We start from the raw sequence: 53359 nt of genomic DNA, 5'->3' as shown, positions 1-53359 counted from the left end.
CCGCCCTGCGGCACGCGGCAACGACCGAACGGCGGCCCGCATGGCCCAAGCACGTACTGCGCGCAGGCCATCCGGGGGCGCCGGCACGCCCCCGTTCGCTCAGCGGGGCGCGTCGCCCTTGCGGTACTCGGCGGTGAGCGCGTCGAGCTTCTGCTTGAGCGCCGGGTCGAGCACGTAGCTGGCGGCGGCCACGGTGGCGTCGAGCTGCTCGGGGCGGCTGGCGCCCAGCAGCGGCGCGGTGATCAGCGGGTTGGCCATGACCCACGCCACGGCCAGCGTGGCCAGCGGCACGCCGGCTTCGTCGGCCAGCGCGTGCAGCTGGGTGACGGTGTCGAAGCTGCGGTCGTTCCAATAGCGGTCTTGGTACATGCCGCCGGCGGTGCCGAGGGTGAAGCGGGTGTTCTCCTCGGGCTTGGCACCGGGCTTGTACTTGCCGGTGAGCAGGCCGCCGGCCAGCGGGTTGTAGGGAATCACGCCCAGGCCCTCTTCCGCCGCGAGCGGCAGCAGCTCGCGCTCGATCTCGCGGAACAGCAGGCTGTAGCGCGGCTGCACCGACACGAAGCGCGTGAACCGGTGCAGCTCGGCCTTGCCCAGCGCACGGGCCAGGCGGTAGGCCAGGAAGTTCGACACGCCGATGTAGCGCGCGCGGCCCGACTTGACGATGACGTCGAGCGCCTCAAGGCTTTCTTCGAGCGGGGTCTCGCGGTCGTCCATGTGCAGCTGGTACAGGTCGACGTGGTCGGTCTTCAGGCGCTTGAGCGAGAGGTCGATGGCGTCGAGCAGGTGCTTGCGCGAGGCGCCCTGGTCCCAGGGGTTGGGGCCGACCTTGTTGACGGCCTTGGTGGCGACCACGAAGCGGCGGCGGCCCGCGGGGCCCTGCTTGTCGAGCCAGTTGCCGATGATCTCTTCGGTGCGGCCGGTGGTCTCGATGGTGCCGCCCAGCGGGTACACGTCGGCGGTGTCGAGGAAGTTGATGCCGGCGTCGGCGGCCTTGTCCAGGATCTGGTGCGACACGGCCTCGTCGGTCTGCAGGCCGAAGGTCATGGTGCCCAGGGCCAGGCGGGACACGGTGAGGCCGGTACGGCCCAGGCGGGTGGTGGGGATGCTCATGCAGGCTCGCTCCGAGAAGGTGAGAGAGGGAGGGAAAGAGGCGGCGGCCATCATAGGCACGGCCGCGCTTTCCTGCAGGCGCTGGAGATTCAGGTGGATTCGAGGTGCACGCCGGGCGCGCCGCGTTCGACCGAGAAGCGGGCCATGGCCGCGACGGCAGAGTCGGCGTTCTTCTCGTCGTCGACCGCGCGGAACTCGACGGCGCAGCCGCGCGCATCGAGCGTCATGAGGCCGTAGCCGCGCTTGTCGGCGCGGCCGTAGCGCAGGTGTTCGTTCTTCGCGCGCATGTGGGCCACGCTGGCGGCGCTGGGCCCTTCGGAGGTGACGGCGCCGCCGACGAACTCGGTCGCGACGACGGGGCCCTGCGGCTCGCGGCGCAGGTCGGCGGCCCAGAAGGCGTGCACGTCGCCGCCGAGCACCAGCGCATCGCCACCGCGCGACGGGTTCGCGGCCAGCGCGTCGAGCAGGCGCGTGCGCGCGGCGGCGTAGCCGTCCCAGCCGTCCATCCAGTAGCCGTGGCCGGGGCCGCGCTGGCGGTCGGCTTCGGCGAGCAAGGTCGGTTGGGCGATGACAGTCCAGCGCGCTGGCGGCGTGGCGAGTTCGTTGGCGAGCCAGGCTTCCTGCTGCATGCCGAGCAGGCTGCGCTCGGGGGCCAGCCGGTCGGCGCAGTCGACCAGCGGCTTGGTGCTGCGGCCCGGGAGGCAGGCGTGGTGCGAGCGGTACTGGCGGCCGTCGAGCAGCATCACGTCGAGCATGCGGCCGAAGCGATGGCGCCCGTAGATGGTCGCGCTCGCGCCGCGCGGGCGCATGGAGGCGGGCACGGGCATGTGCTCGTACCAGGCCTGGTAGGCGGCGGCGCGGATCGCCAGGAACTGCGCCGGGTCGGGCGTGCGCGGCGAGACGTCGTCGGTGTAGTCGTTCGCGACCTCGTGGTCGTCCCAGGTCACGAGCCAGGGAAAGGCGGCGTGCGCAGCCTGCAGGTGCGGGTCGGTCTTGTAGAGCGCGTAGCGGTTGCGAAACCCGGCCAGGTCGGTGGGAATGCCACCCTCGTGGCGGCGCACGTTGTGCGAGCCGCGCGTGCTTTCGTAGATGTAGTCGCCCAGGTGCACGACGAAGTCGAGCGGCTGCGCGGCCATGTCGCGGTAGGCGGCGTAGTAGCCCTCCTCGTACTGCTGGCACGAGGCGAAAGCGAAGCGCAGCGGCTGCACGGCGGCGTCATCGTCGGCCGGCGCGGTGCGCGTGCGGCCGACGGGGCTGCGCACGCCAGCGGCGGTGAAGCGGTACCAGTAAGGGCGGCCGGGGCGCAGGCCCTGTACTTCGACGTGCACCGAGTGCGCGAGGTCGGCTTCCGCGCTGGCCATGCCCTTGGTCACGATGCGGCGAAAGCGCTCGTCCTCGGCCACCTCCCATTGCACGGCGACCGTCGCCTCGCCCATGCCACCGCCCTGCAGCGGATCGGGCGCGAGCCGCGTCCACAGCACCATGCCGTCCGGCCGCGGCGCGCCCGAGGCGACGCCGAGCGTGAACGGGTCACGCGTGGCCGAGGGCTGGGCGCGCAGGTGCAGGAAGGGATGGCCGAGCGCGGCGGCGGCGAGGCCGGTGTGCAGCAGGCGTCGGCGGGTGAACAACGGAGTGGTCATCGGGCGTCTTTCTTGGTGCGTCGCTCGGCGATCTCGAGGTCGATCGATGCCTGCAGGCGCGCTTGCCGGTCGAGCTCCCTCTGCTGGGTGTCGACGCTCGTGTACTCGCGGTCGATCAACGCCTGCAGGCGCGCCAGCTGCGTGAGATCCATCTCGCGGGTGTTGGCGCTCGCGTGCTCGAAGTCGATCGACGCCTGCGGGCGCACTGGCCGCTCGGGCTCTTTCGAATGGGTGTCGACGCCCCTCGTGCGCAGGTCTTCGCTCGACTGCGAAGAAGTACCGCCGGAGGGGCCCACCCAGATCGCCACTGCGATTCCGAGAAGAAGCAGCGCGATCATGAATTCCCCGACGACGTGGTTCAGGTCGTCCTTGACGATCGGCTTGAGCGTGCCGTCCAACCGATCTTGCGGAGGCAGCAGGACCGCGACCTTCTTGCCCACGGGGCGTGGATCGAACTTGCCGCCGCTGCGTGCGTACAAGACAGCCCGTCGGCCGTCGGGCCGGACGTAGTCGACCCGGACCTCTGTGTTGCCGGCGCCGGTGACGACACCCTCGACCTTGTCGTAAGAAGAAAGAATGACCGCGGCATCAAGCGCCGACAGCAGCGCGACACACAGCATGGCGACGCCCATCGCCGCGAGGCACACCGCCACAAACACTCGAAGGATCTGCATGGACTCCAGCCGTCAGGAACGTGCCTGATTCTGGCGCCCTTCTCTTACAGCACCGCCACTGCAGAACGGCGTCTCAGCCCGCCGACCCTTCGCAAGCCACAGCCACCGGCCGCCGCGCATCCGCAAGCGCGCTCGCGACCGCCCAGGCGAAGATCCCCACGCCCGCCAGCGCCAGCAGCGCGCCGACCCAGCCGGTCGAGGTCCAGCCCAGGCCGGCCGCAATGGCGACGCCACCGAGCCAGGCGCCGAGGGCGTTGGCCATGTTGAAGGCCGAGTGGTTGAGCGCGGCGGCGAGCGTTTGCGCGTCGCCGGCCACGTCCATCAGGCGGATCTGCAGGGCCGGGCCGATGGCGACGGTGGTGCCGATCAGGAACACAGTGAAGGCCGCCGTCACGACGTGGTGCGCCGCGAAGGTGAAGCTGGCGAGCACGAGCGCCGCGTAGACGAGCACGCCGCCGATGGTGCGCATGAGCGACTTGTCGGCCAGCCGCGAGCCCACGAGGTTGCCGGTGACCATGCCCAGGCCGAACAGCGCGAGCACGAAGGGCACGCCGCCCAGCGGCAGGCCGGCCACCTCGATCAGCGTGGGCTTGATGTAGCTGAACACGGCGAACATGCCGCCGAAGCCGATGGCGCCGATGCCCAGCGTGAACCACACCTGCTTTCGCTTGAGCGCGCCGAGTTCGCGCCAGGGGCTGGCGCCGGCGGCGGGTGCGATGTCGGGCACGTCGCGGCGCAGCAGCACCACGGCAACCAGCGCGATGACGCCGACGAACACGAAGGCCGCGCGCCAGCCAAACAGCTGGCCCAGCCACGCCGCGATGGGCACGCCGACCAGCGTGGCGCCGGTGAGCCCCAGCATCACGAGGCCGACCGCGCGTGCGCGCCGCCCCGGTGGCGCGAGCGTGGCGGCCACGAGCGCGGCCACGCCGAAGTAGGTGCCGTGCGGCAGGCCAGTGGCAAAGCGCAGCAGGTTGAGCGACAGGTAGCCGGGCGCCATCGCGCTGGCGAAGTTGCCGGCCGCGAACACGGCCATCAGCGCGATCAGCAGTGCGCGTCGGCCCCAGCCGGCGGCCAGCACCGCGAGCACGGGCGCGCCGATGACCACGCCCAGCGCGTAGGCGCTGATGACGTGGCCGGCCTGCGGGATGGTGACGGCGATGTCCTTCGCGACCTCGGGCAGCAGGCCCATGATGACGAACTCGCCGGTGCCGATGGCAAAGCCGCCGACGCCGAGCGCGAGCACCGCGCGCAGGAACTGGGCGGACGAGACGGACGGTGCAATGGCGGTGGTTTCCGCGCCTTCGCGGGCGGACGGTGAGGCGTTCAAGGCCGGGCTCCTGGGGGGTGCCCGGCGGACGCGGGCAAGGCCCGATTCTAGGGTAAACCCTTAAATTGTGAAGATGCTCTCGTGCGGCGCGTCGGTACCGTCTTGCAATTCAGATGGCAACCAACTGCCTCACGCCCTGCGCTTCCATGTCCTTGCCCAGGCCGCGCGCAATGACTTCGCCGCGCTCCATCACGAGGTAGTCGTCGGCCAGCTCCTGCGCGAAGTCGTAGTACTGCTCGCACAGCACGATGGCCATGTCGCCGCGGTCGGCCAGCATGCGGATGACGCGGCCGATGTCCTTGATGATGCTGGGCTGGATGCCTTCGGTGGGCTCGTCGAGGATGAGCAGCTTGGGCTTGGGCGCGAGGGCGCGTGCGATGGCCAGCTGCTGTTGCTGCCCGCCTGACAGGTCCCCGCCTCTTCTGTTGATCATCTGCTTGAGCACGGGGAACAGCTCGAACAGCTCCGCAGGAATGGGCGTGCCGCCGCTCTTGTAGGCCAGGCCCATGCGCAGGTTCTCTTCCACCGTGAGCCGCGCGAAGATCTCGCGGCCCTGTGGCACGAAACCGATGCCGGCCCTGGCCCTGTCGTACGGCGTGGCCTTGTGGATCGGCTTGCCTTCGAGTTCGATGCTGCCGCTCTTGATGGGCACGAGGCCCATGAGCGACTTCAGCAGCGTGGTCTTGCCTACGCCGTTGCGGCCGAGCAATACCGTGACCTTGCCGAGCGTGGCCTCGAAGCTCACGTCTCGGAGGATGTGGGAGCCGCCGTAGTACTGGTGGATGTTCTTGACTGTCAGCATGGTGGGATGCTTTCCTTGGTCTTTATCGGGGGCGCCCGGTGCGCGGCACGGCGCGGTCGGCCCCAGTGTGCCGGCCCTTCGGGCTGCCCTGCGGTGCTCGCGTTTCGCGGGGTCTCGCAGAACTCGCTGCGCTCAAACAGCTGCGAGCCCTGATCCGCGAAACGCTGCGCTCCTCGGCGGCACAGAGGGGCCGCCCACGCCGCACCGCACACCGGGCGCTGGTCGTGGCGTTGATGCCGTCGGCTCTGGCCGCGGCGACAAGTTCACCGGCCAAGGTAGACCTCGATCACGCGTTCGTCGGCCTGCACTTCGTCGAGCGTTCCCTGCGCGAGCACGGAGCCATCGCACAGCACGGTCACGATCTCGGAGATGGTGCGGATGAAGCTCATGTCGTGCTCCACCACCATCAGCGAATGCTTGCCCTTGAGCGTGAGGAACAGCTCGGCGGTGCGCGCGGTTTCCTCGTCGGTCATGCCGGCCACGGGCTCGTCGAGCAGCAGCAGCTTCGGGTCCTGCATCAGCAGCATGCCGATTTCGAGCCACTGCTTCTGGCCGTGGCTCAGGTTGCCGGCCAGGCGCGAGACGCTGTCGGCCAGGTGAATGGTCTCCAGCACCTCGGCCAGGCGGTCGCTCTGCGCCGAGTCGAGCCTGAACAGCATCGAGGCGCGCACGCCCTTGTCGGTCTTGAGCGCGAGCTCGAGGTTCTCGAACACGGTGAGGTGCTCGAACACCGTCGGCTTCTGGAACTTGCGGCCGATGCCCAGCTGCGCGATGTCGGCCTCGCGGTGGCGCAGGAGGTCGATGGTGCTGCCGAAGAACACGGTGCCCGAATCGGGCCGGGTCTTGCCGGTGATGATGTCCATCATCGTGGTCTTGCCCGCGCCGTTGGGGCCGATGATGCAGCGCAGCTCGCCCGGGGCGATGTCGAGCGAAAGCTTGTTGATGGCCTTGAAGCCGTCGAAGCTCACGCTCACGTCTTCCAGGTACAGGATGCGGCCGTGGGTGATGTCGACCTCGCCCGGCGTGGCGATGCGGCTGAAGCCTGCGGTGCGGCCGCCCGATTCGGTCTGGCCCGTGGCCGCGTGCAGGCCGGCTGCGCGTGCGGCGCGCTCGGCGCCGGCTTCCATCAGGTCGGGCGTCATGCGCGGGCTCCCTTCACATCGGCGACCAGGGGCGCCTGCGCCGTCGCTTCGGGCTCCGCGTGCGAGGCGGTGGGCTCGCGCCGCGCTTCCTTCGCGGCCGGTGCTGCGGCCTTCTGTGTCTTCTCGCGCGAGAGCCACTTGCGCACCAACCCCACGATGCCGTTCGGCAGGAACAGCGTGACAGCAATGAACAAGGCGCCCAGGAAGTACAGCCAGTACTCGGGGTAGGCCACGGTGAGCCAGCTCTTGGCCCCGTTGACGATGAAGGCACCAAGGATCGGCCCGATCAGCGTGGCGCGCCCACCGACTGCGGCCCACACCGCGATCTCGATGGAGTTGGCCGCGCTCATCTCGCCCGGGTTGATGATGCCGACCTGCGGCACGTACAGCGCGCCGGCCACGCCGCACATCACGGCGGAGATGACCCAGATCGTGAGCTTGTACGGCAGTGGGTTGTAGCCCGAGAACATCACGCGCGTCTCGGCATCGCGAATGGCCTGCAGCACGCGGCCGAACTTGCTGCCGATGAGCCACTTGGCGAACAGGAAGAAGCCCAGCAACGTGAGGCCGGTGAGCGCGAAGAGCGTCATGCGCATCTCTTGCGTGGCGATCGGGATGTTCAGGATGCGCTTGAAGTCGGTGAAGCCGTTGTTGCCGCCGAAGCCCGTCTCGTTGCGGAAGAACAGCAGCATGGCCGCGAAGGTCATGGCCTGCGTGATGATCGAGAAGTACACACCTTTGATGCGCGAGCGGAAGGCAAAGAAGCCGAACACGAAGGCGATGAGGCCGGGCACCGCCACGATGAGCAGCAAGGTCATGCCGAAGCTGCCGCTGAAGGTCCAGTGCCAGGGTAGTTCCTTCCAGTCGAGGAACACCATGAAGTCGGGCAGGTCGCTCTTGTAGTTGCCGTCGCGGCCGATCTGGCGCATGAGGTACATGCCCATCATGTAGCCGCCGAGCGCGAAGAACAGGCCGTGGCCCAGCGAGAGGATGCCGGTGTAGCCCCAGATCAGGTCCATGGCCAGCGCGCAGATGGCGTAGCACATGATCTTGCCGACGAGCGCCACGGCGTAGTCGCTCATGTGCAGCGGGCTGTCGACCGGCACCCAGATGTTGAGCACCGGCGCCACCGCGCACACCACGATCAGCGCGACGAAGAAGGCCGTCCAGCCCTTGCCGCTCAAGAGCGGCCCCTTGGTGGGAAGTGCAACCTTGCTCATGCTTCTGCGCTCCGGCCCTTCATGGCGAAGATGCCCTGAGGTCTCTTTTGAATGAAGATGATGATGAAGACAAGCACCGCGATCTTCGCGAGCACCGCGCCCGCCCAGCCTTCGATGAACTTGTTGAGAATGCCCAGCCCCAGCGCCGCATACACGGTGCCCGCGAGCTGGCCGACGCCGCCCATCACGACCACCATGAAGCTGTCGACGATGTAGCTCTGTCCCAGGTCGGGGCCGACGTTGCCGATCTGGCTCAGCGCGCAGCCCGCCAGGCCCGCGATGCCGGAACCGAGCGCGAAGGCGTAGGTGTCGATGCGCGCGGTGTTCACGCCCATGCACGAGGCGATCGGCCGGTTCTGCGTGACGCCGCGCACGAACAGGCCCAGGCGTGTCTTGCCGATGAGCCAGCCCATCGCGAGCAGCACGAGCGCCGCGAAGACGATGATGCAGATGCGGTTCCACGGCAGCGTGACGTTGCTGAGCATGGTGAAGCCGCCGCTCATCCAGCCAGGGTTCTCGACACCGACGTTCTGCGCGCCGAAGAGCGATCGCACCAGCTGCTGCAGCATCAGGCTGATGCCCCAGGTGGCCAGCAGTGTCTCGAGCGGCCGGCCGTAGAGGAAGCGGATCACGCCGCGTTCGAGCACCGCGCCCACGAGCGCCGAGGCGAGGAAGGACACGGGAATCGCGGCCACCAGGTACCAGCCGAAGGCTGCCTCGGGCATGTACTTCTGGAAGATGCCCTGCATCACGTAGGTGGCATAGGCGCCGATCATCATCAGCTCGCCGTGCGCCATGTTGATGACGCCCATGAGGCCGTAGGTGATGGCCAGGCCCAGCGCGGCCAGCAGCAGCACCGAGCCCAGGCTGATGCCACTGAACACGGCGTTGATGCGATCGCCCCAGACCAGCGCGCCGTCGATGTTCGCGATCGATGCGGTGATGGCCGCCTTCACGTCGGCTTCGGTCTCGTCGGCCAGGCGCTGGTTGAGCAGCAGCTTGGTGTCGGGGCTGCGGTTGTTGCCCAGCTCCTTGGCCGCGGCCAGGCGCTTGGCCTTGTCGGCGCTGGTGAGCATGCTGGCGGCGCGCACCAGTTCGAGTTGCGCCTTGATCTTCGGATTCGTCTCGGCGGCCAGCGCCTTCTCGACCATCGGGAGGCGCGACTCGTCAGGCTCCTTGAAGAGCGCCTGCGCGGCTTCGGCACGCACCGCGTCGTCGGTGCTCGTGAGCTTGAGCGCGGCCTGCGCGGCATCGAGCGCGCCGCGCATGAGATTGTTGTTGACGACGTCTTCGGCGGTGTCGGGCACCTTCAGCTCGGCGCCCGTCACGGGGTCGAAACCCTTGTCGTCCTTCATCACGAAGACCTTGTCTTCGGTGTACTTCACGGCGTCGTCGGCCATGGCCTGGATGAAGGCGGCGGTCTTGTCGTCGGCGGTGAGGACGGCCTTGTTGAGCACGGCGATGCGGGCTTCGGACTCGCCGGAGGCGATGGCCTTGGCTTCGTCGGCGGTCAGCGCATGGACGGGCGCTGCTGCCAGCAGCAACAGCGCCGTCGTGCAGGAACAAATTGAGCGCAGTAATGGATGCACAGCGTTTCTCTCATTCGGGAACACCGAGGAACCGGCTTTGCCGGCCCTCAGGTGTTGCCCCCGGTCGGGGGAAGGCGAAGCGACACGAAGTGCGCACAGCCTGGGAGCGAGCCCCAGTTACATCGACTTGCCAGCGGGGTAATCCGGCTTCTTGTCGTTGCCTTCGATGTACGGGCTCCACGGCTTGGCCTTGACCGGGCCCGGCGTCTTCCACACCACGCTGAACTGGCCGTCGGCCTTGATCTCGCCGATGAACACGCTCTTGTGCAGGTGATGGTTCTTCTCGTCCATCTTGGAGACGATGCCCGACGGCGCGGTGAAGGTCTGGCCGGCCATGGCGGCGATCACCTTGTCGGTGTCGGTCGACTTGGCCTTCTCGACCGCCTGCTTCCACATGTGGATGCCGATCCAGGTGGCTTCCATCGGGTCGTTGGTGAGCGGCTTGTCCTTGTGGCCGGCGATGTTCTTGGCCTTGGCGTAGTCGCTCCACTGCTTGATGAACGCCGTGTTGGTCGGGTTCTTGATCGACATGAAGTAGTTCCATGCGGCGAGATGGCCGACCAGCGGCTTGGTGTCCACGCCGCGCAGTTCTTCCTCGCCCACCGAGAAGGCGACCACCGGCACGTCCTTGGCCTTCAGGCCCGCGTTGCCCAGTTCCTTGTAGAAGGGCACGTTGGAGTCGCCGTTGATGGTCGACACCACTGCCGTCTTGCCACCGGCCGAGAACTTCTTGATATCGGCGACGATGGTCTGGTAGTCGCTGTGGCCGAAGGGGGTGTACTTCTCGTCGATGTCCTTGTCGGCCACGCCCTTGCTCTTGAGGTAGGCGCGCAGGATCTTGTTGGTGGTGCGCGGGTACACGTAGTCGGTGCCCAGCAGCACCCAGCGCTTGGCGCCGCCGCCTTCCTTGCTCATGAGGTAGTCGACGGCCGGAATGGCTTGCTGGTTGGGCGCGGCGCCCGTGTAGAACACGTTCTTGGAGAGCTCTTCACCCTCGTACTGCACGGGGTAGAACAGCAGGCCGTTCATTTCCTCGACCACCGGCAGCACCGACTTGCGCGACACCGAGGTCCAGCAGCCGAAGATCACCGAGACCTTGTCCTGGCCGAGCAGCTGCTTGGTTTTTTCAGCGAACAGCGGCCAGTTGGAGGCCGGGTCGACCACCACGGGCTCCAGCTGCTTGCCCAGCACGCCGCCCTTCTTGTTGATGTCGTCGATGGCCATCAGCACCGTGTCCTTCAACACGGTTTCCGAGATGGCCATCGTGCCCGACAGCGAGTGCAGCACGCCGACCTTGATGGTGTCGGCTGCGAATGCAGGCGCAGCAGAAATGCTGGCCAGCGCGACGGCGGCGGTGAGCGCCTTGAGTGTGAAACGACGTTGCATGTGGACTCCTGCTCCGGGTGGGTTGAACCTTGTCGACAGCGCGGGGCTGGCGATGGAGAGGAGTCTGCGGAACGCACCACAAAGGGGAAATACGCCGGGTGGCGTACACGGAGGTACTCAGGCGGGTGGCGGGGCCGGGTACTTCACGGCGTTGGCGAGCATCTTTCGCTTCGCTGCCTCGACCGGATCGATGCCGAGCTTGTCGGCCAGCTGCAGCAGATAGAGCAGGACGTCCGCGATCTCGGTGCCGATCTGCGCGCGCTCGTCTGCGGGCAGCGCCCGGCTTTGCGCTTCGGTGAGCCATTGGAAATGTTCGAGCAGCTCGGCCGCTTCGACCGACAGCGCGGCGGCGAGGTTCTTGGGGGAGTGAAATTGCTCCCAGTCGCGGGCCTGTGCGAAGTCGCGCAAGGCCTGGGTCAGCGATTGCAGGTCATCGGCCATGGCATTCCTGTAGGGTTGGAGAAACCCATTTTGGGCATTAACATACCCAAAATGGGTAAATTGAAATCACCGGCACCGGTTGTCGAGAAGTTCGCCAGCCTGGCGGACGCCTTGTTCACGACCACGCAGCAACGCGTGCTGGGCTGTCTCTTCGGGCAGCCGGACCGGAGCTTCTTTTCCAGTGAATTGATCAAGCTTACCGGTGCGGGCTCGGGCGCAGTGCAGCGAGAACTCCAGCAGCTGACCGACAGCGGGCTGCTCACGACGTCGCGTGTCGGCAACCAGAAACACTACCGCGCGAACGCGGACGCACCGATCTTCGAGGAGCTGTGCAGCATCGTGCGCAAGACCTTCGGGCTCGCGGGCCCGTTGCGCGATGCACTGGCGCCCGTGGCCGACAAGATCGAAGCGGCCTTCGTCTTCGGCTCGGTGGCCAAGAAGAGTGACACCGCTGCCAGCGACATCGACCTGCTGCTGATCAGTGAAGAACTTGCCTATTCGGACCTCTTTCTCGCCCTCGACGCCGTCTCGGCGCGCCTCGGCCGTACAGTGAACCCGACCCTGTTCACGAGGAAAGAACTGATGCGAAAGCTCAAGGACGGCGAATCTTTCGTCACGCGCGTCATGGCACAGCCCAAGCTCTGGGTGATCGGCGACGCGCATGCCCTCCCCGCTTGACAACCTGTGCGGCCCGACGAAACCGCTGACGGCCGAAGCACCCGATGCGCGCGAATTCGCGGGCTTGCTTCGCTCCGGGCTGGCGCGCCTGGCCGATGCGCAGGTCACCCAGCTCTCGCTGGAAAGCCGCTTCGACCTGGCCTACAACGCGGCGCACGCCTTGTGCCTCGCGGCGCTGCGATGGCACGGCTATCGATCGGGCAACCGCTTCATCGTCTTCCAGGTGCTGCCACACACCCTGGCGCTGGGGCCGGAAGTCTGGCGCGTGCTGGCCAAGGGGCACGAGATTCGCAACCTCGGTGAATACGAAGGCGACATGAACATCGACGAACGCATCGTTCGCGACCTCATCGTCGCCTGTCAGCGCGTGGCCTCGGCACTGTCCGGTTTGCCCCCGCCTGCCGCCACCTGACGCTGTCGCACGCCTGTGCGATGCAGCACGGCCACCAGCAAGGCCGTGCCCATCAGGTAGAGCAGCGCGACGCCGAGCGCGCTCGCATGGCCTGCGGCGTCGGCGCCGTGCCCCAGTTGCCCATAGAACAGGATCCCGACCAACGCCACCCCCAGCGCATTGCCCGCCTGCTGCACCATCGACAACACGCCCGAGGCCACGCCCGCGTGCTGCGGCGGCAGGCCGGCCAGCACGGTGGACACCAGCGGCGCCATCACCATGCCGAGCCCCGCGCCCTGCACGAACAGCAGCGGCACCATCCACGCCACGACATGCGTGTGCCCCGGCCAGCCGGCCACGTTGGCGCACTGCAACGCATGCCCCGCCGCGAGCACGAGGGCGCCGAGCGCGATCGGTGGCGTGCCGCCGAAGCGGCGGGCGATGCGGGCGCCGGCCATCGAGGTCGCGAAGAAGCCCACGGCCAGCGCCGTGAAAACGATGCCCGAGTGGAGCGCACCCAGCCCCATCCCCTGCTGCAGGTACAGCGCGAGCACGAAGTAGAACGAGGCGTTGCCCGCATAGAAGGCCAGCGTGGTGAACAGCCCGGTCACGAAGCGGCGGTTGGCGAGCAGCACCGGCGCCACCAGCGGCGCACCGCCGCGTGCCGCGAGGCCGCGCTGCTGCCCGGCGAAGAGGCCCCACAGCGGCACGGCGGCGGTCAGGCACAGCCAGCTCCACAACGGCCAGCCCTGCTGGCGCCCTTCGACCAGCGGCAGCACCACGGCCACCGAACCGGCCGCGACCAGCGCCATGCCGGCGAGGTCGAGCCGGCTGTCGCCGCGGCCCTGCGCCAGCGGCGGCACCACGCGCGGCGCGAGCACCAGCGCCAACAGGCCGATGGGCACGTTGATGAGAAAGCAGCTGCGCCAGCCGAGCCCCGCGAGGTCGGCATGGATCAGCGCGCCACCCACCAGCTGCCCCAGCGTGGCCGCCAGGCCCAGCGTGAGGCCGTAGGCCGCGAAGGCGCGCGTCCGGTCTTCGCCCGCGTAGGCCAGGCCGATCATCGCGAGCACCTGCGGCTGCAGCAGCGCGCCGGCCAGGCCCTGCAGCAGGCGCGCGGCCACGAGCAGCCCGGCGTTCGGCGCCACGCCGCAGGCGGCCGAGGCGAGCGTGAACAGCAGCAGGCCGAGCATGAACATGCGGCGCCGGCCGAACAGGTCGCCCAGCCGCCCGCCCGTGACCAGGCCCGCGGCAGTGGCCAGGCCGTAGCCCGCCACCACCAGCTGCAGCGTGCCCGCGCTGGCCTGCAGGTCGTGCTGCATCGATGGCAGCGCGACGTTGACGATGAAGAAATCGAGCACCACCAGGAAGGTGCCGCTGAGCATGACCCACAGGCCCAGCGGGCCCGGTGCGGCGGACGTGATCGACGAGGCAGGAACGGCAGGGTTCGACGAGGGCATGGCCCCCACTGTCGGCACCGGCCGGCATCGCGGCAATGACCTGCGAGGTCATGCGCGCAGGGCGCCGCGCGTTCAGCGCTTGTCGAACTGCGCGGACGCAAAGGCCCAGGTCATGCGCGTGGCGTCGGGCCCGAGCGGGTCGCTGAACAGCTGCCCCCGCGACCCGCCGCTCCACGAGTGGCCGAGCCCCGCGATCTCGCACAGCGTGACCAGGGTGCGGCCCTGGCGCTTGAAGTCGGTCACGCGCATGGCGCGGCGCTGGCCGCGTTGCAGGTCGCGCGCCATGCCGGCGTGCGCGCCCACGGCGGTGGCCCAGACGGCCGCGCTGCTCATGGCATTGCTGGGCGCCACCACGGCGTCGGCGTCGCCGTGCAGCACCAGCATCGGCGGCAGCGTCGTGAAGACGGCCGCCGCGCCCATGGCCTTGCCGACCGCGGTGACGGGCATCGGCGGCACGTGCTGTCCGCGCATGGCGCCGAGCGCGGTGGCCGACGACTTCGCGGCGCCGGGCGCCACGCCCGAGTGCATGACCACGGCGCGAAAGCGGTTCGGGTAGCGCGTGGCCAGCAGCGCCGCCATGCTCGCGCCCGCCGACAGGCCGGCCACGGCCACGCGGTCGCGGTCGACGGGGTACAGCATGCAGGCCTGGTCGACGGCGGCCATCAGCGTGGCGGCCTCGGCGTCGGCCTTGCCGGAGCGGCGCTCGTACCAGTTCCAGCAGCCCTGCGGATGGGCGATGCGGTCCTGCTCGGGGTAGAGCACGAGAAAGCGCTGGCGCACCGCGAGCGCATTCATGCGCGTGCTGGCCGCGAAGTCGCGACCGGTCTGGCCGCAGCCGTGCAGCATGACCATGAGCGGCAGCTTCTCGCCGGGCTGCAGCACCAGGTCGGCCGGACGGAACAGGTGATAGCCGCGCGCCCCGCCCGCGCCCATCGCCATGCCGCTGATCCAGTCGCCCTTGCCGGGCGGCGGCTTGAGCCGCTTGGCGGTCGCGCGTTGCACCTGGCCGGCCACGCGCTTGCCGTTGCTCAGCGTGAGCTTGGTGAGCGCCTTCAGGTTGCGCTCATAGGCGCGGGCGAAGAAAGAAGCGGTGGAGCGACGGGCCATGGCGCAGTGTGCAGGCAAAGCGCCGGGCGGCCAAACGGCCGCGAAGCCTTCAGTAGATTTCCGGGACGATCATGCTGGCGGGCACCGGCTGGCGCAGGTAGTCGTCATGCCGCTCGCGCGCCGGCAGCTCGACCGGCGCATGCGCCACCTCCTGGTAGGGCAACTGGCCCAGCAGATGGCTGATGCAGTTCAGGCGCGCCTTCTTCTTGTCGACGGCCTGCACCACCCACCACGGCGCCTCGGGGATGTGGGTGCGCTCCAGCATGATCTCTTTCGCCTTGGTGTATTCCTCCCAGCGGCGGCGGCTCTCGAGGTCCATGGGGCTGAGCTTCCACTGCTTGAGCGGGTCGTGGATGCGGCCCAGGAAGCGCATGTGCTGCTCGTCGTCGGTGATGGAGAACCAGTACTTGATGACCTTGATGCCCGAGCGCACGAGCATCTTCTCGAACTCGGGAACGGTGCGGAAGAACTCCTCGTACTCGTCGTCGCTGCAAAAGCCCATCACGCGCTCGACGCCGGCGCGGTTGTACCAGCTGCGGTCGAACAGCACCATCTCGCCGGCCGCCGGCAGGTGCGCCACGTAGCGCTGGAAGTACCACTGCGTGCGTTCACGGTCGTTGGGCGCGGGCAGCGCGGCCACGCGGGCCACGCGCGGATTCAGGCGCTGGGTGATGCGCTTGATGACACCGCCCTTGCCTGCCGCGTCGCGGCCTTCGAAAAGAATGACCACCTTCTGCTTGCTGTGCTGCACCCAGTCCTGCAGCTTGACCAGTTCGCCCTGCAGGCGAAAGAGTTCCTTGAAATAGGCCTGGCGCGCCGCCTTGTCGGACGCGGAAGACGCGGCCGAGCCGGGGTCGAGCCCGTCGAGGTTGCGGTCTTCGATCTCCAGTTCGAGTTCTTCGTCGTAGCTGTCGATCAGGTCGCGGGCGATGCGTTGCATCAGGTCTTCGTGGTCGGGAAGTGCGCTCGTCAGCATGATGAAAGGGGGCAAGAGTGGCGGGTAGACAAAAAGCATGCTGCACCCGCCGCATGACGGCGGCGTGACGGTTTTGCGGCTGTTTTCTGTAAGCCGACACGCCGTTGTCACATGGCACGAACACCATCCGGGGCACGCTGGCAGCCCGCCAAACGGGCGTCTGCCTGTTCACATGTCTTTTCTGACCACGCACCTTGTCGGTATTTCATGACCTCGCCGCGCAGTCCTATGGCGGCGACGAAGCCGGGCTGATCTGCGGCTACCTGTTCGACGCCGCGGCGCCGGAACCCGCGCGGGCGATCGATTCGGCGCAGGCCGCCGCGTGGCTGGCGGACGCCGGCCAGCTCGGCGACAGCAACGCCTACGTGTGGCTGCACTTCAACCTGAGCCATGCGCACGCCGAACGCTGGCTGACGCGGCACGCGGCGCTGTCGGACACCTTCTACGAGACGCTGCACGAAGGCCTGCCCTCCACGCGCATCGAGCGCGCCGACGACTCGCTGATCGCGGTCATCAACGACGTGCACTTCGAGTTCAGCTTCGAGCCCTCGGACATTTCGACCCTGTGGATCAGCGTCGGCCCGCGCCTGGTGGTCACGGCGCGCACCAAGCCGCTGCGTTCGGTCGACGCGCTGCGCACGGCCGTGAAGGCGGGCGAGGCACCGCGCTCGAGCACCGAGCTGCTCGAGCACCTGCTGCGCGCGCAGGCCGACGTGCTGGTGAAGATCGTGCGCGGCGTCACCTCGCGCATCGACCGCATCGAGGACGAGCTGCTGGCCGGGCGTCTGGACCACAAGCGCGCACGGCTGGGCGTGCTGCGCCGGCTGCTGGTGCGGCTGCAGCGGCTGCTGGCGCCCGAGCCGGCCGCGCTGTTCCGCCTGCTGCAGGGCCCGCCGGCCTGGATGGCCGAGCCCGACGTGCAGGAGCTGCGCGGCTCGACCGAGGAGTTCTCGGTGGTGCTGCGCGACATGCAGGCGCTGCAGGAGCGCATCAAGCTGCTGCAGGAAGAAATCGCCGCCAACGTCAACGAGGACAACAACCGCAGCCTGTTCGTGCTGACGGTGGTCACGGTGCTGGCGCTGCCGATCAACATCCTGGCCGGCCTGTTCGGCATGAACGTGGGCGGCATCCCGCTGGCGGAGCACAGGCACGGGTTCTGGATCGTGGTGGCGATCGTCGCCAGCTTCACCGCCGTGGCCGCCTGGACGGCCTTTCGCAAGAAGCGCTGAGGCGCCACAGCGCCCGCCCGCCCGGTCAGTCCGACGGCAGCGGCGCGGCGGCCGCGTCCTGCATGCATTGCAGGAAGACGCGCGTGGGCGTGTTCATCGCCTCGCTGCGCAGGCGGAAGGCGCACATGGGGCCGCGCAGCAGTTCGCCCGGCATGGCGATGCGGCGCACGAGCCCGCGCCGCTCGAAGTCTTCGGCGTAGTGGTTGGCGGTGGCCCACAGCAGGCCCGAGCTGCGCACGAGGTGCAGCGCGAGCGGGGCCGAGTCGGCCTGGATGTCGGCCGGATGCGGCCCGCCCGGGCGGCGGTGCACCGACAGCATGCGGTCCAGCTTGGGCCGCAGCGGCGTGCGGTGCGGCGGCAGCACCCAGCGCTCGTTGGCGGCCTCGGCCCAGGTCGGCGCGCGCTTGAGCGCCAGCCGGTGCCGCGGCGCCGCCACGATGCTGCTGAACTCCTCGTACAGCGGCGTGACCTCGACGCGGTTGAGGTCGACCGTCCACTCCGCGTGCGCGAGCATGAGGTCGATGCGACCGTCCTGCAGCGCGCCGTGCAGGTCCTCGATCTCCAGCGTCTGCACCATCGGGCGCACGTGGGGCACCATCTGCGAGGCCTGCAGCAGCGCGGCCGCGAGCCGCTGCGCCGAGAACACGGGCAGCACGCCCAGGCGCAGCTCGCCGCTCACGCCCACGCGCAGGTCGCGCAGCGACTCCTCGGCCAGCATCAGCTCGCCCAGCACGCGGTCGGCGTGCCGGACCATGCTCAGTCCCGCCGCCGTGGGCGCGATGCGCTTGGTGGTGCGCTCGAACAGGCGCACCTGCAGCGTGGCCTCGAGCTGGGCCAACGTGCGCGACAGCGCGGGCTGGGTGGTGTTGAGCAGCTCGGCCGACTTGCTCAGGCTGAGCGTGCGGCCCAGTTGGCTGAGCAGCCGCAGCTGGCGCAGCGTGAGGTTTCGTTCCAGGAAGGAGGCCATGGCCATTTATATCGGCAACGGTATGAGTACGCTCGGATTTCTCATTTGTCGCCCTCCCCCGGCCTGCCCAGAATCCGCCCACCGCCCTGGCACCCCGGAGACCCGCGATGACCGAACCGACGAAGCGATCCCTTTGCGCCGCCCTCATGGCCGCCGCCCTGCTGGCCGGCCTGCTGCCCGCCGGCGCCGCGGCCCAGGCGTACCCGTCCAGGCCCGTGCGCCTGATCGTGCCGTGGGCGCCCGGCACGCCGGCGGACGTGGCGGGCCGCGTGGTGGCCGAGCGCATGGCGGGCGGGCTGGGCCAGACCGTGTTCGTCGAGAACCGGCCGGGCGCGGCCGGCACCGTGGGCCTGGGCGAGGTGCTGCGCCAGCCGGCCGACGGCTACACGGTCTACATGCTGTCGTCGGCCTCGCTGGTGGCGCCGCTGCTGTTCCCGGGCCAGTCGCTCGACCTGCTCAAGAGCCTGGAACCGGTCGGCATGACGGCCTGGAGCTACAACGTGCTGGTGGCGCCCGCCGCCTCGGCGCTGAGCTCGCCGCGCGAGCTGGAGGCCGCGGCCAAGGCCCGGCCGGGCACGCTGAGCTTCGGCTCCGGCGGCAACGGCACGCCGGCGCACCTGGCCGGCGCGCTGTTCGCCCAGCAGACCGGCAGCCAGCTCACGCACGTGCCGTACAACCAGTTCCCGATGGCGGTGGGCGACCTGCTGGCCGGGCGCCTGGACACCATGTTCCTGACCGCGTCGGCGGCGCTGCCCCACATCCAGGCCGGCAAGCTGCGCGCCCTGGCGGTGACCGGCGCGCAACGCCTGCCGGCCCTGCCCGCCGTGCCCACGATGATCGAGCAGGGCTACGCGGGCTTCGAGCTGCGCTCCTTCGACGGCATGACGGTGCGCAGCGGCACGCCGCGCGAGATCGTCGAGCGGCTCAGTGATGCGCTCGCCAAGGCGCTGGCCGCGCCCGAGGTGCGCGAGCGCCTGGCCACGCTGGCGCTCGAGCCGGAGCCGATGACGCCGGCGCGCTTTCGCACCGTGCTGGCGGCCGAGTCGGACAAGTGGCTGCGCCTGGGCCGCGGCGCCGGCATCAAGGCCGACTGAGCGCTCGCGATGCAGGCAGACATCGTGATCGTCGGCGGCGGCTCGGCGGGCTGCGTGCTGGCCGCCCGCCTGAGCGAAGACCCCGCGCTGCAGGTGGTGCTGGTCGAGGCGGGACAGCCCTCGCACAACCCGTGGCTGCGCATTCCCATCGGCTACTTCAAGACGGTCGGCCACCCCCGGCACGACTGGCGCTTCGAAACCGACCCCGAGCCCGACATGGCGCAGCGCCGCCTGCCCTGGCCGCGCGGGCGGGGGCCGGGCGGCTCCAGCCTCATCAACGGCATGCTGTACCTGCGCGGGCACCGCGCCGACTACGACCAATGGGCCGCCCTGGGCAACCCGGGCTGGGACTGGGACAGCGTGCGCCCCTACTTCGACCGGTCGCAGCCCGCGGCCGACGGGCCGCTGTGGGTGTCCGCGCTGCCACGCGATGCGTTGTCGGATGCCTTCATCGCCGCGGCGGCGCATGCCGGCATCGCGCCCACGGCCGACTTCAACGGCGGCGACAACAGCGGCGCCGGCTACTTCCGGATGACGACGCGCCACGGCCGGCGCATGGACACCGGGCGGGCCTTCCTGGCGCCGGCGCGGGGCCGGCCCAACCTGCGCGTGCTGTCGGGCGCGCAGGCGACCCGCGTGTGCTTCGAGGGGCGGCGCGCCGTCGGCGTGGACTGCGTGCGCGACGGCAAGGTCGAACGCGTCTCGGCGCGGCACGAGGTGATCCTCAGCGCCGGCGCCATCCAGTCGCCGCAGCTGCTGCAGCTCTCGGGCGTGGGGCCGGCCGGGCTGCTGGGCCGCCTGGGCCTGCCGGTGGTGGCGCCGCTCGAGGGCGTGGGGCGCAACCTGCAGGACCACCTGCAGGTGCGGCCCAGCTACCGCTGCCACGGCATCGAGACGCTCAACGACATCGCCCACAGCCGCTGGCGCAGCGCGCGCGAGTTCATGCGCTACCTGCTGACGCGCGGCGGCGCGCTGAACGGCGGCGTCTACCGCGCCGGCGCCTTCTTTGCGGCGGGCGACGAGGCCGCGGGGTGGCCCGATGCACAGATCCACTTCGGGCTGGTGAGCTTCGAGCGGCCGCACCAGCCGCCGCACCCCTTCCCGGGCGTGACGCTGTCGGCCTGCCTGCTGCGCCCGCACAGCCGCGGCGAGATCATGCTGCGCTCGGCCGATCCGCTGGCGGCGCCGTCGATCCAGCCGCGCTACCTGTCGCACGAAGCCGACCGCGCGCTGGCCGTGCGGCTGGTGCGCAAGATGCGCGAGATCGCCGCCGCGCCGCCGCTGGCGCGCTACCTGGCGCAGGAGCACGAGCCCGGGCCCGCGCTGGCCAGCGACGCGCAGCTGCTGGACTGGGTTCGCCGCCGCGGCGGCAGCATCTTCCACCCTGTGGGTACCTGCGCCATGGGCCCCGCCGGCGACACCGCCGCGGTGGTCGATGCCCGCCTGCGGGTCCATGGGCTGCAGGGGCTTCGCGTGGTGGACGGCTCGGTGATGCCACGGCTGGTGTCGGGCAACACGAACGCGCCGATCATCATGATCGCCGAGCGCGCCGCCGACCTCGTCAGGCACGGCCTGCGCGCCTGAGCGGCCACGGGCCGCCCCGCGGGACGGCACGCGCCAAGCCGCTTGGGCGATGAGGTTAATGCTATTTATCTAGTAGCAGACGGAAGCATCCACACGCCGGTGTCGGCCGGCGAGAGCGCCTAGAATCGGCCGGTGTCTTCTACTCTCAATGCCGATCTTCACTGCCACTCCGTGGTCTCCGACGGCACATTGACGCCCGAAGCGCTGGCCGCCCGCGCCGCCGCCAACGGGGTCGAGCTCTGGGCCCTCACCGACCACGACGAAGTCGGCGGCCAGCACCGCGCCGCCGCGGCCGCGCGCGAAAACGGCATGCGCTACCTCACCGGCACCGAGATCTCGGTGACCTTCGCGAACGAAACCGTGCACATCGTCGGCCTGGGCTTCGACCCCGACGACGCCGCCATGTCGCAGGGCCTGTACGACACGCGCGGCGGGCGCGGCAAGCGCGCGCAGGAAATGTCCGAGGGGCTGGCCAAGGTCGGCATCCACGGCGCCTACGAAGGCGCGCTCAAGTTCGTCGGCAACCCCGAACTGATTTCGCGCACGCACTTCGCGCGCTTCCTGGTCGAGCAGGGCCACTGCCGCGACACCCCCGAGGTGTTCCGCAAGTTCCTCACCGAAGGCAAGCCCGGCTACGTGCCGCACCGCTGGGCCTCGCTGAAGGACGCCGTGCACTGGATCACCGCCGCCAAGGGCATGGCCGTGATCGCGCACCCGGGCCGCTACAAGTTCACGGCCAACGAGGAGTACGCGCTGTTCCTCGAATTCAAGGCGCACGGCGGCCAGGCGATCGAGGTCGTCACGGGCAGCCACACGCCGGCCGAGTTCGTCGAGTACGCCGACAAGGCGCTCGAGTTCGATTTCGCCGCCTCGCGCGGCAGCGATTTCCACAGCCCCGACGAGAGCCACTGCGATCTCGGCAAGCTGCCACCGTTGCCCGGCAGCCTCACGCCGGTGTGGGAACTGCTCGGCCACCGCATCCAGCAGTGAGCCAGAGCCCCGGGCCCGGCATCGACAGCGCGGCCACCGCCGCGCTCGCCCAGGCACGCGCCGCAGCGCAAACCCGCCGCCGCACCGAATCCGAACGCATCCTGGCAGGCATCGGGCTGGTCATCCTGGCGGTGGCCTGCTTCGCCACGCTCGACACCGCCACCAAGTATTCGACGCTCGCCGTGCCGATCCTCATGGGCGTGTGGTTCCGCTATGCCTTCCAGGCCGTGGCCACCACGCTGGTGCTCTTGCCGCTGCGCGGCACGGCCCTGCTGCGCACGCAGCACCCGCGCTACCAGGCGCTGCGCGGGGCGCTGCTGCTGGGCTCGAGCCTCTTTGCCTTTTTGAGCCTGCGCTACATGCCGCTGGCCGAGTTCACGTCGATCGTGCTGATCGCGCCGCTGGTGATCACGCTGCTGGCCGCCACCACGCTCAAGGAGCAGGTGTCGCCGCTGCGCTGGGCGCTGGTGGCCGGCGGCTTCATCGGCACGCTGGTCATCCTGCGCCCGGGCGGCGGCAGCTTCAGCTGGGCCGTGCTGCTGCCGCTGGGGCTGGTGCTGACCAACGCCTGGTTCCAGGTGCTCACCAGCAAGCTCGCGCAGACCGAGAACCCGCTGACCATGCACTTCTACACCGGCTGGGTCGGCACGCTGCTGGCCTCGGTGGCCGTGCCCTTCGCCTGGACCGCCCTGCCCTCGTGGGAATGGTGGGCGCTGCTGTGCCTCATGGGTTTCATGGGCACGGTGGGACACTTCATGCTGATCCTGGCCTACCAGCGCGCGCCGGCCTCCACCCTCACCCCGTACCTGTACGCGCAGATCGCCTTCGCGATGCTGGGCGGCTGGCTCATCTTTTCCCACGTGCCCGACCGCTTCTCGCTGATCGGCATGGCGATGATCGCCGTGTGCGGCGCCGCCGGCGCGTGGCTCACCGTGCGCGAGCGGCGCGTGCCGATCGAACCGGCGGAATCCTGATCAGGAGCAATTCACCATGGCCCAGTACTTCGAAGTCCATCCCGAGAACCCCCAGCAGCGCCTGCTGAAGCAGGCCGTGGCACTGCTCGCGCGCGGCGAGGTCGTGGCCGTGCCCACCGACTCCAGCTACGCGCTGGCCTGCCACCTGGACGACAAGGACGCGGTCGACCAGCTGCGCCGCATCCGCCAGGTCGACGACAAGCACCACCTCACGCTGCTGTGCCGCGACCTGAGCGAGCTGGCCAACTACGCGCGTGTCGACAACAAGCAGTACCGCCTGCTCAAGGCCGCCACGCCCGGGCCCTACACCTTCCTGCTCGAAGCCACCAAGGAAGTACCGCGCCGCGTGAGCCATCCGCAACGCAAGACCATCGGCCTGCGCGTGCCCGACCACAAGGTGCTGCTGGAGCTGCTGGAGCTGCACGGCGCGCCGCTGCTGGCCACCACCCTCATCGCCCCCGGCGAGACCGAGGCGCTGAACGACGCGCAGGAAATCCGCGAGCGCTTCGAGAAGCAGATCGGCGCCGTCATCGACGCCGGCGCCTGCCCGTCGCAGCCGACCACCGTGGTCGACCTCACGCCCATGGGCACGGGCGACGACCCGGTCGTGGTGCGCCAGGGCCGCGGTGCGCTCGCGGTGCTTGGCCTCTGACGAACGGCTCGGCCGCCTCTTTCCTCTCTGACACAATCGCGCAGTGGATATTTCCAATCTGATACAGACGGTCCTGATTTACGCACTGCCGGTGATCTTCGCGATCACCGTGCACGAAGCGGCGCATGGCTACGTGGCGCGCCACTTCGGGGACAACACCGCCGCCATGATGGGCCGCGTGACGCTCAACCCCATGAAGCACATCGACCCCATCGGGACCATCCTGATGCCGCTGATGCTGTACTTCGCGACCTCGGGCGCCTTCCTGTTCGGCTATGCCAAGCCGGTGCCGGTCAACTTCAACCGCCTGCGCCATCCCAAGCGCGACATGGTGTGGGTCGCGCTCGCGGGCCCGGCCTCCAACTTCATCCAGGCCATCCTGTGGGCCGTGCTGCTCATCGTGATCGTCGCGGCCGGCGTCAGTGAAACCTTTTTCATCAAGATGTGCCAGGGCGGCGTGCTGGTCAACCTCGTGATGTGGGCCTTCAACCTGTTCCCGCTGCCCCCGCTCGACGGCGGCCGCGTGCTGGCCGGCCTGCTGCCCAGCGGCCCGGCGCAGAATTTCCTGGCGCGCATCGAGCCCTACGGCTTCTTCATCGTGATGGCGCTGGTGCTCGCCGGCATCGTCAGCAACTACTGGCTGCGCCCGCTGATGGATGCCGGCTACTTCGTGGTCAACCTGCTCATCACGCCGCTCAAGGCAATGCTGCTCTAAGTTTCTCCTTCCGTCACATGGCTTCGTCTTCTCCAGCTCCCCTGCGCGTCCTGACCGGCATCACGCCGTCGGGCACGCCCCACCTCGGCAACTACGTCGGCTCCATCCGCCACTCGGTGCGCCAGAGCGTCGCGGCCGGCGTCGAGAGCTACTTCTTCCTGGCCGACTACCACGCGCTCATCAAGGTACAGGAGCCGGCGCTCATCCAGCGCTCCACGCTCGAGATCGCGGCCAGCTGGCTGGCCTGCGGGCTCGATCCCGAACGCGTCACCTTCTATCGCCAGTCGGACATCGCCGAGATCACCGAGCTCACCTGGTTCCTGACCTGCGTCACCGGCAAGGGCGTGCTCAACCGCGCGCATGCCTACAAGGCCCAGCTCGACAAGAACATCGCCAAGGGCGAGGAGCCCGACGCCGATGTGACGGCGGGCCTGTTCATGTACCCCGTGCTGATGGGCGCCGACATCCTGATGTTCAACGCCCACAAGGTGCCCGTGGGCCGCGACCAGGTGCAGCACATCGAGATGGCGCGCGACATGGCGCAGCGCTTCAACCACCAGTACGGCGAGCACTTCACGCTGCCCGACGCCGAGATCGACGATGCGGTCGCCACCTTGCCCGGCCTCGACGGCCGCAAGATGAGCAAGAGCTACAACAACACGATCCCGCTGTTCGCGCCGCGCGCGCAGCTGCAAAAGCAGATCGCCAGCATCGTCACCGACTCGCGCGCGCCCGGCGAGCCCAAGGACACCGAGGGCTCGGCCCTGTTCCAGATCTACCAGGCGTTTGCCAGCGCCGAAGAAACCGAAGCACTGCGCAAGGCGTACGCCGACGGCATCGCCTGGGGCGACGCCAAGCAGGTGCTGTTCGAGCGCATCGACCGCGAAGTGGCGCCGCTGCGCGCGCGCTACGAGGCGCTCATGAACGACCCGGCCGAGATCGAGCGCATCCTGCTGCTGGGCGCCGAGAAGGCGCGCAAGCTGTCGCGCCCCTTCATGACCTCGCTGCGCCACGCGGTCGGCCTGCGCAACCTCGCGGCGGGCCGCGACGGCGCCGATGCCAAGGCCGCCAAAGTGGCAAAGCCCAGCTTCAAGCAATACCGCGAGAAGGCCGACGGCCTGTTCTATTTCAAGCTGCTCGATGCGCGCGGCGAAACCCTTTTGCAAAGCCGTGGATTCGCGTCACCGCAGGAAGCCGGCCGTACCATCGCCGACTTGCAGGCGCAACGCGGCGCGGCGCTCACGGCATTGGCCGCGCAGCTCGAACCGGTCGACGTGCAACAGGCTCGCGCCGCCACCGAGGCGCTGGAGGCACTGGCGGAGGCAACGTCCACCACCCAGGGACATTGATCCGGCAACAACCCGCGGGCCATCCGCCGGCGGGTGTGACAAGAGAGAAGACGGTGCGATCACAAAGGAAGAAAACATGAGCATTTATGTCATCGACGACCACCCCCTGATGCGCGACGCGATCGTGATGGTCCTGCGTCGCCTGCGCCCCGCCGAGAACATCGTCGAGCTCGAGCGGCTCGACAAGCTCGCCAGTTCGGTCCAGCAGCGTGGCGCGCCCACTCTCTTCTGCCTGGACCTGAAGCTGCCGGACACCAATGGCGTCTCGGGCGTGATCGCGGTCAAGCAGGTCTATCCGAACGTGCCGATCGCCGTGTATTCGGCAGCCCCGGCCGCCGACATGGAAGACGCCTGCATCGAGGCCGGCGCCGACACCTACATCGAGAAGTCGGCCAGCTCCAACGAACTGGCAGCCGCCCTGCGCGGCCTGCTGATGGCCGGGTCGGAAGACGACACCGAGGAGATGCCGGCCGCCAACAGCGGCAAGCTCTCCAAGCGCCAGACCCAGCTGATCGCCATGCTCGACAAGGGCATGAGCAACCGCGACATCGCCACCGACCTGGAGATCAGCGAACACACGGTGAAGGTGCACCTGTGGCGCCTGTTCCGCCGTCTGGGCGTGAAGAGCCGTACGCAGGCCTTGCACTATGCAAGAACGAATGGGCTGCTGTCGGGCTGAGCCTGAACCAGAGCTGGCTTGATCAGGAACCGCGCCTCGTGCGCGGTTTTTTCATGGAGGCGCCCCCTGCAGGCGCCTCCGTTCATCCGCTCAGGAGGGCTTTCGCCGGTACACGAGCTGATGCACGACCTCGACGGTGTAGATCCCCTGCGTGTTCGGAACCACTTGATAGACCGCCGCATTGAGGTCGAGCTCGACGTTCTCGGAAAACTCCGTCTCGAAGGTCTTTGAATAGACGGGGACCTTGACGTACGGACTGTCCCGATCGGTGATCAACGTGACCTCGATGCGAACCGAGGTCTGCCCCGTCACCTCCCACCCAAGAGGCGCGTTGGCCGGAACCACCGTTCCGGCAATGCGGTATCGCGCCTTGGGCCGCTGGATGGCAACGCGCGGATCATCTGGCCAGTAGATCATCCGGGCCCCTTGCAGGCTGTAACGGAAGGAGAACCCGTTGCTCTTGCCGATCGGGGTCCGCGCCAATGCCCCGGGATTTGCCGCCACTTCATAGGCCGCACTGACCGGTGTGGCCGGCGTGTCAGCCGGCAGGGTTCCGGGGTTCACGACGACGGTCTCACCCATTCGGCGGACCAGGAAATCCATACTTCCTGCCGAACCGGAACCCATCGAACGCCCCTCGAGTTCGAGCGGGGAATTGATCGCGAAGCAATCCCGTGCATCGAGTGTTGTCGGCCAGAAATCCTTGAAGTGCGTGTCGGGCCGATAGCCGCCGCAGCTCGCATCGGGGATGTACCTGTTTCCGTTGTCCGGCGCGGCAAGCGTCTCGATCAACGCGAACTTGAGATGTGGCCCCGTCGCCGCCGGCGCGGTGGGCGTGACCGTCAGGTAGGCCGCCTCGCTGTCCTTCGCCCCATCGTTCACCACCAGGCGAACGACGAACTCGCCGGGAATGTCCGGGAGGAAAGAAGGGGTTGCACTGTCGGCGCCCATGAGCACCGCCTTGCTATTCAAGGGCTTGGACTGCAGCACCCACACGTAGCGCAGCGAACGCCCTTGTGCCGCCTGGCTCGTGCGGCCGTCGAGCTTGAGGACCAGCCCCAGGGTCGTATCGACGGGTTTTGCCACGCGGGCTTGCGGCGGTTCATCCCCGACGGGTGCTGGTGTCTCCGGCTCCGAGGGGCCGGAAGACCCGCCCGTGCCCGAATTTGGCAAGGGCAGGCCGAAGACAGGCCCTCCAGCGCCGCCACCTCCGCCACCGCATGCGGTCAGCAATGCGAGCGCCGCAACGCCCAACGCGTGTTTGAACTGAATAGCCATATCCGCCCGATCCTCCCTTGTGTATTGACAGGGAAGATAGCAGAGCCGGCGACGCATTCGCGCGCTCGCCGCGTCGTTGCGGCACCTGTGTAATCGAGCGCCGCTTAGCCGCCCGACGCACTCACCCGCGCCTGCGCCACCGCTTCGTCGGCATCGTGCAGCGCCACGCGGAACACGCTGCCGCTGCCCAGGCGCGAACGCACGCTGACCGGGTGCCCCAGCACGTGCGACAGCCGTGCCACGATGGCCAGGCCGAGGCCGAAGCCGTCGGAGGTGCCGGCATGGTCGGCGACCTTGTAGAACTCCAGGAACACGTCGCGCAGGTGCTCGGGCGCGATGCCGATGCCGGTGTCCCACACCTCCACGCGCATGCCCTCGCGGGTCTGGCGCGCGGCCAGCAGCACGCCGCCTTCGGTCGTGTACTTGATGGCATTGGCCAGCAGGTTGCCGATCATGCGGCGCACGCGGATCGGGTCGGTGAGGAACGAGCCCTCGGTCACGTGCACCCGGAAGTCCAGCCCCCGGCTCTCGGCCACGGGGCGGTACTGCAGCTCCAGGTCGTGCAGCAGTTCGGCCACGTCGACGCGCTCGATGTGCAGGCGCACCTGGCCCGCGTCGATGCGCGCGAGGTCGAACATGGAGTCGAACAGCGCGTTCACCGCGTGGGTGGCGCGCACGATCTTCGGCGCCAGTTCGAGCACCAGCTCGGGCTCGTTGCGCAGCCAGTCGGCGTACAGCGACAGCGCCAGCACGGGCTGGCGCATGTCGTGCGCAGCGCTGGCCAGGAAGCGGTTCTTCATGGCCACGGCCGACACCGCCGCCTGCCGCTGCTGCGTGAGCGACTTGATCAGGATGTGGTTGTGGAACAGCAGCTCCAGGCTGTTGCGCGCGGTCTCGTGGATGTTGCGGCCGGCGCGCAGCAGCAGGAACCAGTGCAGCGCCGGCAGCAGCGGCATGAGGTAGCCGTACTGGAAATGCGGGTGCTGCATGGTGACGGCCACGAGGCGCACCAGCACCGCGCCGAGCATGGTGATGAACAGCGTGTTGACGTAGCGCTTGAGCAGCGGCGGGTGCAGCGCCAACCCGTTGAGCGGGAAGGTGCCCACGCCGGCCACGATGAGCCAGCTCATGAACTGGTTGACCTGCGGCGTGCGCTCGAAGAACAGCAGCACCGAGCAGCCCCAGACCACCGCGCTGGTGCTCCACACGAAGCCGTAGCGGTCGGTGAACTGCTGCTGCGCGACGGCGCTGCGCCCGGCATAGCGCACGGCGTACACGCGCGCGCCCCAGGCCCGGCAGGCGGTGGCGATGATGCCGGCGGCCAGCCAGGTCAGCAGCTCCCAGCGGGGCACGTGGCCCCAGCTCAGGCCGACCATGGCGGGCATGAGCGCCGCCGAGACGAGGTAGGAGCCGCGCGCCGAGCGCATCAGGCTGCGGATGAGTTCCCCGCGCACCCACGACTCGGCCTCGTCGGCCGACGCCGGAGCGGGTGTCACGCTTGCGATCGACGCATTCGCCATGGATGCATGACCGTGGTGGATTCGGCCAAACCAGAGAAAGATGGAGACAGGCGCCTGCGCAGGCGCCGGAAGTTCGCGATCTTAACGGCCTGTCGGCCATGGTTTCGGGAAGTAACCGCAGAAAATCCGCCCGCCCCGCGCAGCGGTCCGCCGCGACGCCCCGTTTACCATGCGGGCTGCCGACACACACCGCACGCCATGCTGAACAACATCACCCCTTTCCTCGTCCACTGGGCCATCACCGGCATCTCGCTGTGGGTCGCCAGCCATCTCTTCAAGGGACTCAAGTTCGACAGCACCTCGGCGCTGATCGTGTCGGCGCTGCTGCTCGGGCTGGCCAACGCCATCGTCAAGCCGCTGCTGATCTTCCTGACCCTGCCGCTGACGCTGCTGACCTTCGGCCTGTTCCTGCTGGTCATCAACGCGCTGATGATCCTTCTGGTGGCGGCGCTGGTGAAGGGCTTCAAGGTGTCGGGCTTCTGGACCGCGCTGTTCGCGAGCATCTTCGTTTCGCTGCTGAGCATCGTCATCGGCTCGTTCGTGACGGGCGGCGACCCGGCCGAGCAGATCCAGATGCCGCAGGGCGGCAACTGGCTCTGAGCGAGCCCCTGCCTTTCTCGCGGGCCCCGCCCGTTGCGCGCGAAATGCTCCTCGCCCTTCGGAATCAGTTGGACGACCGGTGTGGCTTCGCGGGAAACCCGTGCGCACGCGATGCCCAGGCAATCAGAAGGCCGGGAATCAGCAGCACCAGCAATGCCCATGGAAAAGCGCCGACGCCCGATGTCTCCAGCAACACGCCACCGACGATGCCGCCGCCCGCAATGGCGATGTTCCACACCGTGACGAGGATGGATTGCGCCACGTCCGCGCCGGGGCCGGCCGCTTCGGCCGACGCGGTCTGCAGCAAGGCCCCGGAGCCGCCGAAGGTCAGCCCCCACGCGGCCACCGCGACATAGACCACCACCGGCTGCGTGCCGGCGACGCCCAGGGCCAGCGACGCCAGCGCAAAGCCCGCGAGGGCGAGCAGCACCAGCGAGCGCAGCATGCGGTCGATGAGCAGCCCGCTGATCCAGATGCCGGCCAGCGATGCCACGCCGAAGACCAGCAGCACCGCATCGACCCGATCGGACAGGCCGGCCGGCGCCAGGAACGGCATCACGTAGGTGTAGAGAATGCTGTGCGCCAGCACCCACAGCGCAAGCACGGCCAGCACCGGTCGCACGCCGGGCGTGACGAAGATCCGGCGCACCGGCGTGCGCTTTTCGGCCGCCTGCCCCGGATAGTCGGGCACCTGCAGGAAGACCCAGGCCATCACCGCCAGCGTGAGCAGCGACATGCCACCGAACGCGGTGCGCCAGCCCAGCGTGGCGCCCATCAACGTCCCCAGCGGGACGCCCAGCGACAACGCCAGCGGTGCCCCCAGCCCGGCCACTGCCAGCGCGCGCCCCTTGAGGTGCTGGGGCACCATGCGCCGCGCATAGCCGGCCAGCATTCCCCAGATCAGGCCGCCCGCCATGCCGGCCATGAAACGCGCAACCAGCGCGACTGGATAGCTCGACGTCAGCGCCGTGAGCGTGTTGAAGGCCAGCACGGCGACCTGCGCCGCGATCAGCAACGGTCGGCGCCGCCAGCCCAGCGTGGCCGCCGTCAGCGGGATGGCCGCAACCAGCGAGCCGATGGCATAGAGGGTCACGAACTGGCCCGCGAGCGCTTCCGACACGCCCAGGTCCTGGCTGATGCGCAAGAGCATGCCGGCCGGCATCGTTTCCGTCAGCAGTGCCAGGAAGCCGGTCATCGACAGGGCCAGCAAGGCGGCTACGGGCAGTCGTTCAGTGCGCTCGCCCACGGTGGCGGTTGTGGTGGTCATTCAGTTGTTTTCCATCGTCTGTGCCCGCGTTGGCCGGGTGGCCCGCGTTGGCGTTCACCGCAGTGTGGGCGGGAATGCATCAATGAAAAATGGGCTAAAGTTTCAAATACCTATGACTCCTAAGTCATCAATCAAAATCTGCCGATGGAAAACCTGGGTTCGCTGAACGTCTTCGTTCGCGCCGGCGAAACGCGCAGCTTCACGGCCGCGGGGCAGCAGTTGGGCATCTCGGCCTCGGCCGTCAGCAAGGCCATCGTGCGGCTCGAAGAACGGCTGGGCGTGCGGCTGTTCCATCGCTCCACGCGCACCGTCCATCTGACGCCGGAAGGCGCGCTGTTCCTGGAGCGCTGCCGGCGCATCCTTTGCGAGGTGGAATCGGCCGAAGCGGAACTGCTGCAGACACAGAGCGCGCCGCGCGGCAAGCTGCGCATCAGCCTGCCGTCGGTGGGCACGCTGTTCATGCCCAAGCTGGCGGCGTTCAAGCGGCTCTACCCCGACATCGAACTGGACATCGACTACGCCGACCGGCTGGTGGACGTCATCGAGGAAGGCTTCGACGCGGTCATCCGCACCGGCGAGCCCAGCGATTCACGGTTGATGGCGCGCCGCATCGGCTCGTGCCGCAAGGTGATCGTCGGTGCGCCGGCCTACTTTCGCCGGGCCGGCGTGCCGCGCGAACCGCAAGACCTGGCAAGCCACGCCTGCCTGCTCTATCGCTTTCCCAGCACCGGCAAGCTGGACGTGTGGCCGTTGGGCCTTGCGGCCGGCGCGCCCGCCATCGACCTGCCGGCCAGCATGGTGACCAACACGCTCGATCCGCAGGTCTGCTTTGCCGAGCAGGGGCTGGGCATTGCCTGCGTGCCGGAGATCGCCGTGCGCCAGCAATTGGAACAGGGCCGCCTGGTCACGGTGCTGGACGACCACAACCGCGAACACATGATCTTCCACGTGCTGTGGCCGTCGAGCCGGCAGCTGTCGCCCAGGATCCGTGTGTTCGTGGACTTCATCGCGCAGCACCTGTTTCCGTTGTCGGATGCGCTGGAGCAGCCGATTCGCTCAGGTCAGCGCTGCGCGCCCGCCATGTAGTCCACCGTGAGCTGCGTCAGCGTGCGCACGCCCACCAGCAGGCTGGCCTCGTCGACGAAGAAGCGCGGCGAGTGGTTGGGCTCGGCCTTGTTCGCGTCGCGGCCGGGCGGCGTGGCGCCGATCATCACGAACAGGCCGGGCGCCTTCTGCGCGAAGAACGAGAAGTCTTCACCGCCCGTGCCCTTGGGGATCACGATCGGCGTGGCGCCGGGCACGCGCTGCAGGCTGGGCACCATCTTGGCGGTCAGGGCCGGGTCGTTCACGGTGGGGGCGTAGCCGTCGGCCTCGACACGGACCTCGGCCGTGCCGCCGCCGCTTTGCGCGATGTGCGAGGCGGTCTCGCCCATGCGCTTGATGATGAACTGACGCATCTCGTCGTCGTAGGTGCGCAGCGTGCCACTCATCTCCACAGAATCGGGAATGATGTTGTAGCGCGTGCCCGCGTTGAAGGTGCCCACGCTGAGCACCGAGGGCTCCTTGGTCACGTTGACCTGGCGGCTCGCGATGGTCTGGAAGCCCAGCACGATCTGCGAGCCCAGCACGATCGGGTCGACCCCGCTCCAGGGCTGCGAGCCGTGCGTCTGGCGACCCTTCACGCTGACCTTGAAGGTGTCCGAGCTCGCGGTGATGGGGCCGCTCTTGTAGCCGATCTGCCCGGTGTTCAGCGCCGAGACCAGGTGCAGGCCGAACACCGCGTCGGGCTTGGGCGCGTCGAAGGCGCCTTCGGCCAGCATGCGGCGCGCGCCGCCGATCTCGGCATTGGGCAGTTTTTCTTCGGCCGGCTGGAAGATCAGCTTCACGGTGCCGGGCAGCTGCGCCTTCATCGAGGCCAGCACCTCGGCCACGCCCATGAGGATCGCCACGTGGCCGTCGTGCCCGCAGGCGTGCATCACGTCGACCGTCGCGAAGCCCCACTGGGCACGCGCCTTGGAGGCGAAGGGCACGTCGACCTGTTCCTTCACGGGCAGCGCGTCCATGTCGGCGCGCAGCGCCACCACCGGGCCGGGCTTGCCGCCGCGCAGCGTGGCGACCACGCCGGTCACGGCCACGCCTTCGCGCACCTCGTAGCCCAGCGTCTTCAGGTGGGCCGCGACCAGCGCGGCGGTGCGCTTTTCCTGGTTGCCCAGCTCGGGGTGCTGGTGGATGTCGCGGCGCCAGTCGATCACCTTCTGCTCGATGGCCTTGGAGCGCTCGGCGATCAGCGGGTACAGCGGCACGGCGGCGGCCGGCGCAGGCGATGTGGCAGCAGCCGCAGCAGGCGCCTCCTGCGCCGAGGCGCACAGGGACGAGACGGCAAGGACGATGGGCAGGCACAGGCGCGTGGCCGGACGGAATCGGTGGGACATGGTGATGTGTTGTCAGAAAAGCAAGGAAGGGAAGGACCCGCCGGGCGGGAGCCCTTCGTCCGCACGGCCCCGTCGGACCGGCAGCCGATGCGCCCTTGTCTGCCGCCCGACCCCGTGAGCGTAGGAAGGCCACCGATTGGCGTCCAATCGCTTTTGCATCGACTGATAATGATTGCCTATCGATGGCCGACGACACACCTACGCCCTCCTCCGTGCTGCACGAGCGGCTGCTCGCGCGCCTGCGCCTGCGCCACCTGAAGCTCATCGACGCGCTGGCCGCGCACTCGCACCTGCGCCGCGCGGCCGAGGCGATCCACATCAGCCAGCCGGCGGCCACGCAGATGCTGCAGGAGGTCGAGGGCCTGCTCGACACGCCGCTGTTCGAGCGCCACGCGCGCGGCATGCGCATCACCGAGGCCGGACGCCTGCTGGCGCTGCACGCGCGCATGGTGATCGACGCCATGCAGGTGGCCAGCGACGGCCTCGCGGCGCTGGCCGCGCAGGAGACGCGCGCGCTGCGCATCGGCGCCATCGAGGCGGCCATCGCCAGCGTGCTGCAGCCCGCGCTGAACCTGCTGCATGCCCAACACCCCAAGCTGCGCCTGTTCATCGAGGAAGGCAACATCGAACGGCTCACGATCGGCCTGCGCGCAGGTGCCTTCGACGCCGTGCTGCTGCGCCAGCCGGCGCGCGTGCCCGACGCCCACCGCTTCGTGCCGCTGCGCAGCGACGAGGTGGTGGTCATCGCCGGCATCGGCCACCCGGCCGTGCAGCGCAAGCGCCTGCGGCTGCGCGACCTCGCCGATTCGCGCTGGGTGCTGCCGCCCGCGCACTTCGCGGTGCGCCAGGTGATGGAGGCCGCCTGGGCCGCCGAACGGATCGTGCCGCGCCCGCATGCCATCCAGGTGCTCACGCCGCAGCTGGTGCGCGCCCTGCTCTCGCAGCCCGACGTGGTGGTGCCGGTGCCGCGCACCGTGCTCGACCAGCTCGACCGCTCGGCCGTGGCCGAGCTGCCGCTGCGCATGAACGCGCCCATCGCGCCGCTGGGCATCCTCTACCGCACCGACAACGAGGTCGGCCCGCTGCCGCTGCTGGTCGATTTCCTGGTCGCGCAGGCGAAGAAGAAGCCATAGAGAGCGCTTCAGGCGGGTTTTTCATGCGGGCAATGCCCCGCTTCACACCCGCTTAACTGTGGGGCCGCACACTCGACGCCACCCGCCAGTCCCCTCGGGACATGGCACGGTTTCCGCTCTGTAAAGTTCGCCGCCCCCGCGCCGCGGCATTGAACTCGACGGCGCGAGCCCGCTCCATCTTTGGCTTTCGTTACTTCTGCCCGTCCATGCCCGTCCACTTTGCCTCCCGCTCCGCCCCGCTCCTCACGGCCCTGTGCATCGCCGCCGCCCTCGCGGGGTGCTCACGCACCAATGTGGAGGCCCCCGGCGCAGCCAAGGCGGCCAACGCCCCGGCAAAAGAAGTCGGCATCGTCACGCTCAAGTCAGAGGTGCTGGCCCTGAGCACCGAGCTGCCCGGTCGCACCGCGGCCCCGGTGATCGCCGAGATCCGCCCGCAGGTCGGCGGCATCCTCAAGGAGCGGCTCTTCACCGAAGGCTCGCAGGTCAAGGCCGGCCAGGTGCTCTACCAGCTCGACCCCGCCTCGCTGCAGGCGGCCCACGCCAGCGCGCAGGCCAGCGTGCGCAAGGCCGAGTCGGCACTGGCCACGGCCCGCACCGTGGCCAAGCGCAATGCCGAGCTGGTGAAGATCGACGCCATCAGCCGCCAGGTGTTCGACGAGACCCAGGCCGCCGAGCAGCAGGCCGAGGCCGACCTCGGTGTGGCCCGGGCCGCCGAGCAGACCGCGCGCATCCAGCTGGGCTACACGCGCATCACCTCGCCGATCACCGGCTGGGCCGAGCTGTCCACCGTCACGCCGGGCGCGCTGGTCACAGCCAACCAGGCGGCGGCCATGACCACCGTGCAGCAGCTCGACCCGATCCACGTGCACGTCACGCAGTCCAGCAGCGAACTGCTGCGCCTGAAGCGCGAGCTGGCCAGCGGCCGGCTGCAGCGCGCCAGCGAGGCCGAGGCGCGCATCCAGCTGCTGCTGGAAGACGGCAGCCCCTACCCGCACGCGGGCCGCCTCACCTTCAGCGGCGTGACGGTCGATGCCGGCACCGGCAGCGTCACGCTGCGCGCCGTGGTGCCCAACCCCGACAAGCTGCTGATGCCCGGCATGTACGTGCGCGCCGTGCTGCAGGAAGGCGTGAACGACGCCGCGCTGCTGGTGCCGCAGCAAGCCGTCACGCGCGCGCCCGACGGCAGCGCCTCCACGCTGGTGATCGACGCCGAGGACAAGGTCCAGAAGCGCCCCATCCGCATCGGCCGTGCCGTCGGCACGCGCTGGCAGGTCATCGACGGCCTGGCCGCGGGCGACCGCGTGCTCATGGAAGGCTCGCAGCGCGTGAAGGTGGGCGACAAGGTGCGCACGGTCGACCTGGGCGCGAAGCCGGCCGGCACCTCCGTCGCGAGTGCCACGCCCGACACCACGTCGGCCGCTTCCGCCACCGTCGCGCGCTGAGGCCACCCCATGGCCCAGTTCTTCATCGACCGCCCCATCTTCGCGTGGGTGCTTTCCATCGTCGTCATGCTCGCCGGGCTGATGGCCATCCGCACGCTGCCGCTGGAGCAGTACCCCGACATCGCGCCGCCGCGCGTGTCCATCAACGCCACCTACACCGGCGCCTCGGCCAAGACGGTCGAAGACTCCGTCACCCAGGTCATCGAGCAGCAGATGAAGGGGCTGGACAACCTGCTGTACATGCAGTCGACCAGCAACTCGTCAGGCGTGGCGCGCCTGTCGCTCACCTTCAACGCGGGCACCAACATCGACGTGGCCCAGATGCAGGTGCAGAACAAGCTGCAGCAGGCCATGTCGCGCCTGCCGCAGCAGGTGCAAAGCCGCGGCGTCACCGTCACCAAGGGCGGCAACGACTTCCTGCTGATCGTCTCGATGTTCTCCGGCGACGGCAGCGCCTCGGCGGTGGACGTGGGCGACTACATCAGCAGCAACTTGGTCGACGTCATCAGCCGCGTCGACGGCGTGGGCGAGGTGCAGACGCTGGGCACCGGCTACGCCATGCGCCTGTGGCTGGACCCCGACAAGCTGCGCAAGTACGCGCTCATGCCCTCCGACGTGGGCAGCGCCATCACCGCGCAGAACGCGCAGGTCTCGGCCGGCCAGCTCGGCGCGCTGCCGGCCGGTGCGCAGCAGCAGCTCAACGCCACCATCACCGCGCGCAGCAAGCTGAAGACGGTCGAGGAGTTCGAGAACGTGGTGCTGCGCGCCACGCCCGACGGCGCCGTGGTGCGCCTGCGCGACGTGGCGCGTGTCGAGCTGGGCGCCGAGAACCTCACGGTGCGTTCGGTGCTGGGCGGACGCCCGGGCGCCGGCATGGGCATCGTGCTGGCCGACGGCGCCAACGCGGTGCAGGTGGCCGAGGCCGTGAAGGCCAAGGTGGCCGAGCTGCAGCCGCTCTTTCCGAACCAGATGCAGACCTTCGTGAGCTACGACACCACGCCCTTCGTGAGCGCGTCGATCGACGAGGTGGTGAAGGCGCTGGCCGAGGCCATGGTGCTGGTCGTGCTGGTGATGTACATCTTTTTGCAGAACTTCCGCGCCACGCTGATCCCGGCCATTGCCGTGCCGGTGGTGCTGCTGGGCACCTTCGGCGTGCTCTCCGTGGCGGGCTACTCGATCAACACGCTCACCATGTTCGGCATGGTGCTGGCCATCGGCCTCTTGGTGGACGACGCCATCGTGGTGGTGGAGAACGTCGAGCGCGTGATGCACGAGGAAGGGCTATCGCCCAAGGAGGCCACGCGCAAGTCGATGGCCGAGATCACGCCCGCGCTGGTGGGCATCGCGCTGGTGCTGTCGGCGGTGTTCATCCCGATGGCCTTCTTCGGCGGCTCGACCGGCGTGATCTACCGCCAGTTCTCGATCACCATCGTCTCGGCCATGGCGCTGTCGGTGTTCGTGGCGCTCACGCTCACGCCGGCGCTGTGCGCCACGCTGCTCAAGCCGGTCGCCAAGGGCGGCCACGCGGCGCCGCGCAAGGGCGTGCTGGGCGCGGTCGACCGCTTCTTCGCGGGCTTCAACCGCCGCTTCGACCAGGGCGCCGACCGCTACCAGGGCATCGTCGGCGGCATCGTGCGGCGCGGCAAGCGCAGCCTGGTGGTGTACCTGCTCATCGCGGCCGTGATGGCGCTGCTGTTCATGCGCCTGCCCACCTCCTTCCTGCCCGATGAAGACCAGGCCTTCCTGCAGGTGCAGGTGACGCTGCCGCCGGGTGCGTCCGACGCGCGGCTGCAGCCGGTGGTCGCGCAGATGCAGGACTACTTCACCAAGCAGCCCGAGGTGGTGAGCGTGAACGTGATCACCGGGCAGAACGGCGACCAGAGTTCGGCGCGCGCCTTCGTGAAGCTGAAAGACTGGGCCGAGCGCGAAGGCGCCGGCCAGTCGGCCGCCGAACTCGCGCGGCGCGCCAACAAGGAACTCTCGACCATCCGCGACGCGCGCATCTTCGTGCTGCTGCCGCCGGCGGTGCGCGGGCTCGGCGCCAACGCGGGCTTCAACTTCCACCTGAAGGACATCAACGGGCTGGGCCACGACGCGCTGGTGAAGGCGCGCGACCAGCTCATCGACCTGCTCTCCAAGCGCCCCGAGGTGGCGAACGTGCGCAGCAACAACCTGGACGACACGCCGCAGTTCGCGGTGGACATCGACGACGCGCGCGCCGGTGCGGCCAGCCTGGCCACGTCCGACATCGACAGCACCTTGTCGAGCGCGATGGGCGGCACCTACATCAACGACTTCCTGGACAACGGCCGCGTCAAGCGCGTGTACATGCAGGGCGACACGGCCTTCCGCATGCTGCCCACCGACATCGACCGCTGGAGCGTGCGCAACAGCCTGGGCCAGATGGTGCCGTTCCCGGCCTTCTCCAGCTCGCGCTGGACGTACGGCTCGCCGCAGCTGCAGCGCTACAACGGCAGCCCCAGCTACGAGTTCGTCGGCGATGCCGCACCGGGCGTGAGCTCGGGCGACGCCATGGCCGCCGTCGATGAAGTGATGAAGCAGATGCCCGCCGGCATCGGCTACGAATGGACCGGCGCCTCGTTCCAGGAGCGCCTGTCGGGCGCGCAGGCGCCGGTGCTCTACGCCATCTCGATCCTGTTCGTGTTCCTGTGCCTCGCGGCCCTGTACGAGAGCTGGTCGGTGCCGTTCTCGGTGATCCTGGTGGTGCCGCTGGGCATCGTGGGCGCGCTGCTGTTCACCAGCCTGCGCGGCCTGAGCAACGACGTGTACTTCCAGGTCGGCCTGCTCACCACGGTGGGGCTGTCGTCGAAGAACGCGATCCTGATCGTGGAGTTCGCCAAGCAGCTGCAGGAGCAGGGCAAGGGCGTGATCGAGGCCACGCTGGAGGCCGTGCGGCTGCGGCTGCGCCCCATCCTCATGACCTCGCTGGCCTTCGGCTTCGGCGTGCTGCCGCTGGCCATCGGCACGGGTGCAGGTGCGGGCGGCCGCCAGTCGATCGGCACCGCGGTGCTGGGCGGCATGGTGGTCGGCACGGCGCTGGGCATCTTCTTCGTGCCGCTGTTCTTCGCGATGATCCGCGGCTGGCTGGAAGCCCGCCGCAAGCCGGCCGACACACCGCCGGATGCCTTGCCCGCGGAACAGGGAGCCCAGTGATGACGCGCACTCTCCTGCCCCGCCTTCCCCTGCGCGCACTGGCCTGCGCCGCCCTGGCCTCGGCCGTGCTCGCGGGCTGCGTCAACCTCGCGCCCGCCTACGAAACGCCCGCCTCGCCCGTGCCATCGGCCCTGCCCTCGGCCGGCGTCACGACGGCCACACCACTCGACATCGGCTGGCGCGACTTCTTCGTCGACAAGCAGCTGCAGGGCGTGATCGAACTCGCGCTCGCCAACAACCGCGACCTGCGCGTGGCGGCGCTCAACATCGAGCGTGCGCGCGCCCAGTACGGCATCGCGCGGGCCGACCTGTTCCCCACCGTCAACGCCGGCGCGGCCGGCACGCGCTCGCGCACGCCGGGCAGCCTGTCGACCAGCGGCGAATCGCGCATCGCCTCGCAATACAGCGCCAACCTCGGCATGACGGCTTACGAGCTCGACCTGTTCGGGCGCGTGCGCAACCTCGGCGAATCGGCGCTGCAGGGCTACTTCCAGACCGAGGAGACGCAGCGCAGCACGCAGATCAGCCTCGTGGCCTCGGTCGCCACGGCGTGGCTGCAACTGGCCGCCGACGAGCAGCGCCTGCAGCTCGCACGCGGCACGCTCGAGAGCCAGCGCAAGTCCTTCGAGCTGGTGCAGCGCAGCCATGCGCTCGGCGCGCAGTCGGGCCTGGCGCTGGCGCAGGCGCAGAGCACCGTCGACGCCGCGCGCGCCGACGCCGCGGCCTTCGACAGCCAGGTCGAGCAGGACCGCAATGCGCTGGCGCTGCTGGTTGGCGCCACGCCGCCGCCCGAGCTGCTGCCGACCGCCGCGACGACCGCCGACGTGGCACAGCTGCTCGTGCCCCCGGCCGGCCTGTCGTCGAACGTGCTGCAGCAGCGGCCCGACGTGCGCGCCGCCGAGCACGCGCTGCGCGCGAGCAATGCCGACATCGGCGCGGCGCGCGCGGCTTTTTTCCCGCGCATCGCGCTCACCGCCTCGGCCGGCACCGCGAGCAGCACGCTCTCGGGCCTGTTCACCAGCGGCAGCAAGGCCTGGAGCTTCGCGCCGTCGATCAGCGTGCCGATCTTCGACGGTGGCGCCAACCGCGCCAACCTGCAGGTGGCGCAGGCGCAGCAGAAGATCCAGATCGCGACCTACGAGAAGGCCGTGCAGACCGCCTTCCGCGAAGTGGCCGACGCCCTGGCCGAACGCCGCACGCTGGCCGAGCGCCTCGACGCGCAGCGCTCGCTGCGCGCCGCCACCTCGCGCAGCTTCGAGCTCTCGCAGTCGCTCTTCAAGAGCGGCGCCGCCAACTACCTCGACGTGCTGGACGCGCAACGCAGCGACTATGCGGCGCAGCAGACGCTGATCGGTTTGCAGCTCACGGAGCAGACGAACCGGCTGGCGATCTACAAGGCGCTGGGGGGTGGGTGGACAGAGACGGCAGCGACCGACGCGCAGCGCGGCACCTGAAGCACCGCGCCCTCGTGCGTCAGCCGCCCGAGGCTCCGGCCGCGGGCCGGTAGGTGGCCGCGTCGGTGGTGAAGTGCGAGTGGCCGTAACGCGTGAGCAGCCGCTCGATCTTGCGCGTAACGGCTCGGTCAGCAATGCCCTTCAGCGGCCCGATGCGACTGGCCATGCCATAGCCGACCATTGGCACGAGGGAAAACAACAGCCCGACCGCATTCCACAGGTAGTCGGCCGGAACCACACGAATGCCGATGGTGGCCGCGCGCACGCGGTCGCCGCCGAAATAGTTGCGCACGAAATACAGCTTCGCGGCGCTCGGCTCGGCCGCACTGCGCACACGCCCGACGAAGCCGGTGTCGCGCCCGAGGTCTGCGGCCATGGTCGAACGGATCAGCGAGCCGCAAGTGGCATCGTCGAAGCCGTCGCGCAGGGTCGCACTGCGGGTGTCGAGCACGTCGACCAGTTCCTGCGGCGTCGCGGGCAGCAGCTCGCGGGGAAGGCCCAGCAGAAAGCAGCGATACCGCGCAAGCTCGACCTGCGCGCGCTCCGTGCGATGGAAATCCCGGCCCGCCTTCAGGGCGCGTTGCGCCAGCAGGTAAGAAGCCTTCAGCCCGGCCGGCATCTGGTCGACCTGCGGGATTGGAATGCCGAAGACAGCGGGGTCCCAGTGTCCGGGCTTGGCCAGCGCGTGGAAGCGCACCATCGAATGCATGAGCCGAACCATGGCCGCCGCCTTGAAGCCTGCTCCGTGGCGTTCCAGCGCGCCCGGCAGCGTGGTCACAGTAAAGAAGGTTGCGGTTTCCAGCACCCGCTTCGCCGCCGTCTCGTGGGACAGTGCGCCGGTCAGAGCCATCGGCAAGGCCGCGTACTTGTTCGTGAACGTGCCGAAGAACGCGCCGCGGATCACCAGCGGCGCAAGGTGCGCCATGACATTGCGGCTGGCCTGCGCGCCCTCCTGCACCAGCTGCATGTCGATCCAGTCCGGCCGCGCGCTCATCTCGTTGATGAACGCGCCCAGCTCGGGCGGCGCCTCTGCCACTGTCTCCACGCCCTTGTCGCACGCCTGCTCCAGCATCGACACCAGGGTGCGAAACCCGTGACGCGGAATCAACTGGGCGTAGGCATCCGCCACGGGATCGCCGTGCAAGGTGTAGGCACGGATGCGCTCGACCACCACCTGGTTCGCGAGCAACTTCGCCCTGCGCGAAGGATCGTGCGCGCCCAGAGTCTCCAGTGCCGTGCGCTCGCCGGACGCCACCGTGAAGCGTTCCGGCATCGCGTCGAAGTCGATGCGTCCGTAGAAGCCGGGGAGGCGCTCGCGCTGAGCCGCCACGCGCCGCATCGCCGAGGTCTGTTCCTGTTGCATGGGATGTCTCCTTTTATATGTATATCACGTGTTATACATTTGAAATGATATGGTCAGTCGTCGTCCCGCGCAAGCGGGCTGCTCTGTACGCCATGTCCCACGAAGACCTTCCCTCCACCGCCCGGCGACGAACGCCCGAGACCACCGGCTACGCCAAGGGCGACCTCGTTCGGCAGCGCATCCTGGGCGTCGCGATGGATGTCTTCGGCGAGACGGGCTTCAAGGCCGCCACCACGCGGCGCATCGCAGACGCCGCAGGCGTGCAACTGCCCGCGATCCAGTACTACTTCCAGAACAAGGAAGGCCTCTACCTGGCCTGCGCACAAGAGATCGTTCAGGGGTACCGGCACCACATGGGCCGGTCGGCCACCCATGCGCTGGCCACATTGCAGGGCGCACCCGCTCCTGAGGCGGCGCGCGCCGCGCTGCGCGACCTGATGGAGGCCTTGATGAACCTGCTCGTCGGCACGAGCGACACCCGGCACTGGTCCGCCTTCATCGCCCGGGAGACGAACGACAAGGGGCCGGCCTACGAGATCCTGTACGAAAACGTCTGGGCGCCGGGGGCCAACCTCACAGCGCGCCTGATCGCGCGCATCCGGGGCGAAAAGAAGGTCTCGTCGCTTTCGAAGGTGCAGGCGCTGCTCTTGATCTCGAGCGCCATGGTGCTGCAGTCGGGCGATGGCGTGTCCCGGCGGATACTGAAGTGGGCCACCATCGGAGACGAAGAACGGCGGACCCTCATGGCCGCCCTGTCAGCACAGATTGCCGCCATCGGACAGAGCGATCTCTGACGCGGTGCGCCGCCCTACGCCCCCGCCACCGCATACGGCGTGAACCTGCTTTCGTTCTCGTTCACATCCAGCGGCCGTCCGATGAACGGGAACGCCCGCTGCGGGCAGGCCACGCGCTCGCACACCTTGCAGCCCATGCCGATGGGCGTGGGCACGTCGGGGTCCTTCAGGTCGAGGCCCTTGGCGTAGACCAGGCGCGGAGCGTGGCGGATGTCGCAGCCCAGGCCGATCGAGAAGGTCTTGCTCGGTGAACCGAAGCCGCGCTGGCCGTGCGACACGGTGCGCGCGATCCACAGGTAGGCGCGGCCGTCGGGCATGCGCGCCAGCTGCGGCAGCACGCGACCGGGCTGCGCGAAGGCCTCGTACACGTTCCACAGCGGACAGGTGCCGCCGGTCTTCGAAAAGTGGAAGTGCGTGGCCGACTGCCGCTTGGAGATGTTGCCGGCACGGTCCACGCGGATGAAGAAGAAGGGCACGCCCGACGCGCCCGGGCGCTGCAGGCTGCTCAGGCGGTGGCACACGGTTTCGAAGCCCACGCCGAACTGGCGCGCGAGCAGGTCGATGTCGTAGCGCAGCGCCTCGGCCGCCTGCAGGAACGGCCCGTAGGGCAGCAGCACGGCGGCCGCGAAGTAGTTGGCCAGCCCGATGCGCGCGAGCGCGTGGGCCGGGGCGTCGCCGAAATCGGCCTGCACGACCAGCGACTCGATGAGCGCGGCCTGCTCCAGCAGCGCCAGCTGCGTGGCCAGCTGGAAGGCCTGCTGGCCCGGCTCCAGACCCGCCGACAGGCGCAGCACACGGCGGGCCGGGTCGTAGCGGCGCTGGCTGTCGAGCGCGCCCTCCCCTTCGTCGCCCGGCACCACGCGCACGCCGTGCGCCGAGAGAAGCCGCTGCTGGAGCCATTCGGCGAGCGGTCCACCGTGCGCGCGAGCTTCGGCGGCGAGCGATTCGGCGGCGGTGTCGAGCGGGTCGAAATGGTTCTGGTGGGCAAAGAAGAAGTCGCGCACCACCTCGAAAGGCATCGGCCGGCTGCGCGAGATGTCGCCGCGCCCGTCGCCCAGCTCGGCGGCCATGAGCTCCAGCCGCTCCTGCGCCTCCTGGTGGCGGCGGTGCAAGGCAAGCAGCGCGCGCGCCACGGCCGGCATCTGCGACGCCACCTCGCGCAGCTCGGGCAGCGCCACGGCCTCGCCGCCGGGGTTGTCCGCCAGCGCCTCGCGCATGCGGGCCACGAGCCGCGCCTCTTCGTCCTCGGAGAACTGCTGCACGTCGACGCCGAGCGTCTTGCTGATGCGCAGCAGCACCGCCACGGTGAGCGGGCGCTGGTTCTGCTCGATCTGGTTCAGGTAGCTCGGCGACAGGCCCAGCATCTGGGCCAGCGCCACCTGCGTGAGGCCGCGTTCGGCGCGCAGCGTGCGCAGGCGCACGCCCATGAAGGTCTTGCTCATCGGGTCACCTCGTGGGTCTTTGCGATATTCGCAATATTTGCAAAATCAACCGTCTTCATTCGCAATGATTCGCCAATTCAAGCCTTCATTATGGGCGCTCGATTGCGTAAATTGCGAAGCATGACAAACCGATCCGCCGCCATCGAGCTGACCGACATCGTGTTCCCCGAGCACGCCAACCACTACGGCACGCTGTTCGGCGGCAACGCCCTGCTGCTGATGTCCAAGGCCGCCTTCCTCGCCGCGCGCGCCTTCGCGAAGTCCGACGTGGTGATGGCCAGCCTGGGCGACGCGCAGTTCCTCGCGCCCGTGCCCGTCGGCCATGTGCTGCGCCTGCGGGCCTGGGTGACGCGCGCCGGGCGCAGCTCGCTCACGGTCTGCGTCACCGGCGCGGCCGAGCCGCCCGACGGCGAAGCCCGCCCGTCGCTGAAAGGCCTGTTCGAGATGGTGGCCGTCGACGGCCGCGGCCGTCCCGCGCGCCTGCGCAACGCCTACCTGCACACCGTGCCCACAGACAAGGAACCCGCATGAACGACACCGCCACCCCCACCGGCTTCAAGCCCAAGAAATCCGTCGCCCTGTCGGGCGTGACCGCCGGCAACACCGCCCTGTGCACCGTGGGCCGCACCGGCAACGACCTGCACTACCGCGGCTACGACATCCTGGACATCGCCGAGGTCTGCGAGTTCGAGGAAATCGCGCACCTGCTGGTGCACGGCAAGCTGCCCACGGCCGCCGAGCTGCGCGCCTACAAGGCCAAGCTCAAGGCCATGCGCGGCCTGCCCGCGAGCCTGAAGGAGGCGCTGGAGCAGCTGCCCGCCAGCGCGCACCCGATGGACGTGATGCGCACCGGCGTCTCGTCGCTGGGCTGCCTGCTGCCCGAGAAGGAAGACCACAACCTGCCCGGCGCGCGCGACATCGCCGACCGCCTCATGGCCTCGCTCGGCTCGATGCTGCTGTACTGGTATCACTGGTCCACGCAGGGCCGGCGCATCGAAGTGGAGACCGACGACGACTCCATCGGCGCGCACTTCCTGCACCTGCTGCACGGGCGCAAGCCCAGCGCGCAGTGGGAGCGCGCGATGCACACCTCGCTCAACCTCTATGCCGAGCACGAGTTCAACGCCTCCACCTTCACGGCGCGCGTGGTCGCGGGCACGGGCTCCGATGTGTACTCGGCCATCACCGGCGCCATCGGCGCGCTGCGCGGCCCCAAGCACGGCGGCGCGAACGAGGTGGCCTTCGAGATCCAGAAGCGCTACGACGCACCCGACGAGGCCGAGGCCGACATCCGCCGGCGCGTCGCCGCCAAGGAAGTCGTGATCGGCTTCGGCCACCCCGTCTACACCGTGAGCGACCCGCGCAACGTGGTCATCAAGGGCGTGGCGCGCACGCTGTCGCAGGAGGCCGGTTCGACCAAGATGTTCGACATCGCCGAGCGGCTCGAGGCCGTGATGTGGGACGTGAAGCAGATGTTCCCCAACCTCGACTGGTTCAGCGCCGTGAGCTACCACATGATGGGCGTGCCCACGGCCATGTTCACGCCGCTGTTCGTCATTGCGCGCACCTCGGGCTGGGCGGCGCACATCATCGAGCAGCGCATCGACAACAAGATCATCCGGCCGAGCGCCAACTACACGGGCCCCGAAGACCTGAAGTTCGCGCCGATCCAGGATCGGAAGTAAAAACACGAGAAGAAGAAAAGCGCCCGTGCCTGCGCGCGGGTGCCGAGCGACAAGCGCCCCATGAACACCGACTACCGCAAGAACCTTCCCGGCACCGCGCTGGACTACTTCGATGCGCGCGCAGCCGTCGAAGCCATTCGCGCCGGCGCCTGGGCCCCGATGCCCTACACCGCGCGCGTGCATGCCGAGAACCTCGTGCGCCGCTGCGACCCGGCGATCCTCGTGCAAAGCCTCACGCAGCTCATCGAGCGTCGGCGCGACCATGACTTTCCGTGGTTCCCCGCGCGCGTGGTCTGCCACGACATCCTGGGCCAGACCGCGCTGGTCGACCTGGCCGGCCTGCGCGACGCCATCGCCGAACAGGGCGGCGACCCGTCGCAGGTGAACCCGGTGGTGCCGGTGCAGCTCATCGTCGACCACTCGCTGGCCGTGGAGTGCGGCGGCTTCGACCCCGATGCATTCGCGAAGAACCGCGCCATCGAGGACCGGCGCAACGAAGACCGCTTTCACTTCATCGAATGGACGAAGCGGGCCTTCCGCAACATGGAGGTGATCCCGCCGGGGAACGGGATCATGCACCAGATCAACCTGGAGCGGATGTCGCCCGTCGTGCATGCGCAGGACGGCGTGGCCTACCCCGACACGCTGGTCGGCACCGACAGCCACACGCCGCACGTCGACGCGCTGGGCGTGGTCGCCGTCGGCGTGGGCGGGCTCGAGGCCGAGAACGTGATGCTCGGCCGCGCCTCGTGGATGCGGCTGCCCGACATCGTCGGCGTGCGGCTCGCGGGCCGGCCGCAACCGGGCATCACGGCCACCGACGTCGTGCTCGCGCTCACCGAGTTCCTGCGCGCGGCGAAAGTCGTGGGCGCGTACCTCGAGTTCCACGGCGAAGGCGCGGCCAGCCTCACGCTGGGCGACCGCGCGACCATCTCCAACATGGCGCCCGAGTACGGCGCCACCGCCGCGATGTTCGCCATCGACACCCAGACGCTCGACTACCTGCGCCTCACGGGCCGGGCCGACGAGCAGGTGCGCCTGGTCGAGGTCTATGCCAAGCAGGCGGGCCTGTGGGCCGACACGCTGAGCGAAGTCGAATACGAGCGCGTGCTGCAGTTCGATCTGTCGACGGTCGTTCGCAACATGGCCGGCCCCTCGAACCCGCATGCGCGCGTGGCCACCGCCGACCTCGCGGCGCGCGGCATCGCCGCGCCGTGGGACGAGGTGCCTGGCCAGATGCCCGACGGCGCCGTGATCATCGCGGCCATCACCAGCTGCACCAACACCAGCAACCCGCGCAACGTGATCGCCGCGGGCTTGCTCGCGCGCAACGCCAACCGCGTGGGGCTGGCGCGCAAGCCGTGGGTCAAGACCTCGCTCGCGCCCGGCTCGAAAGCGGTCACGCTGTACCTGGAAGATGCCGGCCTGATGCGCGAGCTCGAACAGCTGGGTTTCGGCGTGGTCGCCTATGCCTGCACCTCGTGCAACGGCATGTCGGGCGCGCTCGACCCGGCCATCCAGCAGGAGATCGTCGATCGCGACCTGTACGCCACGGCCGTGCTCTCGGGCAACCGCAACTTCGACGGGCGCATCCACCCGTACGCGAAACAGGCCTTCCTGGCCTCGCCGCCGCTGGTGGTGGCCTACGCCATCGCGGGCACGGTGCGCTTCGACATCGAGAAGGACGTGCTCACCGTGGTCGATGGCAAGGAGATTCGGCTCAAAGACCTCTGGCCGACCGACGAAGAGATCGACGCCATCGTCAAGGCCAGCGTGAAGCCCGCGCACTTCCGTCAGGTGTACGAGCCGATGTTCGCGATCCAGCCCGACACGGGCGAGCAGGTGGCGCCGCTGTACGACTGGCGCCCCGCCTCCACCTACATCCGCCGCCCGCCGTACTGGGAAGGCGCGCTGGCCGGCGAACGCACGCTCACGGGCATGCGGCCGCTGGCGATCCTGCCGGACAACATCACGACCGACCACCTGTCGCCGTCGAACGCGATCCTGCTGGACAGCGCGGCTGGCCAGTACCTGCAGCGCATGGGCCTGCCCGAGGACGACTTCAACTCCTACGCCACCCACCGCGGCGACCACCTCACGGCGCAGCGCGCGACCTTCGCCAACCCGACGCTGAAGAACGAGATGGTGCGCAAGGCCGACGGCACGGCGCGCGCCGGATCGCTGGCGCGCGTGGAACCCGAGGGCGAGGTGATGCGCATGTGGGAGGCCATCGAGACCTACATGTTGCGCAAGCAGCCGCTGATCATCGTGGCCGGCGCCGACTACGGCCAGGGCTCCTCGCGCGACTGGGCCGCCAAGGGCGTGCGGCTGGCCGGCGTCGAAGCAATCGCGGCCGAGGGCTTCGAGCGCATCCACCGCACCAACCTGATCGGCATGGGCGTGCTGCCGCTCGAATTCAAGCCCGGCACCAACCGCCTCACGCTGGACCTGGACGGCACCGAGACCTACGATGTGACCGGCGCGCGCACCCCGCGCGCCGACCTCGTGCTGGTCGTGCACCGCCGCAACGGCGAACGGCTCGACGTGCCCATGACCTGCCGCCTCGACACCGCCGAAGAGGTCTCCATCTACGAAGCCGGCGGGGTGCTTCAGCGCTTCGCGCAGGACTTCCTCGCCGCCACGAAAGCCGACTGACGATGCCGCACACCCCGCAGATCAAGATCCCCGCCACGTACATGCGCGGCGGCACCAGCAAGGGCGTTTTCTTCCGCCTGCAGGACCTGCCCGAGGCCGCGCAGGTGCCGGGCCCGGCGCGCGACGCGCTGCTGCTGCGCGTGATCGGCAGCCCCGACCCCTACGGCAAGCAGATCGACGGCATGGGCGCCGCGACGTCGAGCACCAGCAAGACCGTGATCCTCTCGAAGAGCGAACGGCCCGGCCACGACGTGGACTACCTGTTCGGCCAGGTGTCGATCGACCGGCCCTTCGTCGACTGGAGCGGCAACTGCGGAAACCTCTCGTCGGCCGTGGGCCCGTTCGCGATCAGCAACGGCCTCATCGATGCGGCACGCGTGCCGCGCGATGGCGTGGCGGTCGTGCGCATCTGGCAAGCCAACATCGGCAAGACCATCGTCGCGCACGTGCCGATGACCGGCGGCGCGGTGCAGGAGACCGGCGACTTCGAACTCGACGGCGTGACCTTCCCCGCGGCCGAGGTGCAGCTCGAGTTCATGGACCCCGCCGCCGAGGAAGACGGCGCGGGCGGCGCGATGTTCCCGACCGGGAACCTCGTCGACGACCTGGAGGTGCCCGGCGTCGGCACGCTGCAGGCCACGATGATCAACGCCGGCATCCCCACCGTCTTCGTGAACGCCGAGGCCATTGGCTACACGGGCACCGAGCTGCAGGATGCGATCAACGGCGACGCCGCCGCGCTCGCCCGCTTCGAAGCCGTCCGCGCGCACGGCGCACTGCGCATGGGCCTCATCCGCACGCTCGACGAAGCGGCCAGCCGCCAGCACACGCCCAAGGTCGCCTTCGTGGCGAAGCCTGCCGGCTACACCGCATCGAGCGGCAAGGCCGTGGCGGCCGGCGACATCGACCTGCTCGTGCGCGCGCTGTCGATGGGCAAGCTGCACCACGCCATGATGGGCACGGCGGCCGTGGCCATCGGCACGGCCGCCGCCATTCCCGGCACGCTGGTGAACCTCGCGGCCGGCGGCGGCGCGCGCGAGGCCGTGCGCTTCGGCCACCCCTCGGGCACCTTGCGCGTGGGCGCGCAGGCGCAGCAGGTAGATGGCGAATGGCAGGTCACCAAGGCCGTCATGAGCCGCAGCGCCCGCGTACTGATGGAAGGCTGGGTCCGCGTGCCCGGCGACACCCTTTGAGCTTTCAGATCCATTCACAGGAAATTCCTATGTCGACTCGCAAGACCCTCCGTTCCCTGGCCGAGGCCCGCCGCGGCGTGCTGGTGCCGGGCGCCTTCAACGCGCTGTCGGCGCGCGTCATCGAAGACCTGGGCTTCGAAGCCATCTACGTCACCGGCGCGGGCGTGACGAACATGTGGTTCGGCCTGCCCGACCAGGGCTTCATGGGCCTGCACGAGATCGCCGACCACACGGCGCGCATCCGCGACGCGGTGAACCTGCCGCTGATCGTCGACGCCGACACCGGCTTCGGCAACGCGCTGAACGTGCGCCACACGGTGCGCGTGCTGGAACGCGCGGGCGCCGACTGCATCCAGTTCGAGGACCAGGTCGCGCCCAAGCGCTGCGGCCATTTCTCGGGCAAGGAGGTGATCTCCACCGAGGAAGCGGTCAACAAGATCAAGGCCGCTGTCGATGCCCGCACCGACCCCGACCTGCTCATCATGGCCCGCACCGACGCGGCGGCGACGCTGGGCTTCGAGGCCGCGATCGAGCGCGCGCAGAAGTTCAGCGAGGCCGGCGCCGACATCCTGTTCGTCGAAGCCGTGACCACGGCAGACGAGATTCGCGCGCTGCCGCAGCGCCTGCACAAGCCCCAGCTCATGAACATGGTGATCGGTGGCAAGACGCCGATCTTCGGCGCCGAGGAGCTCGGCGGCCTGGGCTACGGCATCGTGCTGTACGCCAACGCCGCGCTGCAGGGCGCGCTGGCCGGCATGCAGAAGGCGCTCACGGTGCTGCGCGACACGCGGCGCATGGACGAAGACCCGTCACTGGTCGCGCCCTTCGCCGAACGGCAGCGGCTGGTGCGCAAGCCCGAGCTCGATGCGCTTGACGCGCGCTACGCCAGCTGAGGTTCTCTACAGAGAATCCTTCAGCTTTGCACGCAGCCGGCTCACCGCCTGCCCGTGCAGCTGGCACACGCGCGACTGGCTCACTTCGAGCACCGCGCCGATCTCGCGCAGGTTCAGCTCTTCCTCGTAGTAGAGCTTGAGCAGCAGCTGGTCGCGCTCGGGCAGCGCGCCAATGGCGTCCACCAGCTGGTGGCGAAAGCCGCTTTCGAGCAGGCGCGCCAGCGGGTCGTCGAAGTCGCCGCACCCCTTGCGCGCCTCTTGCGCATGCAGGTCGAGAAAAGGGTTGTCGGGGTCGCCCTTGGCGAAGTCTTCCACATACAGCAGCTGGCAGCCCTGGATGTCCTGCAGCATCGACTGGTAGGTGTCCAGGTCGACCTTCAGCTCCTTCGCGATCTCGCCTTCGGTGGGCGCACGGCCCAGCCGGTGGCCCAGCGCCTGGATCGCTTTTTCAATGCCGCGCGCCGACTGGCGCAGCCCGCGCGAACCCCAGTCGCTGGCGCGCAGCTCGTCGAGCATGGCGCCGCGGATGCGCTGGCTGACGAAGGTCTCGAACTGCGCGCCGCGGTGGTCCTGGTAGCGGCTCGACGCATCGAGCAGGCCGAGCATGCCGGCCTGGATCAGGTCGTCCAGCTCCACGCTGGCCGGAAGCCGCGCCATCATCTGCAGCGCGATGCGGCGCACCAGCGGCTGGTGCTGTTCCAGCAGATGCGATTTCTCGATGGTGCCCTGTGCGGTGTACACGGCCGTCCGTCCTCGTGGTCGTGCCTCAGGCCGCGAGCGCCTGCGGGAACACGGCCGGCCGCGCGGGCGTGCGCCAGGTCCAGCGGCCCATGTCGTCGGCGATGGCGCGGAAATCGACCGCCGCCGCGCTGGCCGGAAAGGCCTCGACCACGGTCTGGCGCAGCCGCGCTGCATCAGAAAGCCAAGGGTCGGTGCGCACCCAGCCCACGGGCAGCAGCGACAGCGCGAGGTAGCGGCTGGCGGCCTGCGCGAGGTTGTGCATGACCTGCTGCGCGGTGCCCGCATCGGCCACGCCGTTGAGCAGGAAGCGCAGCTGCTTCAGCGCATGCGCACGGTGCAGGCGCTTGATGCCCGCGTAGGCCGAGGTGATGGCTGCCGGGTGCGGTTGCAACACGAGCAGCAGTTCGTCGGCGCCCTGCGCCAGCGGCGACAGGCAGCCTTCGTCGTCGAAGGCCGCATCGACGAGCACGATGCCGCGCGGCCACAGCGTGCGCGGGTCGATGGTCACGCCGGGCGACGCGGGCAGCACCTGCACACCGCACACCGCGCTCGCTGCGGCCTGGTCGATGCGCAACCGCCGACTCGCCACATCGCCCAGCGTTCCGCGAGGGGCCAGCGCCCACACATCGCACACCGAGCGCCCCTTCGGATGATGCTCATCGAGCAGCAGCACGTCCTTGCCCTGCTGCGCCAGCGCCGCGCCCAGGCTCATCGCGGCCGTGGTCGCGCCCGCGCCGGGGCCCATGCCCGCGACGGCGACGACGCGCACCGGCGCCTGCCCGAGCAGCCGGCGCAGCCCGTCGGCCTGGTCCGTGACGCGTGCGCTCATGACCTTCAGCCTTGGCGTTCCAGCGCGCGCGGCGCTTGGGCGGGCGCTGCCGATTCGGTGCCCAGTGCATCGAGCAGCAGGAACAGCTTGCCCACGCCCGCGTACAGCGCGCCGCCCGTCAGCGCGCGGCCGGCGCGCGTGGCGCGGCCCGTGAGCTGGCCCAGCAGCAGGCGCGTGCGGTCGGCCCATTCGCCCTCGGTCTGCAGCAGGCGCCACACGGTGGTCGTGACCTGGCCGGCGACGAGCAGGCGCTTCATCATGTGCGGGTCACCCGGTTCGCCCATGCCGCCCACGAGCTGCACGCCGTCGCGCAGCAGGCGGAAGCACGGCTCGGCGTCGGCGGCCCAGCCCTGCCATTGCGCGAGCTGCGGTGCGCTCACTTCGTCGCCCACGTTGGTGAGCACGCAGGTCTGCGACAGCAGCTTGCGGCTGCGCGCATCGACCACGCGCACGGCGACGCAGCGCAGCGTGGGCAGGGTGTCGCGGTCGATGGCGGTGCGCGGCAACACCTCGACCTGCGCTTCGCATTGCAGCGCGGCCTTGCCGCGATAGCGCACGGGCCGTTCCGTTGCGTCGTCGAACGCAAACGCCAGACGTGCGAGCGTGGTCGCGGCGCCGGTGTGCGCATCCGTCACAGCCGTGCTGCCCGGCGCGCGCGCCAGCCACTGCGTGCCTTCGGCCTGCCACGCCAGCATCTGTTCGACGGCCGGCGGCTTGCCCAGCACGTGCACCAATCGTTTGCCGAAATCTTGCTGCCCCAGCCACTGCGCCTGACGCTGGCCCGGCGCGGCCGACTGGCGCGCCGCAGCGGTCGAAAGCCACTGGTTCGGTGCCGCCAGCGGCAGGCCGCTGCGGTCCGACAGCAGCAGGCTGCCGTGGCACACGTAGGCGTCGCCGCTGTCGGTCGCGCGCAGGCCCACCTGCCCGGCCAGCGCGAGCACATGGGTGTCGCATCCCGTAGCCACCTCGCCGCGCGCGAACGCCGACAGCTCGTGCAGCACGGCCTTGGCATCGACGGCCTCGTCACCGGCCTGACGCCACAGCGTGCGCGCGCCATCGAAGCCGATGTGCGCACCGGCCAGCGCGCCTGCGGTCGTCGCCAGCTCCTGCGCGTCGTGCGCCATCGCACGGATCAGGCTCTGGTAGCGCAGGCGCAGGCGATCGGTCTCGCCCTGCGCTTGCGGCGAAGGCGCGGCCTCGTCGGGCAGGTCGGCTTCGGCCGGCACGAAGAGCGGGCTGCGCTGGCGCGGCTGGAACACGCTGTCGATCAGCTGCACGCGGTCGG

General features: G+C 69.3%; 46 protein-coding genes (1 of these 46 only partly in view). 23 read left to right on the top strand and 23 right to left on the bottom strand.

The window, feature by feature from the left end; all coding sequences use genetic code 11:
• Positions 1-99 precede the first annotated feature (99 nt).
• From AC07YS_RS06075 to AC07YS_RS06030, 10 genes are all read right to left on the bottom strand, one after another.
• The gene (locus tag AC07YS_RS06075) at positions 100-1110 is read right to left on the bottom strand and encodes an aldo/keto reductase (RefSeq protein ID WP_095946666.1); all 1011 of its coding nucleotides are present in this window, start codon (positions 1108-1110) and stop codon (positions 100-102) included.
• 89 nt (positions 1111-1199) lie between these two features.
• Positions 1200-2750 (bottom strand): alkaline phosphatase D family protein, encoded by a 1551-nt coding sequence (locus tag AC07YS_RS06070; protein ID WP_495267288.1) that lies wholly within the window; start codon positions 2748-2750, stop codon positions 1200-1202.
• Positions 2747-3424: a hypothetical protein gene (locus AC07YS_RS06065; protein WP_495267289.1), complete on the bottom strand. Its 678-nt coding sequence runs from the start codon at positions 3422-3424 to the stop codon at positions 2747-2749. Before AC07YS_RS06065 ends, AC07YS_RS06070 begins: the two co-directional genes overlap by 4 nt.
• Before the next feature lie 73 nt (positions 3425-3497).
• On the bottom strand, positions 3498-4754 hold the full coding sequence (locus AC07YS_RS06060) for an MFS transporter (RefSeq protein ID WP_495267290.1): 1257 nt from the start codon (positions 4752-4754) through the stop codon (positions 3498-3500).
• A 109-nt stretch (positions 4755-4863) separates the two neighbouring features.
• A complete protein-coding gene (gene urtE, locus AC07YS_RS06055; protein ID WP_062472198.1) occupies positions 4864-5556 on the bottom strand; it encodes an urea ABC transporter ATP-binding subunit UrtE in 693 nt (230 codons plus the stop codon).
• Between the two features lie 263 nt (positions 5557-5819).
• Positions 5820-6698: an urea ABC transporter ATP-binding protein UrtD gene (gene urtD, locus AC07YS_RS06050; protein WP_095744117.1), complete on the bottom strand. Its 879-nt coding sequence runs from the start codon at positions 6696-6698 to the stop codon at positions 5820-5822.
• On the bottom strand, positions 6695-7918 hold the full coding sequence (gene urtC / locus AC07YS_RS06045; protein WP_495267291.1) for an urea ABC transporter permease subunit UrtC: 1224 nt from the start codon (positions 7916-7918) through the stop codon (positions 6695-6697). Before urtC ends, urtD begins: the two co-directional genes overlap by 4 nt.
• On the bottom strand, positions 7915-9462 hold the full coding sequence (urtB, locus tag AC07YS_RS06040; RefSeq protein WP_495267292.1) for an urea ABC transporter permease subunit UrtB: 1548 nt from the start codon (positions 9460-9462) through the stop codon (positions 7915-7917). The genes urtC and urtB overlap by 4 nt, the downstream gene beginning before the upstream one ends.
• A gap of 162 nt (positions 9463-9624) precedes the next feature.
• Positions 9625-10893: an urea ABC transporter substrate-binding protein gene (urtA, locus tag AC07YS_RS06035; RefSeq protein WP_013543023.1), complete on the bottom strand. Its 1269-nt coding sequence runs from the start codon at positions 10891-10893 to the stop codon at positions 9625-9627.
• 117 nt (positions 10894-11010) lie between these two features.
• Positions 11011-11334 (bottom strand): nucleotide pyrophosphohydrolase, encoded by a 324-nt coding sequence (locus AC07YS_RS06030; protein ID WP_495267293.1) that lies wholly within the window; start codon positions 11332-11334, stop codon positions 11011-11013.
• Between AC07YS_RS06030 and AC07YS_RS06025 the strand changes: the two genes are divergently transcribed.
• A complete protein-coding gene (locus tag AC07YS_RS06025; RefSeq protein ID WP_495267294.1) occupies positions 11317-12012 on the top strand; it encodes a nucleotidyltransferase domain-containing protein in 696 nt (231 codons plus the stop codon). The two genes, AC07YS_RS06030 and AC07YS_RS06025, sit on opposite strands and share 18 nt — an antisense overlap.
• A complete protein-coding gene (locus AC07YS_RS06020) occupies positions 11996-12424 on the top strand; it encodes a hypothetical protein (protein ID WP_495267295.1) in 429 nt (142 codons plus the stop codon). Before AC07YS_RS06025 ends, AC07YS_RS06020 begins: the two co-directional genes overlap by 17 nt.
• Here the strand turns inward: AC07YS_RS06020 and AC07YS_RS06015 are convergent.
• The 3 genes from AC07YS_RS06015 to ppk2 all read right to left on the bottom strand — a co-directional run bounded on the left by AC07YS_RS06015 (position 12373) and on the right by ppk2 (position 15946).
• Positions 12373-13863 carry an MFS transporter gene (locus AC07YS_RS06015; RefSeq protein WP_495267296.1) on the bottom strand — a complete coding sequence of 497 codons (1491 nt, stop codon included), beginning with the start codon at positions 13861-13863 and terminating at the stop codon, positions 12373-12375. The two genes, AC07YS_RS06020 and AC07YS_RS06015, sit on opposite strands and share 52 nt — an antisense overlap.
• A gap of 72 nt (positions 13864-13935) precedes the next feature.
• Positions 13936-14970 (bottom strand): extracellular catalytic domain type 1 short-chain-length polyhydroxyalkanoate depolymerase, encoded by a 1035-nt coding sequence (locus AC07YS_RS06010; RefSeq protein WP_070061595.1) that lies wholly within the window; start codon positions 14968-14970, stop codon positions 13936-13938.
• Positions 14971-15019: 49 nt separating this feature from the next.
• Entirely contained in the window at positions 15020-15946 is a 927-nt protein-coding gene (gene ppk2, locus AC07YS_RS06005; RefSeq protein WP_495267297.1) for a polyphosphate kinase 2, read from the bottom strand.
• A 194-nt stretch (positions 15947-16140) separates the two neighbouring features.
• On the opposite strand from ppk2, the gene AC07YS_RS06000 reads away from it, so the two are divergent.
• The gene (locus AC07YS_RS06000) at positions 16141-17175 is read left to right on the top strand and encodes a transporter (RefSeq protein WP_495267298.1); all 1035 of its coding nucleotides are present in this window, start codon (positions 16141-16143) and stop codon (positions 17173-17175) included.
• Between the two features lie 25 nt (positions 17176-17200).
• Here the strand turns inward: AC07YS_RS06000 and AC07YS_RS05995 are convergent, their stop codons facing one another.
• Entirely contained in the window at positions 17201-18142 is a 942-nt protein-coding gene (locus AC07YS_RS05995) for a LysR family transcriptional regulator (RefSeq protein WP_495267299.1), read from the bottom strand.
• 107 nt (positions 18143-18249) lie between these two features.
• Between AC07YS_RS05995 and AC07YS_RS05990 the strand changes: the two genes are divergently transcribed.
• From AC07YS_RS05990 to AC07YS_RS05955, 8 genes are all read left to right on the top strand, one after another.
• Positions 18250-19236 carry a Bug family tripartite tricarboxylate transporter substrate binding protein gene (locus tag AC07YS_RS05990; protein WP_495267300.1) on the top strand — a complete coding sequence of 329 codons (987 nt, stop codon included), beginning with the start codon at positions 18250-18252 and terminating at the stop codon, positions 19234-19236.
• A gap of 9 nt (positions 19237-19245) precedes the next feature.
• Positions 19246-20820 (top strand): GMC family oxidoreductase, encoded by a 1575-nt coding sequence (locus AC07YS_RS05985; RefSeq protein WP_495267301.1) that lies wholly within the window; start codon positions 19246-19248, stop codon positions 20818-20820.
• 132 nt (positions 20821-20952) lie between these two features.
• Positions 20953-21810, top strand: a complete 858-nt coding sequence (locus AC07YS_RS05980) for a 3',5'-nucleoside bisphosphate phosphatase (RefSeq protein ID WP_062482136.1) — start codon at positions 20953-20955, stop codon at positions 21808-21810.
• A complete protein-coding gene (locus AC07YS_RS05975) occupies positions 21807-22784 on the top strand; it encodes a DMT family transporter (protein ID WP_369631791.1) in 978 nt (325 codons plus the stop codon). Before AC07YS_RS05980 ends, AC07YS_RS05975 begins: the two co-directional genes overlap by 4 nt.
• A gap of 16 nt (positions 22785-22800) precedes the next feature.
• Entirely contained in the window at positions 22801-23436 is a 636-nt protein-coding gene (locus tag AC07YS_RS05970; protein ID WP_095744107.1) for an L-threonylcarbamoyladenylate synthase, read from the top strand.
• Between the two features lie 43 nt (positions 23437-23479).
• Complete coding sequence (locus AC07YS_RS05965; RefSeq protein WP_062482125.1) at positions 23480-24151, top strand: site-2 protease family protein; 672 nt, start codon at positions 23480-23482, stop codon at positions 24149-24151.
• A 17-nt stretch (positions 24152-24168) separates the two neighbouring features.
• Positions 24169-25500, top strand: a complete 1332-nt coding sequence (locus tag AC07YS_RS05960; protein ID WP_495267302.1) for a tryptophan--tRNA ligase — start codon at positions 24169-24171, stop codon at positions 25498-25500.
• A gap of 76 nt (positions 25501-25576) precedes the next feature.
• Positions 25577-26179, top strand: coding sequence for a LuxR C-terminal-related transcriptional regulator (locus AC07YS_RS05955; RefSeq protein WP_056578680.1), 603 nt, complete (start codon positions 25577-25579; stop codon positions 26177-26179).
• A 90-nt stretch (positions 26180-26269) separates the two neighbouring features.
• Here the strand turns inward: AC07YS_RS05955 and AC07YS_RS05950 are convergent, their stop codons facing one another.
• Both AC07YS_RS05950 and shkS read right to left on the bottom strand, forming a co-directional pair.
• Positions 26270-27457 (bottom strand): hypothetical protein, encoded by a 1188-nt coding sequence (locus AC07YS_RS05950; protein WP_495267303.1) that lies wholly within the window; start codon positions 27455-27457, stop codon positions 26270-26272.
• 104 nt (positions 27458-27561) lie between these two features.
• Complete coding sequence (gene shkS / locus AC07YS_RS05945; RefSeq protein ID WP_070061585.1) at positions 27562-28977, bottom strand: surface-behavior sensor histidine kinase ShkS; 1416 nt, start codon at positions 28975-28977, stop codon at positions 27562-27564.
• 198 nt (positions 28978-29175) lie between these two features.
• On the opposite strand from shkS, the gene AC07YS_RS05940 reads away from it, so the two are divergent.
• Entirely contained in the window at positions 29176-29577 is a 402-nt protein-coding gene (locus tag AC07YS_RS05940) for a phage holin family protein (RefSeq protein ID WP_062482043.1), read from the top strand.
• Positions 29578-29641: 64 nt separating this feature from the next.
• Here the strand turns inward: AC07YS_RS05940 and AC07YS_RS05935 are convergent, their stop codons facing one another.
• Positions 29642-30844: an MFS transporter gene (locus AC07YS_RS05935; RefSeq protein ID WP_495267304.1), complete on the bottom strand. Its 1203-nt coding sequence runs from the start codon at positions 30842-30844 to the stop codon at positions 29642-29644.
• Between the two features lie 144 nt (positions 30845-30988).
• Between AC07YS_RS05935 and AC07YS_RS05930 the strand changes: the two genes are divergently transcribed.
• Positions 30989-31930 carry a LysR family transcriptional regulator gene (locus tag AC07YS_RS05930; RefSeq protein ID WP_095946654.1) on the top strand — a complete coding sequence of 314 codons (942 nt, stop codon included), beginning with the start codon at positions 30989-30991 and terminating at the stop codon, positions 31928-31930.
• Here the strand turns inward: AC07YS_RS05930 and AC07YS_RS05925 are convergent.
• Positions 31906-33276: an amidohydrolase gene (locus AC07YS_RS05925; protein ID WP_495267305.1), complete on the bottom strand. Its 1371-nt coding sequence runs from the start codon at positions 33274-33276 to the stop codon at positions 31906-31908. The two genes, AC07YS_RS05930 and AC07YS_RS05925, sit on opposite strands and share 25 nt — an antisense overlap.
• Positions 33277-33458: 182 nt before the next feature.
• Between AC07YS_RS05925 and AC07YS_RS05920 the strand changes: the two genes are divergently transcribed.
• The 4 genes from AC07YS_RS05920 (at position 33459) to AC07YS_RS05905 (ending at position 40479) form a co-directional block, all read left to right on the top strand.
• Positions 33459-34409 (top strand): LysR substrate-binding domain-containing protein, encoded by a 951-nt coding sequence (locus AC07YS_RS05920; protein WP_495267306.1) that lies wholly within the window; start codon positions 33459-33461, stop codon positions 34407-34409.
• A gap of 206 nt (positions 34410-34615) precedes the next feature.
• Entirely contained in the window at positions 34616-35851 is a 1236-nt protein-coding gene (locus tag AC07YS_RS05915; RefSeq protein WP_495267307.1) for an efflux RND transporter periplasmic adaptor subunit, read from the top strand.
• Positions 35852-35860: 9 nt separating this feature from the next.
• Positions 35861-39025, top strand: coding sequence for an efflux RND transporter permease subunit (locus AC07YS_RS05910; protein ID WP_495267308.1), 3165 nt, complete (start codon positions 35861-35863; stop codon positions 39023-39025).
• Positions 39025-40479, top strand: coding sequence for an efflux transporter outer membrane subunit (locus tag AC07YS_RS05905; RefSeq protein WP_495267309.1), 1455 nt, complete (start codon positions 39025-39027; stop codon positions 40477-40479). The genes AC07YS_RS05910 and AC07YS_RS05905 overlap by 1 nt, the downstream gene beginning before the upstream one ends.
• Before the next feature lie 19 nt (positions 40480-40498).
• On the opposite strand, the gene AC07YS_RS05900 is transcribed toward AC07YS_RS05905, so the two are convergent.
• Complete coding sequence (locus AC07YS_RS05900) at positions 40499-41842, bottom strand: oxygenase MpaB family protein (RefSeq protein WP_495267310.1); 1344 nt, start codon at positions 41840-41842, stop codon at positions 40499-40501.
• Positions 41843-41934: 92 nt separating this feature from the next.
• Between AC07YS_RS05900 and AC07YS_RS05895 the strand changes: the two genes are divergently transcribed.
• Complete coding sequence (locus AC07YS_RS05895) at positions 41935-42636, top strand: CerR family C-terminal domain-containing protein (protein ID WP_495267311.1); 702 nt, start codon at positions 41935-41937, stop codon at positions 42634-42636.
• Between the two features lie 14 nt (positions 42637-42650).
• Here AC07YS_RS05895 and AC07YS_RS05890 read toward each other — a convergent pair whose 3' ends face one another.
• Positions 42651-44078 (bottom strand): short-chain fatty acyl-CoA regulator family protein, encoded by a 1428-nt coding sequence (locus AC07YS_RS05890; protein ID WP_495267312.1) that lies wholly within the window; start codon positions 44076-44078, stop codon positions 42651-42653.
• A gap of 120 nt (positions 44079-44198) precedes the next feature.
• On the opposite strand from AC07YS_RS05890, the gene AC07YS_RS05885 reads away from it, so the two are divergent.
• The 5 genes from AC07YS_RS05885 to AC07YS_RS05865 are packed head-to-tail and all read left to right on the top strand — an operon-like array spanning position 44199 to position 50504.
• The gene (locus tag AC07YS_RS05885) at positions 44199-44609 is read left to right on the top strand and encodes an acyl-CoA thioesterase (protein WP_369631784.1); all 411 of its coding nucleotides are present in this window, start codon (positions 44199-44201) and stop codon (positions 44607-44609) included.
• A complete protein-coding gene (gene prpC, locus AC07YS_RS05880) occupies positions 44606-45763 on the top strand; it encodes a bifunctional 2-methylcitrate synthase/citrate synthase (RefSeq protein WP_062469421.1) in 1158 nt (385 codons plus the stop codon). The genes AC07YS_RS05885 and prpC overlap by 4 nt, the downstream gene beginning before the upstream one ends.
• Positions 45764-45823: 60 nt before the next feature.
• Complete coding sequence (gene acnD, locus AC07YS_RS05875) at positions 45824-48418, top strand: Fe/S-dependent 2-methylisocitrate dehydratase AcnD (protein WP_495267313.1); 2595 nt, start codon at positions 45824-45826, stop codon at positions 48416-48418.
• Between the two features lie 2 nt (positions 48419-48420).
• Complete coding sequence (gene prpF / locus AC07YS_RS05870; RefSeq protein WP_495267314.1) at positions 48421-49611, top strand: 2-methylaconitate cis-trans isomerase PrpF; 1191 nt, start codon at positions 48421-48423, stop codon at positions 49609-49611.
• 29 nt (positions 49612-49640) lie between these two features.
• Positions 49641-50504, top strand: a complete 864-nt coding sequence (locus AC07YS_RS05865; RefSeq protein ID WP_095744092.1) for an isocitrate lyase/PEP mutase family protein — start codon at positions 49641-49643, stop codon at positions 50502-50504.
• A gap of 6 nt (positions 50505-50510) precedes the next feature.
• Here the strand turns inward: AC07YS_RS05865 and AC07YS_RS05860 are convergent, their stop codons facing one another.
• The 3 genes in view from AC07YS_RS05860 to flhF are tightly spaced (at most 25 nt apart) and all read right to left on the bottom strand, a layout consistent with a single transcriptional unit that may run on beyond the window.
• Positions 50511-51245, bottom strand: coding sequence for an RNA polymerase sigma factor FliA (locus tag AC07YS_RS05860; protein ID WP_495267315.1), 735 nt, complete (start codon positions 51243-51245; stop codon positions 50511-50513).
• A gap of 25 nt (positions 51246-51270) precedes the next feature.
• Complete coding sequence (locus tag AC07YS_RS05855) at positions 51271-52074, bottom strand: MinD/ParA family ATP-binding protein (RefSeq protein WP_495267316.1); 804 nt, start codon at positions 52072-52074, stop codon at positions 51271-51273.
• Between the two features lie 5 nt (positions 52075-52079).
• Positions 52080-53359 carry the 3' portion of a flagellar biosynthesis GTPase FlhF gene (gene flhF, locus AC07YS_RS05850; protein ID WP_495267317.1) on the bottom strand. The gene runs 1045 nt beyond the window's last position, so the window shows 1280 of its 2325 coding nt (coding positions 1046-2325); its start codon lies off the right edge, out of view; it ends in the stop codon at positions 52080-52082.

The sequence above is a fragment of the Variovorax sp. GW458-11-26-14-LB1 genome (assembly GCF_059423965.1).
This window is presented reverse-complemented; position numbering and strand designations above follow the sequence as displayed.

What these genes read in the sequence shown, in the direction of transcription:
- AC07YS_RS05990 (WP_495267300.1), top strand. Translation starts at nt 18,250, where the DNA reads ATGACCGAACCGACGAAGCGATCCCTTTGCGCCGCCCTCATGGCCGCC.
- AC07YS_RS05960 (WP_495267302.1), top strand. Translation starts at nt 24,169, where the DNA reads ATGGCTTCGTCTTCTCCAGCTCCCCTGCGCGTCCTGACCGGCATCACG.
- AC07YS_RS06065 (WP_495267289.1), bottom strand. Translation starts at nt 3,424, where the DNA reads ATGCAGATCCTTCGAGTGTTTGTGGCGGTGTGCCTCGCGGCGATGGGC.
- AC07YS_RS05900 (WP_495267310.1), bottom strand. Translation starts at nt 41,842, where the DNA reads ATGCAACAGGAACAGACCTCGGCGATGCGGCGCGTGGCGGCTCAGCGC.
- AC07YS_RS05940 (WP_062482043.1), top strand. Translation starts at nt 29,176, where the DNA reads ATGCTGAACAACATCACCCCTTTCCTCGTCCACTGGGCCATCACCGGC.
- prpC (WP_062469421.1), top strand. Translation starts at nt 44,606, where the DNA reads ATGAACGACACCGCCACCCCCACCGGCTTCAAGCCCAAGAAATCCGTC.
- AC07YS_RS05970 (WP_095744107.1), top strand. Translation starts at nt 22,801, where the DNA reads ATGGCCCAGTACTTCGAAGTCCATCCCGAGAACCCCCAGCAGCGCCTG.
- AC07YS_RS05905 (WP_495267309.1), top strand. Translation starts at nt 39,025, where the DNA reads ATGACGCGCACTCTCCTGCCCCGCCTTCCCCTGCGCGCACTGGCCTGC.
- AC07YS_RS05925 (WP_495267305.1), bottom strand. Translation starts at nt 33,276, where the DNA reads ATGTCCCACCGATTCCGTCCGGCCACGCGCCTGTGCCTGCCCATCGTC.
- AC07YS_RS06020 (WP_495267295.1), top strand. Translation starts at nt 11,996, where the DNA reads ATGCCCTCCCCGCTTGACAACCTGTGCGGCCCGACGAAACCGCTGACG.
- ppk2 (WP_495267297.1), bottom strand. Translation starts at nt 15,946, where the DNA reads ATGCTGACGAGCGCACTTCCCGACCACGAAGACCTGATGCAACGCATC.
- AC07YS_RS05915 (WP_495267307.1), top strand. Translation starts at nt 34,616, where the DNA reads ATGCCCGTCCACTTTGCCTCCCGCTCCGCCCCGCTCCTCACGGCCCTG.
- AC07YS_RS06010 (WP_070061595.1), bottom strand. Translation starts at nt 14,970, where the DNA reads ATGGCCCGTCGCTCCACCGCTTCTTTCTTCGCCCGCGCCTATGAGCGC.
- AC07YS_RS06015 (WP_495267296.1), bottom strand. Translation starts at nt 13,863, where the DNA reads ATGCCCTCGTCGAACCCTGCCGTTCCTGCCTCGTCGATCACGTCCGCC.
- AC07YS_RS05890 (WP_495267312.1), bottom strand. Translation starts at nt 44,078, where the DNA reads ATGAGCAAGACCTTCATGGGCGTGCGCCTGCGCACGCTGCGCGCCGAA.
- AC07YS_RS05885 (WP_369631784.1), top strand. Translation starts at nt 44,199, where the DNA reads ATGACAAACCGATCCGCCGCCATCGAGCTGACCGACATCGTGTTCCCC.
- AC07YS_RS05985 (WP_495267301.1), top strand. Translation starts at nt 19,246, where the DNA reads ATGCAGGCAGACATCGTGATCGTCGGCGGCGGCTCGGCGGGCTGCGTG.
- urtE (WP_062472198.1), bottom strand. Translation starts at nt 5,556, where the DNA reads ATGCTGACAGTCAAGAACATCCACCAGTACTACGGCGGCTCCCACATC.
- AC07YS_RS05955 (WP_056578680.1), top strand. Translation starts at nt 25,577, where the DNA reads ATGAGCATTTATGTCATCGACGACCACCCCCTGATGCGCGACGCGATC.
- AC07YS_RS05855 (WP_495267316.1), bottom strand. Translation starts at nt 52,074, where the DNA reads ATGAGCGCACGCGTCACGGACCAGGCCGACGGGCTGCGCCGGCTGCTC.
- AC07YS_RS05865 (WP_095744092.1), top strand. Translation starts at nt 49,641, where the DNA reads ATGTCGACTCGCAAGACCCTCCGTTCCCTGGCCGAGGCCCGCCGCGGC.
- prpF (WP_495267314.1), top strand. Translation starts at nt 48,421, where the DNA reads ATGCCGCACACCCCGCAGATCAAGATCCCCGCCACGTACATGCGCGGC.
- acnD (WP_495267313.1), top strand. Translation starts at nt 45,824, where the DNA reads ATGAACACCGACTACCGCAAGAACCTTCCCGGCACCGCGCTGGACTAC.
- AC07YS_RS06075 (WP_095946666.1), bottom strand. Translation starts at nt 1,110, where the DNA reads ATGAGCATCCCCACCACCCGCCTGGGCCGTACCGGCCTCACCGTGTCC.
- AC07YS_RS05950 (WP_495267303.1), bottom strand. Translation starts at nt 27,457, where the DNA reads ATGGCTATTCAGTTCAAACACGCGTTGGGCGTTGCGGCGCTCGCATTG.
- urtD (WP_095744117.1), bottom strand. Translation starts at nt 6,698, where the DNA reads ATGACGCCCGACCTGATGGAAGCCGGCGCCGAGCGCGCCGCACGCGCA.
- AC07YS_RS05935 (WP_495267304.1), bottom strand. Translation starts at nt 30,844, where the DNA reads ATGACCACCACAACCGCCACCGTGGGCGAGCGCACTGAACGACTGCCC.
- AC07YS_RS05930 (WP_095946654.1), top strand. Translation starts at nt 30,989, where the DNA reads ATGGAAAACCTGGGTTCGCTGAACGTCTTCGTTCGCGCCGGCGAAACG.
- urtC (WP_495267291.1), bottom strand. Translation starts at nt 7,918, where the DNA reads ATGAGCAAGGTTGCACTTCCCACCAAGGGGCCGCTCTTGAGCGGCAAG.
- shkS (WP_070061585.1), bottom strand. Translation starts at nt 28,977, where the DNA reads ATGGCGAATGCGTCGATCGCAAGCGTGACACCCGCTCCGGCGTCGGCC.
- AC07YS_RS05910 (WP_495267308.1), top strand. Translation starts at nt 35,861, where the DNA reads ATGGCCCAGTTCTTCATCGACCGCCCCATCTTCGCGTGGGTGCTTTCC.
- AC07YS_RS05995 (WP_495267299.1), bottom strand. Translation starts at nt 18,142, where the DNA reads ATGGCCTCCTTCCTGGAACGAAACCTCACGCTGCGCCAGCTGCGGCTG.
- AC07YS_RS05895 (WP_495267311.1), top strand. Translation starts at nt 41,935, where the DNA reads ATGTCCCACGAAGACCTTCCCTCCACCGCCCGGCGACGAACGCCCGAG.
- AC07YS_RS06070 (WP_495267288.1), bottom strand. Translation starts at nt 2,750, where the DNA reads ATGACCACTCCGTTGTTCACCCGCCGACGCCTGCTGCACACCGGCCTC.
- AC07YS_RS05920 (WP_495267306.1), top strand. Translation starts at nt 33,459, where the DNA reads ATGGCCGACGACACACCTACGCCCTCCTCCGTGCTGCACGAGCGGCTG.
- urtA (WP_013543023.1), bottom strand. Translation starts at nt 10,893, where the DNA reads ATGCAACGTCGTTTCACACTCAAGGCGCTCACCGCCGCCGTCGCGCTG.
- AC07YS_RS06030 (WP_495267293.1), bottom strand. Translation starts at nt 11,334, where the DNA reads ATGGCCGATGACCTGCAATCGCTGACCCAGGCCTTGCGCGACTTCGCA.